The sequence below is a fragment of the Serratia oryzae genome (assembly GCF_001976145.1).
In the GTDB taxonomy this organism is placed as follows: domain Bacteria; phylum Pseudomonadota; class Gammaproteobacteria; order Enterobacterales; family Enterobacteriaceae; genus Chania; species Chania oryzae.
The window spans coordinates 230,685-288,355 of record NZ_MOXD01000007.1; the positions used below are offsets into that span (position 1 = coordinate 230,685).

51 protein-coding genes and 1 pseudogene are annotated in these 57,671 nt (G+C 53.2%); 29 read left to right on the forward strand and 23 right to left on the reverse strand.

All coding sequences use genetic code 11. The features are described 5' to 3' along the window. Positions 1-384: 384 nt before the first annotated feature. On the forward strand, positions 385-1,026 hold the full coding sequence (locus BMI79_RS24295; protein ID WP_076942869.1) for a hypothetical protein: 642 nt from the start codon (positions 385-387) through the stop codon (positions 1,024-1,026). Positions 1,027-1,213: 187 nt separating this feature from the next. Here the strand turns inward: BMI79_RS24295 and tal are convergent, their stop codons facing one another. Together tal and rpiB are read right to left on the reverse strand one after the other, a co-directional pair. Beyond that, positions 1,214-2,164: a transaldolase gene (tal, locus tag BMI79_RS14635; RefSeq protein ID WP_076942870.1), complete on the reverse strand. Its 951-nt coding sequence runs from the start codon at positions 2,162-2,164 to the stop codon at positions 1,214-1,216. Positions 2,165-2,419: 255 nt separating this feature from the next. Further along, positions 2,420-2,878: a ribose 5-phosphate isomerase B gene (rpiB, locus tag BMI79_RS14640; RefSeq protein WP_076942871.1), complete on the reverse strand. Its 459-nt coding sequence runs from the start codon at positions 2,876-2,878 to the stop codon at positions 2,420-2,422. 316 nt (positions 2,879-3,194) lie between these two features. Between rpiB and BMI79_RS14645 the strand changes: the two genes are divergently transcribed. The 11 genes from BMI79_RS14645 (at position 3,195) to maeB (ending at position 18,164) form a co-directional block, all read left to right on the forward strand. Then, positions 3,195-4,307, forward strand: a complete 1,113-nt coding sequence (locus BMI79_RS14645) for an MDR/zinc-dependent alcohol dehydrogenase-like family protein (protein WP_076942872.1) — start codon at positions 3,195-3,197, stop codon at positions 4,305-4,307. A 62-nt stretch (positions 4,308-4,369) separates the two neighbouring features. Then, entirely contained in the window at positions 4,370-5,638 is a 1,269-nt protein-coding gene (locus tag BMI79_RS14650; RefSeq protein ID WP_076942873.1) for an MFS transporter, read from the forward strand. 22 nt (positions 5,639-5,660) lie between these two features. Further along, positions 5,661-6,419 (forward strand): SDR family oxidoreductase, encoded by a 759-nt coding sequence (locus BMI79_RS14655; protein WP_076942874.1) that lies wholly within the window; start codon positions 5,661-5,663, stop codon positions 6,417-6,419. Between the two features lie 25 nt (positions 6,420-6,444). Then, positions 6,445-7,446, forward strand: coding sequence for a dihydroxyacetone kinase subunit DhaK (locus BMI79_RS14660; RefSeq protein ID WP_076942875.1), 1,002 nt, complete (start codon positions 6,445-6,447; stop codon positions 7,444-7,446). Between the two features lie 3 nt (positions 7,447-7,449). After that, complete coding sequence (gene dhaL / locus BMI79_RS14665; protein WP_076942876.1) at positions 7,450-8,106, forward strand: dihydroxyacetone kinase subunit DhaL; 657 nt, start codon at positions 7,450-7,452, stop codon at positions 8,104-8,106. A 104-nt stretch (positions 8,107-8,210) separates the two neighbouring features. Further along, positions 8,211-9,173, forward strand: coding sequence for a sugar-binding transcriptional regulator (locus tag BMI79_RS14670; protein WP_076942877.1), 963 nt, complete (start codon positions 8,211-8,213; stop codon positions 9,171-9,173). A 129-nt stretch (positions 9,174-9,302) separates the two neighbouring features. Then, positions 9,303-10,394 carry a LacI family DNA-binding transcriptional regulator gene (locus BMI79_RS14675; RefSeq protein WP_076942878.1) on the forward strand — a complete coding sequence of 364 codons (1,092 nt, stop codon included), beginning with the start codon at positions 9,303-9,305 and terminating at the stop codon, positions 10,392-10,394. Positions 10,395-10,535: 141 nt separating this feature from the next. Further along, entirely contained in the window at positions 10,536-13,628 is a 3,093-nt protein-coding gene (locus BMI79_RS14680; RefSeq protein ID WP_076942879.1) for a beta-galactosidase, read from the forward strand. A 166-nt stretch (positions 13,629-13,794) separates the two neighbouring features. After that, complete coding sequence (locus BMI79_RS14685) at positions 13,795-15,057, forward strand: MFS transporter (RefSeq protein WP_037395652.1); 1,263 nt, start codon at positions 13,795-13,797, stop codon at positions 15,055-15,057. Further along, positions 15,057-15,698: a maltose acetyltransferase domain-containing protein gene (locus BMI79_RS14690; protein WP_244157346.1), complete on the forward strand. Its 642-nt coding sequence runs from the start codon at positions 15,057-15,059 to the stop codon at positions 15,696-15,698. Before BMI79_RS14685 ends, BMI79_RS14690 begins: the two co-directional genes overlap by 1 nt. Before the next feature lie 186 nt (positions 15,699-15,884). Then, entirely contained in the window at positions 15,885-18,164 is a 2,280-nt protein-coding gene (maeB, locus tag BMI79_RS14695) for an NADP-dependent oxaloacetate-decarboxylating malate dehydrogenase (protein ID WP_076942880.1), read from the forward strand. Positions 18,165-18,208: 44 nt separating this feature from the next. On the opposite strand, the gene mmuM is transcribed toward maeB, so the two are convergent. The 5 genes and pseudogenes from mmuM to BMI79_RS23600 all read right to left on the reverse strand — a co-directional run. After that, a complete protein-coding gene (gene mmuM / locus BMI79_RS14700) occupies positions 18,209-19,147 on the reverse strand; it encodes a homocysteine S-methyltransferase (protein ID WP_076942881.1) in 939 nt (312 codons plus the stop codon). After that, positions 19,137-20,552: an S-methylmethionine permease gene (gene mmuP / locus BMI79_RS14705; protein ID WP_076942882.1), complete on the reverse strand. Its 1,416-nt coding sequence runs from the start codon at positions 20,550-20,552 to the stop codon at positions 19,137-19,139. Before mmuP ends, mmuM begins: the two co-directional genes overlap by 11 nt. Before the next feature lie 124 nt (positions 20,553-20,676). Beyond that, complete coding sequence (locus BMI79_RS14710) at positions 20,677-21,132, reverse strand: YaiI/YqxD family protein (RefSeq protein ID WP_076942883.1); 456 nt, start codon at positions 21,130-21,132, stop codon at positions 20,677-20,679. Beyond that, positions 21,132-22,052 (reverse strand): oxygen-dependent coproporphyrinogen oxidase, encoded by a 921-nt coding sequence (gene hemF / locus BMI79_RS14715; protein WP_076942884.1) that lies wholly within the window; start codon positions 22,050-22,052, stop codon positions 21,132-21,134. Before hemF ends, BMI79_RS14710 begins: the two co-directional genes overlap by 1 nt. 112 nt (positions 22,053-22,164) lie before the next feature. Beyond that, positions 22,165-22,257, reverse strand: a pseudogene (locus tag BMI79_RS23600) (N-acetylmuramoyl-L-alanine amidase AmiA); the annotation flags it as partial. Between the two features lie 289 nt (positions 22,258-22,546). On the opposite strand from BMI79_RS23600, the gene BMI79_RS14725 reads away from it, so the two are divergent. Beyond that, positions 22,547-22,972, forward strand: coding sequence for a GNAT family acetyltransferase (locus tag BMI79_RS14725; protein WP_076942885.1), 426 nt, complete (start codon positions 22,547-22,549; stop codon positions 22,970-22,972). A 38-nt stretch (positions 22,973-23,010) separates the two neighbouring features. Here BMI79_RS14725 and BMI79_RS14730 read toward each other — a convergent pair whose 3' ends face one another. Next, on the reverse strand, positions 23,011-23,409 hold the full coding sequence (locus BMI79_RS14730; protein ID WP_076942886.1) for a YgiW/YdeI family stress tolerance OB fold protein: 399 nt from the start codon (positions 23,407-23,409) through the stop codon (positions 23,011-23,013). Between the two features lie 170 nt (positions 23,410-23,579). Here BMI79_RS14730 and BMI79_RS14735 point away from each other — a divergent pair, with 170 nt between their 5' ends. The 10 genes from BMI79_RS14735 to BMI79_RS14780 all read left to right on the forward strand — a co-directional run bounded on the left by BMI79_RS14735 (position 23,580) and on the right by BMI79_RS14780 (position 32,915). Further along, positions 23,580-24,044, forward strand: a complete 465-nt coding sequence (locus BMI79_RS14735) for a DUF2919 domain-containing protein (protein ID WP_076942887.1) — start codon at positions 23,580-23,582, stop codon at positions 24,042-24,044. 119 nt (positions 24,045-24,163) lie between these two features. Then, positions 24,164-24,748, forward strand: coding sequence for an RpoE-regulated lipoprotein (locus tag BMI79_RS14740; protein ID WP_076942888.1), 585 nt, complete (start codon positions 24,164-24,166; stop codon positions 24,746-24,748). A 178-nt stretch (positions 24,749-24,926) separates the two neighbouring features. Next, complete coding sequence (locus tag BMI79_RS14745) at positions 24,927-25,826, forward strand: Dyp-type peroxidase (protein ID WP_076942923.1); 900 nt, start codon at positions 24,927-24,929, stop codon at positions 25,824-25,826. Positions 25,827-26,027: 201 nt separating this feature from the next. Next, entirely contained in the window at positions 26,028-27,041 is a 1,014-nt protein-coding gene (locus BMI79_RS14750) for a sulfate ABC transporter substrate-binding protein (RefSeq protein ID WP_076942889.1), read from the forward strand. After that, positions 27,041-27,874, forward strand: coding sequence for a sulfate/thiosulfate ABC transporter permease CysT (cysT, locus tag BMI79_RS14755; protein ID WP_076942890.1), 834 nt, complete (start codon positions 27,041-27,043; stop codon positions 27,872-27,874). Before BMI79_RS14750 ends, cysT begins: the two co-directional genes overlap by 1 nt. Next, a complete protein-coding gene (gene cysW / locus BMI79_RS14760) occupies positions 27,874-28,749 on the forward strand; it encodes a sulfate/thiosulfate ABC transporter permease CysW (RefSeq protein ID WP_076942891.1) in 876 nt (291 codons plus the stop codon). Before cysT ends, cysW begins: the two co-directional genes overlap by 1 nt. After that, entirely contained in the window at positions 28,739-29,827 is a 1,089-nt protein-coding gene (gene cysA, locus BMI79_RS14765; protein ID WP_076942892.1) for a sulfate/thiosulfate ABC transporter ATP-binding protein CysA, read from the forward strand. Before cysW ends, cysA begins: the two co-directional genes overlap by 11 nt. 77 nt (positions 29,828-29,904) lie before the next feature. After that, the gene (cysM, locus tag BMI79_RS14770; protein ID WP_076942893.1) at positions 29,905-30,786 is read left to right on the forward strand and encodes a cysteine synthase CysM; all 882 of its coding nucleotides are present in this window, start codon (positions 29,905-29,907) and stop codon (positions 30,784-30,786) included. A gap of 120 nt (positions 30,787-30,906) precedes the next feature. Continuing rightward, on the forward strand, positions 30,907-31,587 hold the full coding sequence (locus BMI79_RS14775; RefSeq protein WP_076942894.1) for a response regulator transcription factor: 681 nt from the start codon (positions 30,907-30,909) through the stop codon (positions 31,585-31,587). Positions 31,588-31,592: 5 nt separating this feature from the next. Next, positions 31,593-32,915, forward strand: coding sequence for an ATP-binding protein (locus BMI79_RS14780; RefSeq protein WP_076942895.1), 1,323 nt, complete (start codon positions 31,593-31,595; stop codon positions 32,913-32,915). Between the two features lie 37 nt (positions 32,916-32,952). Here the strand turns inward: BMI79_RS14780 and BMI79_RS14785 are convergent, their stop codons facing one another. From BMI79_RS14785 to cysZ, 12 genes are all read right to left on the reverse strand, one after another. Beyond that, on the reverse strand, positions 32,953-34,167 hold the full coding sequence (locus tag BMI79_RS14785) for a hypothetical protein (protein ID WP_241679996.1): 1,215 nt from the start codon (positions 34,165-34,167) through the stop codon (positions 32,953-32,955). A gap of 7 nt (positions 34,168-34,174) precedes the next feature. After that, positions 34,175-36,766, reverse strand: coding sequence for a fimbria/pilus outer membrane usher protein (locus BMI79_RS14790; RefSeq protein ID WP_076942896.1), 2,592 nt, complete (start codon positions 36,764-36,766; stop codon positions 34,175-34,177). A 62-nt stretch (positions 36,767-36,828) separates the two neighbouring features. Continuing rightward, positions 36,829-37,590, reverse strand: coding sequence for a fimbrial biogenesis chaperone (locus tag BMI79_RS14795; protein WP_076942897.1), 762 nt, complete (start codon positions 37,588-37,590; stop codon positions 36,829-36,831). Continuing rightward, positions 37,590-38,327 carry a fimbrial biogenesis chaperone gene (locus BMI79_RS14800; protein WP_076942898.1) on the reverse strand — a complete coding sequence of 246 codons (738 nt, stop codon included), beginning with the start codon at positions 38,325-38,327 and terminating at the stop codon, positions 37,590-37,592. Before BMI79_RS14800 ends, BMI79_RS14795 begins: the two co-directional genes overlap by 1 nt. 7 nt (positions 38,328-38,334) lie before the next feature. After that, positions 38,335-38,901 (reverse strand): fimbrial protein, encoded by a 567-nt coding sequence (locus tag BMI79_RS14805; RefSeq protein WP_076942899.1) that lies wholly within the window; start codon positions 38,899-38,901, stop codon positions 38,335-38,337. Further along, positions 38,876-39,595 carry a fimbrial biogenesis chaperone gene (locus BMI79_RS14810; protein WP_076942900.1) on the reverse strand — a complete coding sequence of 240 codons (720 nt, stop codon included), beginning with the start codon at positions 39,593-39,595 and terminating at the stop codon, positions 38,876-38,878. Before BMI79_RS14810 ends, BMI79_RS14805 begins: the two co-directional genes overlap by 26 nt. A 54-nt stretch (positions 39,596-39,649) precedes the next feature. Continuing rightward, positions 39,650-40,183 carry a fimbrial protein gene (locus tag BMI79_RS14815; protein ID WP_244157347.1) on the reverse strand — a complete coding sequence of 178 codons (534 nt, stop codon included), beginning with the start codon at positions 40,181-40,183 and terminating at the stop codon, positions 39,650-39,652. An 880-nt stretch (positions 40,184-41,063) separates the two neighbouring features. Further along, positions 41,064-41,573, reverse strand: a complete 510-nt coding sequence (crr, locus tag BMI79_RS14820; RefSeq protein WP_076942902.1) for a PTS glucose transporter subunit IIA — start codon at positions 41,571-41,573, stop codon at positions 41,064-41,066. Between the two features lie 49 nt (positions 41,574-41,622). After that, entirely contained in the window at positions 41,623-43,350 is a 1,728-nt protein-coding gene (ptsI, locus tag BMI79_RS14825; RefSeq protein WP_076942903.1) for a phosphoenolpyruvate-protein phosphotransferase PtsI, read from the reverse strand. Positions 43,351-43,396: 46 nt separating this feature from the next. Continuing rightward, positions 43,397-43,654 carry a phosphocarrier protein Hpr gene (gene ptsH, locus BMI79_RS14830; protein ID WP_024912576.1) on the reverse strand — a complete coding sequence of 86 codons (258 nt, stop codon included), beginning with the start codon at positions 43,652-43,654 and terminating at the stop codon, positions 43,397-43,399. A gap of 402 nt (positions 43,655-44,056) precedes the next feature. Beyond that, entirely contained in the window at positions 44,057-45,025 is a 969-nt protein-coding gene (cysK, locus tag BMI79_RS14835) for a cysteine synthase A (RefSeq protein WP_076942904.1), read from the reverse strand. A gap of 161 nt (positions 45,026-45,186) precedes the next feature. Further along, the gene (cysZ, locus tag BMI79_RS14840; protein ID WP_076942905.1) at positions 45,187-45,948 is read right to left on the reverse strand and encodes a sulfate transporter CysZ; all 762 of its coding nucleotides are present in this window, start codon (positions 45,946-45,948) and stop codon (positions 45,187-45,189) included. A 222-nt stretch (positions 45,949-46,170) separates the two neighbouring features. Here cysZ and zipA point away from each other — a divergent pair, with 222 nt between their 5' ends. The 3 genes from zipA (at position 46,171) to BMI79_RS14855 (ending at position 49,455) form a co-directional block, all read left to right on the forward strand. After that, positions 46,171-47,139 carry a cell division protein ZipA gene (zipA, locus tag BMI79_RS14845; RefSeq protein ID WP_076942906.1) on the forward strand — a complete coding sequence of 323 codons (969 nt, stop codon included), beginning with the start codon at positions 46,171-46,173 and terminating at the stop codon, positions 47,137-47,139. A 79-nt stretch (positions 47,140-47,218) separates the two neighbouring features. Next, entirely contained in the window at positions 47,219-49,240 is a 2,022-nt protein-coding gene (ligA, locus tag BMI79_RS14850) for an NAD-dependent DNA ligase LigA (protein WP_076942907.1), read from the forward strand. Continuing rightward, entirely contained in the window at positions 49,240-49,455 is a 216-nt protein-coding gene (locus tag BMI79_RS14855; RefSeq protein WP_020827985.1) for a DUF3820 family protein, read from the forward strand. The genes ligA and BMI79_RS14855 overlap by 1 nt, the downstream gene beginning before the upstream one ends. Before the next feature lie 176 nt (positions 49,456-49,631). Here BMI79_RS14855 and BMI79_RS14860 read toward each other — a convergent pair whose 3' ends face one another. Then, entirely contained in the window at positions 49,632-50,624 is a 993-nt protein-coding gene (locus BMI79_RS14860) for a bile acid:sodium symporter family protein (RefSeq protein ID WP_076942908.1), read from the reverse strand. Between the two features lie 96 nt (positions 50,625-50,720). Here BMI79_RS14860 and BMI79_RS14865 point away from each other — a divergent pair, with 96 nt between their 5' ends. After that, a complete protein-coding gene (locus tag BMI79_RS14865) occupies positions 50,721-51,641 on the forward strand; it encodes a LysR family transcriptional regulator (RefSeq protein ID WP_076942909.1) in 921 nt (306 codons plus the stop codon). A gap of 2 nt (positions 51,642-51,643) precedes the next feature. On the opposite strand, the gene BMI79_RS14870 is transcribed toward BMI79_RS14865, so the two are convergent. Continuing rightward, the gene (locus tag BMI79_RS14870) at positions 51,644-52,186 is read right to left on the reverse strand and encodes a nucleotidyltransferase family protein (protein ID WP_076942910.1); all 543 of its coding nucleotides are present in this window, start codon (positions 52,184-52,186) and stop codon (positions 51,644-51,646) included. A gap of 196 nt (positions 52,187-52,382) precedes the next feature. Between BMI79_RS14870 and BMI79_RS14875 the strand changes: the two genes are divergently transcribed. Further along, positions 52,383-53,978 carry an ABC transporter substrate-binding protein gene (locus tag BMI79_RS14875; protein WP_076942911.1) on the forward strand — a complete coding sequence of 532 codons (1,596 nt, stop codon included), beginning with the start codon at positions 52,383-52,385 and terminating at the stop codon, positions 53,976-53,978. 60 nt (positions 53,979-54,038) lie between these two features. On the opposite strand, the gene BMI79_RS14880 is transcribed toward BMI79_RS14875, so the two are convergent. Next, positions 54,039-55,313 carry a tetratricopeptide repeat protein gene (locus BMI79_RS14880; protein WP_076942912.1) on the reverse strand — a complete coding sequence of 425 codons (1,275 nt, stop codon included), beginning with the start codon at positions 55,311-55,313 and terminating at the stop codon, positions 54,039-54,041. Positions 55,314-56,369: 1,056 nt separating this feature from the next. On the opposite strand from BMI79_RS14880, the gene BMI79_RS14885 reads away from it, so the two are divergent. Further along, entirely contained in the window at positions 56,370-56,972 is a 603-nt protein-coding gene (locus BMI79_RS14885) for a helix-turn-helix transcriptional regulator (RefSeq protein WP_076942913.1), read from the forward strand. Positions 56,973-57,671: the final 699 nt, after the last annotated feature.

Here is a 57,671-nt window from a genome sequence, read left to right on the forward strand (position 1 = left end):
CCCAATTTTACGCTGAAACTTACGTAGCTAATCTAACCTGTTCCCAGTTGACGAATACACTTAGGTGTTAGTGAGCCCCTCAGTATGTTGAGACAAATGCGAGCGTCCGCTCCTCGCTCACAGCAGCCCTAAGTGCTTTCTACGGCAGCTATGAGCAAGGAGCGGAAGTTCGGGAACGGGATTACTCCATAGGTGACTCTAAGGTGCGTGTTAAACCCCAGGTAATGGAGTTGCTGCCGAAGATACAGGTATTCTTTAGGCCAAGATCTTTTGATAGGGGATGTAGTCGCTATAAATTTTACTTCTCTGAGGAACCAGATTTTTTTAGCTTTTAAAAAATGAGATAATATCTCTTTTAGAAAGTAAATAAGCAGGAGAAACGCTATGATAGCGGTAATAAAAGATCTATTCAGTATCCCGGTGGTTTCCGCAGTAGTTCTTACTATCATCGGAGCGATTACAAAAAAGTATATTCAGTTTCATCGCAGGGACTTTTTTTCACGCTCATCCTCCGAGCAGATAAAAGCAGTCGAATGGCTTAGAACCTCTTCTGCACCAACGTCCGATCCGTTAGCTAAGGCGGAACAGCAGTTTTGTCTACAGTCGTTCGGACTGCATAAGGATCGGGATTTATCTTATAAAATCATATGTTTCTACTCAGAGCATGCGCAGTCATTGATTCCGTCCTTGAAGGCAGTCTTGCGTTATCAGGGCATGTACACAATTGCTGATGGGAATATATACCCTCATAAATTCCATAAGTGGCTTATACCTTTTGTGTTAATATGCTTGCTATTATTTATCGGTTCTGAGATATACAGAGGTTCTTCACAGAGTGATGGCATAGAGATGTTAAAATCTCTATTCGTCTTTGTTGTGGCTTTTATAGTGTGGTGTTGGGTCGCTGTTTGTGCTCTGAAAGTATCAAGCATCAGTAAAAAGCTCAATTCCTATATCCCACCCGCAAGCGGTTTTAAATCCAGTACATACGATTTCAGTTCAATACTCAATAATAGATATCCGTAGCTTGGCTGATCTGCTTCCCATTAATACTTATATCTGCCAGTTAGCAACGCCTGCTCCTGGCACAGAGCTGCCTGCCAGATCAGCGTGGTAGACAAATCCACTCTGTGGCAGCACTGGCCACAGAGTGGATTTGCAAAAAATCACAGATAAACACCGGTTATCCGCTTAAGATCTGCGGTGCTGAGCACTACAGCTCAGCCGCCAGCATATCCTCCAGCTTTTGCTGGTCAACGGCGAACAGCCGGATGCCTTCGGCCAGTTTCTCAACCGCCATCGCATCCTGATTGTGCAGCCAGCGGAATTCGGCTTCGGCCAGCGGAGCCGGTGGGGTGAAAGCTTCGATCGATGGCGTTAGTTGGCGTTCAACGGGTTGATTGCTCTGCTTTAACTGTTCCAGCAGATTAGGAGCAATGGTTAAACGATCGCAGCCCGCCAGCGCCAGAACCTGCTCAACTTTACGGAAGCTGGCTCCCATAATCACGGTCTGATAGCGGTGCTGTTTATAGTAGGCATAAATCGCGCGAACCGATTTCACACCGGGATCCTGCTCGGCAACGTAATCAGCCGTCGGTTGTTTGGCCTGATACCAGTCGTAGATGCGGCCTACGAACGGCGAGATCAGGAATACGCCGGCCTCGGCGCAGGCGCGGGCCTGGGCAAAGGAGAACAGCAGCGTCAGGTTGGTATTGATCCCTTCTCTTTCCAGCTCTTCAGCCGCTTTGATGCCTTCCCAGGTGGCGGCCAGCTTGATCAGAATGCGTGATTTAGCGATCCCTTGCGCCTGATACAGCCCAATCAGTTTGCGCGCCTTGGCCACGCACATACCGCGATCGAACGACAGGCGGGCATCCACTTCGGTAGAGATCCGGCCTGGCACGCTTTTCAGGATTTCTACGCCGATATTAACCGCCAGTTTATCGCTGGCATTAATCAACTGTGTGGCTTTACTGCCCCCTTGCTGACGGGCGTAGTTCAGCGCTTCGGCGATCAGCGGCCGATATTGCGGCAACGCGGCGGCTTTTAGGATCAGCGAAGGGTTGGTGGTGGCATCCTGTGGTTCGAACTGGCGGATCGACTCGATATCGCCGCTGTCGGCAACCACAACGGTCAACTGCTTGAGTGCGTCTAACTGGTTCATCTATAAGCTCCTTGCTCAATGTGAGTATACTCTAAATAATTCGAGTTGCAGGAAGGTGGCAAGTGAGCGAATCCCCAGGAGCATAGACCACTATGTGACTGGGGTGAGCAAACGTAGCCAACGCACATGCAACTTGAAGTATGACGAGTATAAATGAGAATATTTTTCATATAGGCCAATACACTGCCTCATAAAGCCGATGATTCACATGCGCTTTTACTGATTGCTATGATGGGAAATAACAATCGGTAGGGGTTAGCGCTGGCCGATCACCTGTTCGTAATAACCAATTTTCGCCACTTTAGGGGCCGATCCTCCACCTTCAAACTCTGAGGCCAGCCAGGCTTCGACGATCGACTTCGCCAATTCCGGCCCGATCACGCGTGCGCCCAGAGTGATGATCTGTGCATCGTTGCTCTTACGGGCGCGTTGGGCGGAATAGGTGTCATGGCACTGCGCTGCGCGGATCCCCGGTACTTTGTTGGCCACAATGCTCATACCAATACCGGTTCCGCACAGCAGGATCCCGCGTTGATGTTTCCCTTCCTTGATCGCCTGCGCCACCGCAAAGGCAATGTCCGGGTAGCTTGCCGGTAACCCATTGTTTTCTGGCGCGTAATCAGTAACGGGGATGTCATGCTGCTGCAGGTAGGCAACAAGCACATTCTTCAGTTCAATGGCGGCATCATCGGCGCCGATAGCAATAGGCAACATAAAGGTCTCCAGGTTGATAACGAGAGGGGTGACGATCCCGGTGGCGCGTCATGGTGTTACCATAACCAGAGATTTTCAAATGTTCAACTATTGTTCTTTTGTTTTTATCTAAACCTTGTCTATAAGCACCGAATAGTGAATGAAATACTCATAAGTAGGTATGAATGTAGCTTTTTATAATTACATGGAGGCTTTTTGAGCGCTATCACAGTTTGAAAAGTTGGTGGTGGGCAAGTCTGTGCATAATGAGTAGTGTTCATATGTTCTTTATGTGTGTTAATGATCATTGTAGTGAACCCTACCCGAGGAGAGAACTATGTGTCAGAACTGCGTAACACCGGCAAAAATGGCCGAAGGAATTCCTGAAACCATGAAAGCGGTGGTGGCTTATGCCCCGCACGATTACCGCCTGGAGACAGTGGCAGTACCGAAAATTGGCCCGAAAGAGATCCTGGTGAAGGTAGAAGCCTGCGGGATCTGTGCCGGTGACGTTAAAGCCTTTGAAGGTGCCGCCAGCTTCTGGGGTGATGAAAAACAGCCGGCTTACATCAAAGCGCCGATGATCCCCGGGCACGAATTTATCGGCCACGTGGTGGGCTATGGCGAAGGGGTTGAAGGTTTTAACCTGGGCGACCGGGTGATCTCAGAGCAGATTGTGCCGTGCTGGGAATGCCGTTTCTGCAACCGTGGCCAGTATTGGATGTGTGAGAAGCACGATCTGTACGGTTTCCAGAAAAACGTCAACGGCGGCATGGCGGAATACATGAAGTTCACCAAAGAAGCCATCAACTATCACGTGCCTGCGGATATGCCGATCGAAGATGCCATCCTGATCGAACCTTATGCCTGCTCGTTCCACGCGGTGCAGCGCGCCAATATCAAACTGGGCGACGTGGTGGTGCTGGCCGGTGCGGGCACGCTCGGGCTGGGCATGATCGGGGCGATTAAAAAATCCGGCCCGGCCAAACTGGTGGTGCTCGATCTGTCGGACGAGCGCCTGGCGTTGGCGAAAAAGTTTGGTGCCGACCTGGTGCTGAACCCGCTGCGTGATGATGTGATGGCCATCGTCAAAGGCATGACCGAAGGCTACGGCTGCGATATCTACATTGAAGCCACCGGCGCGCAGAAGTCTGTGGAGCAAGGCTTGATGCTGATCCGCAAGCTGGGCACTTTTGTTGAGTTCTCGGTGTTCAAAGACCCGGTGACCGTCGACTGGAGCATTATCAGCGATCGCAAAGAGCTGGACGTGCTGGGTTCACACCTCGGGCCCTATTGTTACCCGCTGGTGATCGAAGGTATTCACAATGGCGATCTGCCTACCGAAGGCGTGGTCACGCAAACGCTGCCGCTTGAGCAGTTTGCCGAAGGTTTCGAGATGATGAAGCGCGGCGTCGGTTCCATCAAAGTGGTGCTCAACCCGAACCTGTAATGCCTGCGTCGTTCCGGTGCGGGGGAGCCTGCACCTCTCTATTAAATGTGCTGAGGTGTGCTATGTGGAATGGACTGATTCATCGCATTGGTCTTTCACCAAAATTACTGCTCGGTTATGCCGGCGTGCTGGTGTTTATGATGGGGGAAGGCCTGGAGCAAGGCTGGCTCTCGCCTTATCTGATCGGCAAAGGGTTAACCATTCAGGAATCGGCGCTGCTGTTCAGCGTCTACGGTTTTGCTGCGGCGATCGCCGCCTGGTTCTCTGGCGTGCTGGCGGAAATTTTCACCGCGCGCCGGGTGATGATGGCCGGGCTGCTGCTGTTCCTGCTCGGCTCGGTGTGCTTTTTGGTCTGGGGCTTACCGAGCAATAACCTGACGATCATGGTGCCGACCTATGCCCTGCGCGGGTTGGGTTACCCACTGTTTGCCTATGGTTTTCTGGTGTGGGTGGCTTATGAAGCACCGCCGGAAAGGCTGGGATCGGCGGTGGGGATCTTCTGGTTTGTCTACAGCGGTGGTTTGAGCGTGTTGGGCGTGCTCTATTCCAGCATCATGCTGCCGTATCTGGGGGAACTGCATACCCTGTGGAGCGCGTTAATCTTTGTGGTGCTGGGGGCGATGATCGCGTTGATGCTCAACCGCACGCCTGGCCATGCCGAAGTGGGCAACCGAGAAAAAGCCTCGCTGAGCTACGTGCTGAAAGGCATCACCATCGCTTTTGAGAACCCGAAAATCGGCTTGGGCGGCATTGTGCGCACCATCAACACCTCAGCCGCGTATGGCTTTGTGGTGTTTATGCCGATGTACATGATGGATATCGGCTTTAGCCGCACCGACTGGCTGCAGATGTACGCGGCGCTGTGGACGGTCAATATCATCTTCAACCTGATCTTTGGTGTGATCAGCGACGGCCTGGGCTGGCGCAACGTCGTCATGTGGTTTGGCTGCATCGGCTGTGCGCTCACTACGCTGATGTTCTACTACGTGCCCTATTTCCTGGGGGCGAATTATCTGCTGACCGTGATTGCTGCGGGCCTGTTCGGTGCCTGTTTGGCGGCGTTTGTTCCTCTTTCGGCGATTATGCCGTCACTGGCGCCAGAGAATAAAGGTGCTGCCATGTCGGTCCTCAATCTTGGTGCGGGGCTGAGCACCTTCGTTGGCCCGGCGGTGGTCGGTTTGTTTATCGGTAGCCTGGGCAGCGGCGGGGTAATCTGGATTTTCACCGGTCTGTATCTGTTCGCTGGCGCGCTGATGAAGTTTGTCACCTTACCGAAAGAAAGCGCGGCGGCGGCTGAAGAGGGAAACCCTCGCCTGGCAAACATATCCTGATCGCAGGAATAAGGAGCAATGGATGTCGACTGAAAAAAATGCATTTTCCCTGCAGGGTAAAGTGGCCTTAATTACCGGGGGTGCGGCCGGTATCGGCTTGGCCATCGCCGAACGTTATCTGCAAAACGGTGCGCAGGTGGTATTGCTGGATCGCACGCCACAGGTAGTGGAAATCGCCCAACAGTTGGATACCACATCGGCGTTGGGGATAGTGACAGACGTAACCGATAAAGCGGCGCTAACGCAGGCCGTTGCCCAGGCTAAGGCCCATTTTGGCCGCTTGGATGTGTTGGTCAACAGCGCCGGCATTGTGGCGCTGCATCCGGCAGAGGAACTGCCGGAAGAAGCCTGGGATCGCACCATGGCGGTCAATCTTAAAGGCGTGTTTCTCGCCAGCCAGGTGGTGGGGCACTATTTTCTCCGTCAGGGGGGCGGCAGCATTATCAATTTGGCTTCGCAAGCCGGCGTCGTGGCGCTGCCCAATCATCTGGCGTACTGCGCCAGCAAGGCCGGTGTGATCGGTTTAACTCAGGTATTGGCCCTGGAATGGGGGCCGCACAACGTGCGGGTCAACGCCATCTCCCCCACCGTGGTGTTAACCGAGCTGGGGCGCAAAGCCTGGTCGGGCGACGTGGCCGAACAGATGAAGCAGAAGATCCCACTACGGCGCTTTGCCGAACCGCAGGACATTGCCGCCAGCGCGCTGTTTTTGGCCAGCGACGCGGCCAACATGATCACCGGCGCCAACCTGGTGGTTGACGGCGGTTACACCATTCAATAATCCCTACAAAGATAAAGAGGCAACGATGAACAGAATCATTAACGATCCCGATCGCGTCGTGGAAGACGCCATTCAAGGCTACCTGCAAGCTCATGCGAACTATTTTTCCGCCACTGACAATGCGCGGGTGCTCAAATACCCGGCGGCACCGATTAAAGGCAAGGTAGGGATTGTCACCGGCGGTGGCTCAGGCCATGAACCGGCGTTTTTGGGGTACATCGGCAAAAACATGCTGGATGCGGTGGCGATCGGGGAGATTTTCTCCTCCCCAACCGCCGGGGCATTTCTCGACGCATTCAAGGCGGCCGACAGCGGCGCAGGCGTTGCCTGCCTGTATGGCAACTATGCTGGCGATAATATGAACGTCAAAATGGCGATCAAAAAGGCAACTGCGGCGGGGATGGCGGTGAAAACCGTGGTGGCGAACGACGATGTGGCGTCGGCACCCGCTAGCGAGATTGAAAAACGCCGTGGCGTGGCCGGTGAGATCCTGATGTGGAAGGTGGGCGCGGCGGCGGCGGCCCAAGGCTACGATCTGGACGGCGTGATCGGCGCAGCGCAAAAGGCCATTGATAATTGCCGCTCGATCGGTGTCGGCCTCAGCTCGTGCACCATTCCGGCGGTTGGCAAGCCGAATTTCCATATCGAAGACGGCAAGATGGAGATTGGCATAGGCCACCACGGCGAGCCGGGGATTGAAGTTTCGCCGATCCAGTCCGCCTCGGCGATGGCTGGCACGATGCTGGATTTTGTGCTTAACGATATGCCGCTCGCCAAGGGGCAGGAGGTGGTGGCGCTGGTCTCCGGGCTGGGGGCAACGCCGGTGATGGAGCTGTACATCTATTATGCCGAGATCGAAAAGCGCCTGGCTGCGCAGGGGGTGAAAGTGCACCGCTGCTATGTCGGCAACTATTTTACCTCGTTGGAAATGATGGGGGTGACGCTGACGCTGATGAAGCTCGACGATGAGCTGAAAACCTTAGTCGACATGCCCGCTCATTCATTAGGCTTAACCCAGGTGGAGTGAACCATGGAAGAACATATTTCAACACGGCACGGCAATGAGATTGTGGCCGCTTTGGTGCGGGTGATCGTCAGCAATCGCGAGTATCTCAGTGAGATCGACGGCGCAATTGGCGATGGCGATCACGGTATTAATATGGCGAAAGGCTTTGCCATGTGCGGCGAAGCCATCAAGGGCCAGCCACTGACGCTGGCGCAGGCGTTTGATGCGGTTTCAGACGCGCTGATGGAAGGCATTGGCGGCTCAATGGGGCCGCTGTATGGCAGCCTGTTTATGGGCATGGCCGACAGCGTGCGTGATAAAACAGTGCTGGATAAGTGGGCTTTCCTGGCGATGTTGCAGCACGGCCTGAGTGAGCTGCAGGACATCAGCAGCGCAGGCGTGGGCGACAAATGCCTGATGGATACGCTGATCCCGGCGATCGCGCGTTTTGAACAGGCGGTGCAGCAGGGTGAAAGCTTCAGCGCTGCCCTGGCACAGATGCAGCAGGCGGCTATCGCGGGGCGTGATTCCACGCGCGATCTGGTGGCGAAGATTGGCCGTGCCAGCCGGTTGGGCGAGCGTTCGCGCGGCGTGCTCGATGCCGGTGCGGTTTCCTGCTGCCTGCTGTTGTGCCAATTGGCCGATCGGGTGACACAAAGCTTAAATACCGTGAATGCGTGAAGGCTGTTCCCCTTGGCTGGCTGCACCTGGAAATCCATTGGGTATATACTGCTGTTTGACCAAGGGGATAACCGCTCATGCTACCGTGGGGAAACGTATAACGGATGGAAAAACACACAGTGACCCAGGATAACGAACTGCTGACTGAAATTGCCGTTGCCTATTATCAGGACGAAATCACTCAGGAAGAGATTGCCAAAAAATTCGGTATCTCACGTATTAAAGTTGGGCGCTTGCTCAAGCGGGCCAAAGAAGAAGGCATCGTTGAGATCACCGTGCGTTACCATCCGGTATTCAGCACCCGGCTGGAACAGCAGATGCTGGAACGTTTTCCCATCAGCCGCGCGCTGATCGCACTCGACTATCAGGACGAAGAAGAACAGCGGCGCCAGGTGGCCGCTTTGGTTTCTGGCTACCTGGCGATGTCTTTGAAAGATGATACGGTGTTGGCGGTTGGGCAAGGGCGCAACGTGGCGGCGATTGCCGATCATATTGGCAGCGTAGCGCAGAAAAACTGCAAGTTTATCTGTGGCATTGGCGGTACTCATCGCCCCGGCGATGCCATTAACGCCGATCATATCAGCCGCCGCCTGGCGAAGAAATTTGGCGGCAGCAGCGAAACGCTGTATGCCCCGGCTTATGTCGAAAATCGGGCGCTGAAAGACGCTTTTATGCAGAACGGCACCATCAAGGAAACCCTGGATCGGGCGCGTAAGGCCGACGTGGCGCTGGTGGGCATTGGCGATATGAACGAGAACAGCTACATGGTCAAGCTGGGCTGGTTCACCCCGCACGAGATTATTGACGCCAGCCTGAATCAAGGGGTGATCGGCGATATTGCCGGTTACGACTTTTTTAATGCGCAGGGGCAGCACGTGGACACGGTGATGAACGATCGCGTCATTGGTCTAAGCATTGATGAACTGCGGCGTATCCCTTGTGTGATCGCCATCGCTTCGGAAAATACCAAAGCCTTGGCGATATTAGGCGCATTGCGCACCGGGGCGATCGATATTATCGCCACCAGCGCCCTGAATATCCGCACTATTCTTAATATGTCGCAGTAAGCGCTGTTATTACAACTCCTCGGGCTAATTGTTCAGTGTCACATCAAGGCCTGATAAAAGGTATTAACCTGCTATGATTGGTAGCCACATTAGCTTGATTTCTTGGAATTAATCGACGCGAGAAACCGTATGAAGCCTAAATCTGTCACGCTAAATGACGTTGCCGACTATGCCGGGGTGTCGTATCAAACGGTGTCACGGGTCTTAAATCGTGCTGAGCACGTTTCGGGTAAAACCCGTGCCAAGGTCGAACAGGCAATGGCTGCGCTGAATTACGTGCCAAACCGCGTCGCACAACAACTGGCAGGTAAACAGAGTTTTACGCTGGGGCTGGCGACCACCGAACTGGCGCTGCATGCACCTTCGCAAATCGCTTCGGCAATTAAAACGCAGGCTAACCAGATGGGGTTTAACGTGGTGATCTCCATGGTGGAAGATCTTAGCGTTCAGGCCTGTCGCTCTGCGATAAATGAGCTGTTGGCTCAGCGGGTGGATGGTTTGCTGATTAATGTGTCCCTCAGTACTGAAGATTCTCATGCGATCGTACAAGCTTGTGGTGAGGTCCCTGCGCTGTTTTTGGACGTTGACCCCGCTTCTGAGGTATCCAGCATCCTGTTTGATCCCCATGAAGGGGCTCGTCAAGGGGTCGAACATGTGGTTGCGCTTGGACATCGTGAGATTGCACTGATTACCGGGCCGTTGGTCTCGATTTCGGCGCGTTTGCGCTATCAGGGATGGCTGGCTACGCTGGCTGAGCATCAGTTGGAACCTTGCTCTGTGCTCCATGGTGATTGGAGTGCGGTTTCCGGTTATCAGCTTACCGGGCAGATTTTAAACTTGCCAAAACACCCTACGGCGATATTGGTGGCAAACGATCAAATGGCGCTGGGCGTGCTGCGTGCGTTGCAGGAGTATGGGTTGCAGATTCCGGCACAGGTGTCGGTAGTGGGTTACGATGATACTGAAGACAGTGCTTGTTATTACCCGCCGTTGACCACCATTAAGCAGGATTTTCGCATGTTGGGGCAGGAGAGTGTTAAGCACCTGGTTCAATGTCTGGAAGGGCGGAATAGGCCTCAGGCGGGTTCTTTGCGTTTGGCTACCCGCCTGGTGCAACGGCATACCACAGCGGCAGTGTATCAAGAAAAGGTACAGCTGCAATGCTTATCCCAGGAATTATTGCGTATCGCCCGCCAACTCTCCGCACTCGAAGCGAAATAGCCACCAAAGTGAAGGATCGGTGCTGATCCCTTCGCTGAATTTGTGACTGACCTCGCTTTCTCAGGGATATTTGCTTTACACCTCTATGCGTGTTGTTCATGTTACCACTAATTGTGAGCGTATAACATTTTTGGGGGCAGTATGAATTCATCTCAACCAGGGCAGTCACTCAGCGCTGTTTTATCTCGTCGGGATTGGGAAAACATCGCCTGTACGCAATACCGTCGCCTGCCCGCGCATCCACCATTTCAAAGCTGGCGCAATGAGCAGGATGCACGAGAAGACAAGGCTTCAGCGCAATATAGGTCATTAAATGGCACCTGGAAGTTTAGCTATTTTAGTCAGCCAGAGCAGGTGCCGGAGGCATGGTTACAGCACGATCTGGACAGCGCTGATGAATTGCCGGTACCGTCAAACTGGCAACTAGCGGGCTACGATGCGCCGATTTATACCAACGTCACCTATCCGATCCCGGTTAATCCCCCGTTCGTTCCTGCAAAGAATCCCACAGGATGTTATTCGCTCACATTTAATGTTGATGATTCGTGGTTAGCTGAGGGGCAAACCCGGATTATTTTCGATGGCGTCAACTCTGCGTTTTATCTGTGGTGCAATGGCCACTGGGTTGGCTATTCACAAGACAGCCGTTTACCGGCCGAATTCGATCTCAGTGACGTATTGGTCGCAGGGGAAAACCGGCTGGCGGTGATGGTATTGCGCTGGTGCGACGGCAGTTATCTGGAAGATCAGGACATGTGGCGCATGAGCGGGATTTTCCGCGATGTCAGCCTGTTGCATAAACCCGCCACGCACCTGAGCGATATCCATATCACCACGCCATTAAGCGACAGTTTCCGCCGCGGGGAACTGGTGGTAGAAGTGCGGGCCCATCAGCCACAACAACACCGGGTGCAGGTGCAACTGTGGCATAAAGATACCCTGATCGCCGAGAAAACTCAGCCCTTCGGCAGCGAGATTATCGATGAGCGCGGCGCTTATGATGAGCGCACCACTTTGTGTCTGCCGGTAGAGCAACCGGCCTTGTGGAGTGCTGAGACGCCGGAACTGTATCGTGCGGTGGTGCTATTGCTCTCTTCAACGGGTCAACTGGTGGAGGCAGAAGCCTATGACGTAGGTTTCCGCCAGGTTGAAATCAGCAATGGTTTACTGAAGCTTAACGGCCAGCCTCTGTTGATCCGTGGAACCAACCGCCACGAGCACCATCCTGAACACGGCCAAGTGATGGATGAAGCCACCATGCGCCAGGATATCCTGCTGATGAAGCAGCATAATTTCAATGCGGTGCGCTGTTCCCATTATCCGAACCATCCACTGTGGTACAAGCTTTGCGATCGCTACGGCCTGTATGTGGTGGACGAAGCCAATATTGAAACCCACGGCATGCAGCCGATGAACCGGTTGGTCGATGATCCGGCTTGGTTGCCCGCTATGAGCGAGCGGGTTACACGCATGGTGCAGCGTGATCGCAACCACGCCTGTATTATCATCTGGTCGCTGGGCAATGAATCCGGTCATGGCTGCAACCATGATGCACTGTACCGCTGGGTGAAAAGCCAGGATCCTACCCGCCCGGTACAATATGAAGGCGGCGGTGCCAACACGGCAGCAACGGATATTATCTGCCCGATGTACGCACGGGTTGATCAGGATCAACCCTTCCCTGCGGTACCCAAATGGTCGATCAAGAAGTGGATCGGTTTACCGGATGAGCACCGCCCGCTGATCTTGTGCGAGTACGCCCATGCGATGGGCAACAGCTTTGGCGGTTTTGATCGTTATTGGCAGGCTTTCCGTAAACATCCGCGGTTACAGGGGGGCTTTGTCTGGGATTGGGTCGATCAGGGCTTGACGCGTCTTGGTGATGACGGCCAACGTTACTGGGCCTACGGCGGCGACTTCGGTGACACGCCTAACGATCGCCAATTCTGTCTGAACGGGCTGGTGTTCCCCGATCGCAGCCCGCATCCGGCACTGTTTGAAGCGCAGCGTGCCCAGCAATTTTTCCAGTTCCAACTGCTCGAACAGCAGCCGTTAACGGTTGAAGTGAGCAGTGAATATCTATTCCGTACCTGCGATAACGAGCGGCTTTACTGGAATGTCGCCTTAGATGGAAAAGTGATTGCGCAGGGCGAGGCTGAACTGTCATTAGCGGCGCAGGGTAGGCAGAGAATTGTACTGGGCGATCTTCCCCAACTGACGGGCAGCGGCGAACTGTGGCTGAACGTAGAGGTGCACCAAATAAAGGCAACGGCGTGGTCCGAAGCGCATCATCGCTGTGCCTGGGACCAGTGGCGTTTAGCACGTTCATTAACCTTACCCATTGATAACATTGACGTTCAGGCGCAGTCGCCTCGGTTGAGCGAGCGCAATGAGGTTTTCAGCATTGAGTGGGGCGCACAGCGCTGGCAGTTCAATCGGCAAACCGGTTTGCTTGAGCAGTGGTGGCAGGATGAAAAAGCCGCGTTGTTGGCACCGCTACGCGACAACTTTACCCGTGCGCCGTTGGATAATGACATTGGGGTGAGCGATGCCACCCGTATCGATCCTAATGCATGGGTAGAACGCTGGAAGAGCGCGGGGATGTATGCGTTAGAAACTCGCTTGCTGCAATGTGAAGCCGATTCGATCTCACAAGGCGTACAGATCTGCACAGCTCATGCTTATGCCTACCAAAACGACGTCCTGTTTATCAGCCGTAAGACCTATCTTATCGACCGCCAGGGTAAACTTCATATTGAGGTCAACGTTGACGTCGCCCACGGCATTCCGGCACCAGCGCGCATTGGGCTGAGCTGTCAGCTTGCGGATGTCGTTGAACACACAACCTGGTTAGGGTTGGGCCCACACGAAAACTATCCTGATCGCCAGCTTTCTGCTCAGTTTGGGCGCTGGACGTTACCGCTTTCTGCACTACATACACCATACATTTTCCCAACGGAGAATGGCTTACGCTGCAATACTCGCCAACTGAGTTTGGGTCGATGGCAGTGGCAGGGGAATTTCCACTTTGGCCTCAGCCGCTACAGCCAGCAGCAATTAGCCAAGACCTCGCATAATCATTTGCTGCAGGCGGAGCAGGGGGTTTGGGTCAATATCGACGGTTTCCATATGGGGGTTGGCGGTGATGACTCATGGAGCCCGAGTGTGAGCCCAGACTTTATCCTGGATGCCGAACACTATAGCTATAAGTTTGTTTGGCAATACGGCGCATAACATTAACTCGCCATACTTCAAGTTGCTTGGGTGTTGGCTGCCCTCACTCACCCCAGTCACTTACCTGAGTAAGCTCCTGGGGCTTCCTTCGGTTGCTGCCTACAAGCAACTCGAATTATTTTGGGAATAACTCAAAACGCGTCTGGGTTTTGCACAAGGAATTCGCATGTACTATTTAAAAAATACTAATTTTTGGATGTTTGGGCTGTTTTTCTTCTTCTACTTTTTTATCATGGGGGCCTATTTCCCGTTTTTCCCTATCTGGCTGCATAGCATTAATCAGATCAGCAAAAGTGATGCCGGGATTATCTTTGCCAGCATCTCCTTCTTCTCATTACTGTTTCAACCGATATTTGGTTTACTGTCAGATAAGCTGGGGCTGAGAAAACACTTATTGTGGATTATCACCGGGATGCTGGTGTTATTTGCACCGTTCTTTATCTATGTTTTTGGCCCTCTCTTACGCACTAATATTGTTTTAGGCTCTATTGTGGGTGGGATTTATCTTGGCTTTATTTATAACGGCGGCGCGCCAGCCATTGAGGCGTATATAGAGAAAGTGAGCCGTCGTAGTTCGTTTGAGTTTGGCCGTGCACGCTTATTTGGCTGCATCGGCTGGGCGTTGTGTGCTTCGGTGGCTGGCATTATGTTCACCATCAACAATGAATTTGTATTCTGGCTTGGCTCTGGCTGTGCCTTGGTACTGGCGCTCCTGCTACTGATTGCTAAACCTGAAGCGGGGAACTCTGCACAGATTGCAGATAAGTTGGGGGCTAACAGTAAACCGTTTAATTTACGCCTGGCGTTCGAATTACTCAAAGACGCTAAGCTGTGGTTTTTAGCCCTGTATGTGGTGGGTGTTTCCTGTACCTATGAAGTGTTTGATCAGCAGTTCGCCAACTTCTTTATTTCGTTCTTCTCTTCAGCCGATCAGGGCACGCGTGTTTTTGGCTATGTCACTACCATGGGTGAATTGCTGAATGCATTAATCATGTTTTTTGCTCCGCTGATTGTGAATCGTATCGGCGGCAAAAATGCGCTGCTGCTGGCAGGGTTAATCATGTCGATACGCATTATTGGTTCTTCATTTGCCTCTACGCCGTTAGAAGTGGTGGTTCTGAAAACCTTGCATATGTTTGAGGTTCCATTCCTGATCGTTGGCTGTTTTAAATATATTACCTCGGTATTTGAGGTGCGCTTCTCTGCCACGATTTATCTGGTTTGCTTCTGCTTCTTTAAACAATTAGCGATTATGTTTATGTCGGTCTTTGTCGGGAACCTGTATGAAAAAATTGGTTTCCACGGTGCCTACCTTATTCTGGGGCTTATTGCGCTGACGTTTACGCTGATATCACTTTTCACGCTGTCGGGGCGCGGGCCGCTGTCGGCTTTTAAACGTGAGCCTGATGCGGTAAGGAATATGGCGTAATGAACAGCAAGGAAAACGCGATGATGCAGCGGGAAAGATTAGCCAGTGGGTATTTATACACTGATATGGATGAAAGCATGGCGGAAGAGCGCCTGCGCGGAAAAGAATTAGTCTACGACTTTAATCATACGCGCCCTTCAGAGCAGGCAAAGCGTGAGGCGCTGATCCGTCGGCTGATGGGGAAAATCGGCAAAAACTTTTGGATTGAGCCGCCACTGCATGTTGCCTATGGCAGCCAGATCGCGATCGGGGATAACTTTTACGCCAACTTTAATCTGGTTGTGGTGGATGACGGTAAAGTGCTGATTGGCGACAATGTGATGATTGCGCCGAATGTCACAATCTCCACCACCGGGCACCCGGTGGATCCAACGGTGCGTATTACCGGGCAGCAGTTTTCTTTGGCCGTAACGATTGAGGATAACGTCTGGATTGGCAGCGGGGCGATCATTAATCCCGGCGTTACCATCGGCCGTAATAGCGTGATTGGTGCTGGCAGCGTGGTGACCAAGGATGTGCCCTGTGATGTGGTCGCTGCGGGCGTTCCCTGCCGCGTACTAAGATCCATCGGCGAGCGCGACCGGATTTTCTACCATAAAGGGCGGCGTTTCGCAGATATTCCAGTAGAAACAGCAAAATAGCTTTTTTTCGTGTATTGATGCGTTCACTTGTTGATTTTTCGTCCAATGAAATGCCTTTTTAACTTTTATTTGCGAGTTTCGATCAAGGTTATGGCACGGTTCAAAGTTTGTGACGATTCTCTCACTATACTGGTTCGGCATTAACGTCTTACCTCAACATAAAAGCAGCAAGTAAAGGAACCCACAATGGACGAACAGCTCAAACAGAGTGCTCTTGATTTCCATCAGTTTCCTGTCCCAGGGAAGATCCAGGTATCACCCACTAAACCGCTGGCAACGCAGCGCGATCTGGCCTTGGCTTATTCGCCGGGCGTCGCTGCGCCTTGTCTGGAAATTGCGGCCGATCCGCTCGCTGCCTACAAATATACCGCGCGTGGCAATTTGGTGGCGGTGATCTCCAACGGCACTGCGGTGCTGGGCTTGGGCAATATCGGGGCGCTGGCGGGTAAGCCGGTGATGGAAGGTAAAGGCGTTCTGTTTAAGAAGTTTTCCGGTATTGACGTGTTCGATATCGAAGTTGATGAGCATGACCCTGACAAACTGATCGACATCATTGCTGCGCTTGAGCCGACTTTCGGTGGGATTAATCTGGAAGATATTAAAGCGCCAGAATGTTTCTACATTGAGAAAAAACTGCGTGAACGCATGAAGATCCCAGTGTTCCACGACGATCAGCACGGCACCGCGATCATCACGACTGCCGCAGCGCTGAACGGCCTGCGGGTGGTGAAAAAGAATATTTCCGACGTGCGGCTGGTGGTTTCCGGCGCGGGGGCGGCGTCGATCGCCTGCCTGAACCTGCTGGTGGCGCTGGGGTTGCGCAAGCAGAACATTACCGTTTGTGATTCCAAAGGGGTGATCTACAAAGGTCGTGACGCCCATATGGAAGAAACCAAGGCGGCTTATGCGATCGAAGACAACGGCCAGCGCACGCTCGGGGACGCCATTCCGAATGCCGATATGTTCCTCGGCTGTTCCGGCCCTGGCGTGTTGACGCCAGAGATGGTGAAAACCATGGCCAGAGATCCGCTGATCATGGCGTTGGCTAATCCGGAACCGGAAATTCTGCCGCCGTTGGCCAAAGCGGTGCGCCCGGATGCGATTATCTGTACCGGCCGCTCTGACTACCCGAACCAGGTTAACAACGTGCTGTGTTTCCCGTTCATCTTCCGCGGTGCGCTGGACGTGGGCGCGACCACGATCAACGAAGAGATGAAGCTGGCCTGTGTGCACGCGATCGCCGATCTGGCACTGGCTGAACAGAGCGATGTGGTGGCTTCGGCCTATGGCGGCCAGGATCTCTCCTTCGGCCCGGAATACATCATTCCAAAACCTTTCGATCCGCGCCTGATTGTGAAAATCGCTCCGGCGGTGGCTAAGGCGGCGATGGACTCCGGCGTGGCGACGCGCCCGATCGAAGATTTTGATGCCTACGTCGAAAAACTGACCGAGTTTGTCTACAAAACCAACCTGTTTATGAAGCCGATCTTCTCTCAGGCGAAGAAAGAGGTGAAACGCGTCGTGCTGGCGGAAGGGGAAGAGGAGCGCGTGCTGCACGCCACACAGGAGTTGGTATCGCAGGGGCTGGCGTATCCGATCCTGGTTGGCCGCCCGAGCGTGATCGAAAAACGCCTGAAGCATCTGGGTTTGCAACTGACGCCGGGCAAGGATTTCGAAGTGGTGAACAACGAATCCGATCCGCGCTTTAAGGCATACTGGGGCGAGTATTACCAGATTATGAAGCGTCGTGGCGTTTCGCAGGAGCAGGCACGCCGTGCGGTGATCGGCAACCCGACGCTGATTGCTGCCATTATGCTGCATCGTGGTGAAGCCGATGCCATGATTTGTGGCACCATCGGCAGCTATCATGAGCATTATGAGGTGGTTGAGAAGGTGTTAGGCTTCCGCAAAGGAGCGCACGTCGCTGGGGCAATGAACGCATTGCTGTTGCCGAGCGGCAATACCTTTATCGCTGATACCTACGTCAACGATGATCCAACGCCGGAGCAACTGGCCGAAATCACGCTGATGGCCGCGCATACCGTGCGCCGTTTCGGCATCGAACCTAAGGTGGCGCTGCTGTCCCATTCCAGCTTTGGTTCTTCCGACAGCCCGGCGGCACGCAAGATGCGTAAAACGCTGGAATTGGTCAATCAGATGGCACCGGAACTGGAGATTGACGGTGAAATGCACGGAGATGCGGCGCTGGTGGAAAGCATTCGTCACGATCTGATGCCGGACAGCCCGCTGAAAGGCTCTGCCAACGTGCTGATTATGCCGAATATGGAAGCGGCGCGTATCAGCTACAACCTGCTGCGGGTGTCTTCTTCTGAAGGGGTGACCGTAGGGCCGGTGCTGATGGGCGTTGCCAAACCGGTTCACATTCTGACACCGATCGCATCCGTGCGCCGCATCGTCAACATGGTAGCGCTGGCGGTGGTGGAAGCGCAGACCGAGCCGTTATAACGTCTTGATAAACGCCCCCTGTTGCTGCAGCAGGGGGCGTTTTTTTACGCTTTGCAGCGCTCGGCAATCGCCTGAATATCCGCAGGCGTGGTCCGGCAGCAGCCGCCTATCAGGCGTGCACCGCTGCGCTGCCAGTCTGCGATCTGGTTGATCAGATGATGCGGATCGTTGCCGCAAGGGTGCCAGGTTTTGCTCACCGCATCGTAGTGTTCACCGGAATTAGGATAAACCAGCAGCGGTTTATCGCTCAGCGCGGCAAACTGCTGCAAAGCCGGAGTAACGTTTTCCAGCGCAATACAGTTGATCCCAATAGCCAGTACCTGTGGGTTACCCTGCAGCGCGGCGATCGCTTCAGCCAGCGGCGTACCGTCGCTCAGATGCTGGCTATCACGCAATGTGAACGAGAACCAGGCGCCTAAATGCGGGAACTGCTGCAACAGTGCCAACAACGCCTGCAACTCGGTGAAAGAGGGCAGGGTTTCACAGGCCAGCAGATCAACCCCGGCGGCCGCTAAGGCTGCAATACGCGGGCGATGAAATGCGATCATCTCTTCCTGCGGCAAACGGTAATCCCCACGATACTCAGAGCCATCGGCCAGATAGGCACCGTAAGGGCCGACGGAACCGGCGACCAGTAAGGGGGCAGCCTGCGGGTGCGTGGCCAGATAATCCGCACGCGCCTGCTGCGCCAACTGCACGCTTTTAGCGATCAGCGCGAGCGATTGCTGCTCATCAAGCCCGCGGCGCAGAAAACCCTGTGGCGTCGCCTGATAGCTGGCGGTGATGGCGCACTGTGCCCCGGCGTTAAAATAGTCCAGATGAACGTGATAAATCAGTTGCGGGTTTTCGATCAGCACCTTGGCTGACCACAGCGGATCGGTAAGATCGCAGCCACGCGCTTCTAGCTCGGTAGCCAAAGCACCGTCCAGAATCAAGGTGCGGTTATCTGCCAGCAGAGGGGCGATAGGGTTATTAACCGACATGGTCTTCTCCGATCTTGAGTAAGGTTTTCTGCCCGGCACGGCGGGTCAGGTAATAGAGCAGGTAACACAGCGCGACAAACGGCAGGCCACAGTACAGCGCAATGCGCTGCTCGGGATCAAACGCCAGACCGATGCAGGCCAGCAGGCACAGCGCGAAGCCAGCAATCGGCGTCAGCGGGTAACCGGGGGCGCGATACTTCAGCCCAGCCAGCGGCTGGCCGCTGCGCAGATAATCGCGGCGGAAAGCGAAGTGCGCGGCGCAAATACTTAACCAGACCGCCACCACCGCAAAGCCGGAAATGGCTGATAACGCGACAAATACCGTATCGGGGGCGATCACGCTGGTCAGCAGCGCCAATACACCGCCGAGCATACTGAAGGCCAGCGCGTTGATCGGGATGCCGCGCGCATTGACTCGTGCAAAATACGCTGGCAGCGTGCGCTGATGGACCAGCGACCACAGCATGCGGCCCGAAGCATACAGGCCGGAGTTAGCGGCGGAAAGAATGGCGGTCAGGATCACGAAGTTAAAAATGTCGGCGGCGTAAGGGACGCCAATCCGTTCGAATACCAGCACAAACGGGCTTTTGACAATGCCTGCCTGGTCCATCGGGAGCAGCGCGGCCAGCACAAATACCGTACCAATAAAGAACACCATCAGGCGGATCACCGTAGTGCGGATCGCCAAGGGAACGACTTTTTCCGGGGTTTCCGTTTCGCCGGCGGCGATGCCGATCAACTCCGTCCCCGAAAAGGCAAAGTTCACGGCCACCATGGTCATCAGGATCGGCAATGTGCCGTTAGGCAGCCAGCCGGATGAGGTCAGGTTATGCAAAAATGGTGCAGGCGTACCGTCTTTCATCGGTATCAGACCGAACATGGCTGCGCCGCCCAGCACGATAAACGCCAGAATGGTGACCACCTTAATCAGCGAGAACCAGAATTCACTTTCGGCAAAGAAACGGGTAGTGATGATGTTGAGCAGGAAGATCGCGGTGCAAAAAATCAGGCACCATAGCCAGACCGGCGACTGCGGGAACCAGTATTGCATACAGAATCCGGCGGCGGTCAGGCTGGAGCCAAGGGCGACGGTCCAGGTCAGCCAATACAGCCAGGCCACGGTATAACCGGTTGCCGGGCCCAGATAGCGTGAAGCATAAACATGGAATGCGCCGGTTTCTGGCATAGCAACCGCCAGTTCGCCTAGGCACAGCATCACCAGATACACCACTAGGGCACCGATCAGATAAGCCAGCAGCGTGCCGAGTGCCCCGGTAGTGGCAATGATGTAGCCAGTGTTGAAAAACAGCCCGGTGCCGATCACGCCGCCCAAGGAGAGCATCACCAGATGCCGGGCTTTCATGGTGCGCTTGAATTGCCCTGCAACGGGGGGCGTTGGTTGCATAATTTTTTATCCGTATAGACGGCTAAATAGCTAGATGGCTAATGGTTATACCCCCAATACCGGATGAAATCAACGTCATGCCAGGATGAATAAGCCAAAAAACGGCTGAGCCGTTCACTGAAAGTTACTGCGCCCGCTTTGCCTGCTGCAACCATTTATCCAGTTCGTTGGCGAACTGTTGGCGATCGCGCTGGTTCAGGGTGTTTGGCCCGCCGGTCTGGATGCCGCTGGAGCGCAGGGTATCCATAAAATCGCGCATATTCAGGCGTTCGCGAATGGTATCTGGCGTGTAGCGCTCGCCGCGCGGGTTGAGGGCGATAGCCCCTTTTTCTATCACCTCGGCGGCCAGTGGGATATCGGCAGTGATCACCAGATCGTTCGGCGCGCAGCGGCGCACGATTTCGTTATCCGCCACGTCAAAACCCGCCGCAACCTGCAAGGTACGGATGAATTTAGACGGCGGTGTGCGCAGAGGCTGGTTGGCCACCAGCGTAACCGGCATGGCGGTGCGTTCTGCAGCGCGGAACAGCACCTCTTTGATCACGTTCGGACAGGCGTCCGCATCGACCCAAATCTGCATTATTTCTGCTCCTGCAACCAGTCGCGTACCGGCAGAAAATCGCGATATAGCGCGGCTTCCGGGCTGCCTGCTTCCGGCTGATAGTTATATTCCCAACGCACCAGCGGCGGCATCGACATCAAAATCGATTCGGTGCGGCCACCGGTTTGCAGGCCGAACAGCGTACCGCGATCCCACACCAGATTGAATTCCACATAGCGACCACGGCGATAAAGCTGGAATTGGCGCTGGCTTTCCCCCCATGGCAGTGTTTTACGCCTTGCCACAATCGGCAGATAGGCGTCGAGGAAGCCTTCACCCACCGCGCGGGTAAAGGCGAAACAGCGATCAAAGTCTGGGGTGTTCAGATCGTCAAAGAACAGGCCGCCAATGCCGCGTGCTTCGTTGCGGTGTTTGATAAAGAAATAGTCGTCGCACCACTTTTTGTATTTTGGGTAAACATCGTCACCGAATGGCGCACAAAGCTGCTGCGCCGTGCGGTGCCAGTGGATGGCGTCTTCTTCAAACCCGTAGAACGGGGTCAGATCGAAACCCCCGCCGAACCACCACACCGGCTCTTCACCCGGTTTTTCGGCAATGAAAAAACGCACGTTGGCGTGGCTGGTCGGGATGTAAGGGCTGAGCGGGTGGATCACCAGCGAAACCCCCATGGCCTGGAAGCTGCGCCCGGCCAGTTCGGGGCGATGAGCGGTGGCAGAGGCGGGCAGCGTGGCACCGGAAACGTGGGAGAAATTTACCCCGGCCTGTTCAAATACCGCACCGTTGGTCAACACCCGGCTGCGGCCACCGCCGCCCTCCGCACGCTCCCAGCGATCTTCATGAAAGCCTGCACTGCCGTCGGCCTGTGCCAATTGTTCGCAAAGGCGATCTTGCAGCGCCAGCAGAAAGGATTTTACGGCGCTAATGGTGGGTAAACTCATACGGGTTATTCGCAACGGGTGGCTGAACAGGGCGCTAAGTATATACGCAAAGTGATTAGGGTTGCAGCAAGGGAACAACCCCGCCAATCAGTGGGAGGAGCTGTGGGCGCTACTAATAACGGAAGATGCCGATTATCCCATCGGCGAGTGCGCGGGCAATTTTTTCGCGGAACGCGGTGGTGCCCAGCAGGCGCTCTTCCGCCGGAGTCGCTGGCCTTAGCCTGTTGCGCTACCCCACCTAATAGGTCGGAGAGCAACAGTTGGCGGCGCATTGGTGAAGCCACGAGGGGGTTAAAACGGTGATAGCGTTCAATCGGTTTTTTAATCACACTCAGTTCTGACAGAAAGGACTGTTTCGCGACGTTATGGCCTATTGATCTTGATTAATCGACTTGACAACTATTGCTATTTATTACGCTAAGGTAGCGCGTGGCTGCAATGCTAACGGCTTTGAGTATAATCAGAGTAACCCTTTTTATAATGGCGCATATCTGATGGAAATTCGCGTATTTCGGCAAGACGACTTTGAAGAGGTCATCACTCTGTGGGAGCGTTGTGATTTACTGCGGCCATGGAACGATCCTGAAATGGATATCGAACGTAAACTGAATCACGATCCAGACCTGTTTCTGGTGGCTGAAGTGGGTGGCGAAGTGGTGGGCTCAGTGATGGGGGGTTACGATGGCCACCGGGGTTCGGCCTATTATCTGGGGGTTCACCCTGATTATCGTGGCCGTGGCATTGCCAATGCGCTGATTAACCGGCTGGAAAAAAAGCTGATTGCGCGCGGTTGCCCGAAGATTCAACTGATGGTGCGTGAAGACAACGATACCGTGATCGAGATGTACGAAAAGCTCGGTTATGAGATCCAGGGGATTACCAGCCTAGGCAAGCGGCTGATTGAAGATCAGGAATATTAGCCTTCAGGGCGGTAAATTTTTACCGCCCTGATTAGCGGTTATGGCAGCTTTTTGATATTTTTGACGTCGACTTCCACGTTGCTCCACTCTTTATCTACTTTCCCTTCCAACTGTACTTTGTCTTTTGGGGTGATGGTCTGGCCGTTCCAGCGTTTTTTATCGATCTCGACCGTCAGGGTGCCGGTGGCATCGCGGAAGGTATAGGTATCCTCACCAACGCGCTGTTCAATGTTGCCCTGCAACATCACCCAGGTATTGTCGTTCAGCGATTTGACCTTATCCGCGGTGGTCAGCGTTGCGCTTGGGCCGGCAAAACCGCCTTGCTGGCCGTTATGCGTCTGGGCCTGCGGGGCGTTGGGATCGAGGAACCCACCCTGTTGTGCCAAAACCGGTGCGCTGCACAGCGCGATTAAGACTGCCAAAGTGATTTTTTTCATCGGTGCTTTCCTTATCTTGTATGAGAATCAATAGCCTTATTCATCAGGCTGCTGTTTGATGGTAAGGATTAAACCATAAGGATCTTAAGAGCTTCTTAAGCCGGAGATTGAAAATGGCCCACGCTGCCGCCATTTGTATGAATCATTATGGCATCAGCAAGGAATAGCGTTTGAAGGATTCAGCACACCGGTTCTCGCCGGACGACTACGATCAGCACGGCTTATTACGCTTGCCCCTATGGTTCTGGAGCGTGCTGATACTGCAGGCCCGTACCTGGATATTGTTCGTGATGGCGGGAGCCTCGCGCGATCAGGGAACCGGGCTGCTGCAACTGTTCTACCCCGATACCCAGCGCTTTTGGTACGGCATGTTGCTGGGCCTGCCAGCGGCTTTGGCTTTCTTGATCTGTGGCCGCCGCCAGCACTGGCCGCGTTTGTGGCGCTGCTGGCGTTGGGTGCTGGCACTCTCTTTAGTGGCGGCCTTGCTGGGAGCGCTTCATAGCCTATGGCAGCAGGGCGCTAATGAGCCACTGTTGGATAGTATTCTGGCGCTGTCAGATGCGTTGGCATTGGGCTATCTGCTGCTTAATCAACGCCTGAAGGCCTGTTTTATACCGCCGGAAGAGCTGGACTAATTGCTGTTTTTGCGGCACTTTTCGCAATTTGCGCACTCCAAGCTCGCAACCGATGGTGCCGCCAGGGCTGTTATGAGAGGCTGAGACAGCCAATGTGTTTGATGTTAAGGAGCTATAAGATGAATATTCGCCCACTGCTGTTAGGGCTACCGCTGCTACTGACCGGCTGTTCGACCTTGAGTAACTTCTCCTGGTCCAGCCTGTCACCGTTCAACTGGTTCGGCGGCAGCGTGGAAGTCAGCGGCAAAGGCGTCGGCGGTATCAATGCCGGAACCTCAATGACAGAAAGCGCGCTTGGCGAAGGCTTGAACAATAACTACCGCATGCGCGGGGGCATGGCGACCAGCAACGGCCAGATCGTTGCCTATTATCAGGCATTGGATGGCGACAACGTGAAACTGGTGATCACCGGCGAGCCAAAAGGCTATGCGCAGCGCGTCGATGTTATGGATCCCAAGATCGCCACCGAATGGGGCAGCAAGCTGGGCACACCGTTCAGCGATCTGTTCAGCAAAGCCTATGGTGCCTGTAAACCGGGTGAAGGTGATGAGGCGGGTAATGTCGAGTGTGTGGCTGAACAGAGCCGGTACGTGACCTATATCTTCAGTGGCAAGTGGGCCGGCCCCCAGGACATAATTCCACCGGATGACACCCTGCGGAATTGGACGGTCAGTAAAATCATCTGGCACGCCAAAGCACAGTGAGCCTCCTGCGGGGGCCCTTAGGCAGCGCCTACGTTTTTTCGTGCTAAACCCGGTTTTATTCTTTGCGCTCAGCCAAGGTAATTTTATTCGCAGGGGCTAAGATAATGCGCGTTTGTAACAGGGAACCTATGCGTTGAACGCTAACCTGTTACCCGATTCAGGTATTGAGGATAACTACATGACACAGGTTCAGAGCGGGATCCTGCTGGAACATTGCCGTTTTGGCATCTTTATTGAAGCCATGGTTCAGGGCGAATTCGCCGATTTGCGTCAGGGGTGCAAGCAATTCTGTCAGGCGCTTAGCGAACTGCAGCAGCAGTTCCCTGATGCCCATTTGGGCGCAGTGCTGGCTTTTGGCGCGGACGTTTGGCACGATCTTTCCAACGGCCAGGGTGCCAAAGAGCTGAAGCCTTTCACGCCGCTGGGCAAAGGTCTGGCACCGGCGACCCAGCGTGATTTACTGGTCCATATTCAGTCGCTGCGCCATGATGTCAACTTCTCTTTGGCACAGGCGGCGCTGGCAGCCTTTGGCAATACCATTCGGGTTGAAGAAGAAACGCACGGCTTCCGTTGGGTAGAAGAGCGCGATCTGAGCGGCTTTATCGACGGCACCGAAAACCCGCAGGGTGAACAGCGCCCTGTGGTGGCGGTGATTGGTGAAGGCGAAGAGGACGCAGGCGGCAGCTATGTGCTGGTGCAGCGTTACGAGCATAATCTGCGTCAGTGGCAGCGTTTCACCACTGAACAGCAGGAACAGATAATTGGGCGTACCAAGCTGAGCAGCGAAGAGCTGCCGCCGGAGCAAAGGCCTGAGACGTCGCACGTCAGCCGCGTTGACCTGAAAGAAGACGGGAAAGGGCTGAAAATCCTGCGCCAGAGCCTGCCTTACGGTACCGCCAGCGGCAAGCATGGCCTGTACTTTATTGCCTACTGCGCGCGCCTGCACAATATTGAACAGCAATTGCTGAGCATGTTCGGCGAACGGGATGGCAAACACGATGCTTTGCTGCGCTTCAGCCGGGCGGTGACCGGCAGCTACTACTTTGCCCCGTCGTTGACGCGCCTGCTGGCGCTTTGATGCTTTACCCGGAGCCAGCCATGCGTTGGCCCCGGTTGCCTTTTCCCACGGCGAAACCGCTCCCTTCCTGCCTTATAGCGTTTGATGCTTGAAAATCACTAAACGGTATATAAAAGCGTTACAGCTCTGCATCGAGTTATAAATACACTGGTCTGCATCAGGGCAAAAGCCCGGCGGTTTGACTGAGTGATAAGGTACAGAATGAAAGATAAAAAGAGTGTGCTGAAAGGAGGGCTGGCGGCGCTGTTACTGGCCAGCGGTAGCCTTTCTGCTGCTGAATTGCTCAATAGCTCTTACGACGTTTCCCGTGAATTGTTTGCCGCGCTGAATCCTGGCTTTGAACAGCAGTGGAATCAACAACATCCAAACGACAAACTGACGATCAAACAGTCTCATGCCGGTTCTTCTAAGCAAGCATTGGCGATCCTCCAGGGGCTTAAGGCCGATGTGGTGACCTATAACCAGGTTACCGATGTGCAGATCCTGCACGATCGCGGCAAGCTGATCCCTGCCGACTGGCAACAGCGTCTGCCAAATAACAGCTCCCCCTTCTATTCCACCATGGCGTTCTTGGTGCGCAAAGGTAACCCGAAAGGTATCCATACCTGGAGCGATTTGGTACGCGATGACGTGCAACTGGTCTTCCCTAATCCGAAAACCTCCGGCAATGGCCGCTATACCTATCTGGCCGCCTGGGGCGCAGCCAGCCAGGCCGAAGGTAACGATCAGGCCAAAACCCGTGCGTTTATGACCCGTTTGCTGAAAAACGTGGTGGTGTTTGATACCGGCGGCCGTGGTGCAACCACCACCTTTGTTGAGCGCGGTTTGGGCGATGTGCTGATCAGCTTTGAGTCGGAAGTGAACAATATCCGCAAGCAGTACGGCGAAGACAAATATGAGGTGATCGTCCCGCCGGTGGATATTCTGGCGGAATTCCCGGTGGCTTGGGTGGATAAAAACGTTGAGAAAAACGGCACCGTACAGGCAGCGAAAGATTATCTGAATTACCTGTATAGCCCGGCGGCTCAGCAGGTGATTACCAGCTTCTATTACCGCGTCTATGACCAGAAAGCGATGGATGCGGCAAAAGGCCAGTTCCCGCCAACCAAACTGTTCCGCGTGGAAGATCAGTTTGGCAGTTGGCCGCAGGTGATGAGCACGCACTTCGCGACCGGCGGCGAGCTGGATCAACTGTTAGCGGCAGGGCGTAAGTAATGTTGGCGTTGTCCAGCAAGCGGGTTCTGCCCGGCTTCACCCTCAGCTTGGGCAGCAGCCTGCTGTATACCTGCCTGATTTTGCTGTTGCCGCTCAGTGCGCTGGTGATGCAACTGGCGCAGATGAGCCTGGCGCAATACTGGGAAGTGATCAGCAATCCGCAGGTGGTGGCTGCCTATAAAGTGACGCTGCTGGCGGCGGGCGTAGCCAGTATCTTCAACGCGGTGTTTGGCATGCTGATGGCATGGATCCTCACGCGTTATCAGTTTCCTGGCCGGTCTTTGCTGGATGGCCTGATGGATTTGCCTTTTGCGTTGCCTACCGCGGTGGCGGGCCTGACGCTGGCCGGGCTGTTTTCTACCACCGGCTGGTACGGGCAGTGGCTGGCGCAGTTTGATATCAAGGTATCGTTTACCTGGCTGGGGATTGCGGTGGCAATGGCGTTCACCAGCATTCCGTTTGTGGTGCGCACCGTGCAGCCCGTGCTGGAAGAGTTGGGGCCGGAATACGAAGAAGCAGCCGAAACGCTGGGTGCCGGGCGCTGGCAGAGTTTCCGCCGCGTGGTGCTGCCAGAAGTGGCACCGGCGCTGCTGGCCGGCACGGCGCTGTCGTTTACCCGCAGCCTGGGGGAGTTTGGTGCGGTGATCTTTATCGCCGGTAACATCGCCTGGAAGACCGAAGTGACCTCACTGATGATTTTTGTCCGCTTGCAGGAGTTCGATTATCCGGCGGCCAGCGCTATCGCCTCGGTGATCCTGGCGGCCTCTTTACTGTTGCTGTTTGCCATTAACACCTTGCAGAGCCGCTTTGGCCGCCGCATTGGGGGGCACTGATGGCTGATATTACCGCTTTCCGTGGCGTCGAGCGCCCGCGAGTGAACTGGGGGAAATGGGCGCTGATCGCAATCGGCGTGCTGTTCTCCATTCTGCTGCTGGTAGTGCCGATGGTGATGATTTTCATCGAGGCCTTTTCCTCCGGCGCAGGTGCGGTGTGGCAAAACCTGTCTAACCCGGACATGTTGCACGCCATCTGGCTGACGGTGCTGGTGGCGCTGATTACCGTGCCGGTTAACCTGGTGTTTGGCACGTTGCTGGCTTGGCTGGTGACGCGTTTTACCTTCCCAGGCCGCCAATTGCTGCTGACGCTGTTCGATATGCCGTTTGCTGTGTCGCCGGTGGTGGCAGGGCTTCTGTATCTGCTGTTTTACGGCACCAATGGGCCGCTCGGCGGCTGGCTGGATGCGCATAACATCCAACTGATGTTCGCCTGGCCGGGCATGGTGCTGGTCACGGTGTTTGTGACTTGCCCGTTTGTGGTACGTGAACTGGTGCCGCTGATGCTGAGCCAGGGTAGCCAGGAAGATGAAGCCGCCGTGCTGCTAGGGGCTTCTGGCTGGCAGATGTTCCGCCGCGTCACGCTGCCGAATATCCGCTGGGCGCTGCTGTACGGCGTGGTGCTGACCAACGCGCGCGCCATTGGCGAGTTTGGCGCGGTGTCGGTGGTTTCCGGTTCGATTCGCGGTGAAACCTACACCTTGCCGCTGCAAGTTGAATTACTGCATCAGGATTACAACACCGCCGGGGCCTTTACCGCCGCCGCGCTGCTGACCCTGATGGCCATAGTGACCTTATTTCTGAAAAGCGGTTTGCAATGGCGTTTAGCGCGCCAGAACGCACGTCTTGAGCGGGAGGAAAATCATGAGCATTGAGATCAGCGGTATCAACAAATTTTTCGGTCGTACCAAGGTATTGAACGACATCTCGCTCGATATTCCTTCTGGTGAAATGGTGGCCCTGTTGGGGCCGTCGGGCTCCGGTAAAACCACCTTGCTGCGGATTATCGCCGGGCTGGAAAGCCAGAGCGGTGGCAAGCTGGGCTTCCACGGCACTGATGTCAGCCGTGTGCATGCGCGCGATCGCCGCGTTGGCTTCGTGTTCCAGCATTACGCGCTGTTCCGTCATATGACGGTTTTCGACAATATCGCATTCGGCCTGAGCGTGTTGCCACGCCGTGAACGCCCGAATGCGGCCGCGATCAAACAGAAAGTGGAACAACTGCTGGAGATGGTGCAGTTGGGCCATTTGGCTAACCGCTATCCTTCCCAGCTTTCCGGCGGGCAGAAACAGCGCGTAGCTCTGGCGCGGGCGCTGGCGGTGGAGCCGCAAATTCTGCTGCTGGATGAACCTTTTGGCGCGCTGGATGCCCAGGTGCGTAAAGAACTGCGCCGCTGGCTGCGCCAACTGCACGAAGAGCTGAAATTCACCAGCGTATTCGTTACTCACGATCAGGAAGAAGCGATGGAAGTGGCCGATCGTATCGTGGTGATGAGCCAGGGCAACATCGAGCAGGTGGGTTCGCCGATTGAGATCATGCGTGAGCCGGCTACCCGTTTCGTCCTGGAGTTTATGGGCGAAGTGAATCGCCTGAACGGCGAGATCCGCGGTTCGCAACTGTTTGTTGGGGCGCACCAGTGGCCGCTGTCGTTCCAGCCGATGCATCAGGGCCGTGTCGATCTGTTCCTGCGCCCGTGGGAAATGGAGATCAGCACTGAGAGCAGCGCCCGTTGCCCGTTACCGGTACAGGTGTTGGAAATCAGCCCGCGTGGTCACTTCTGGCAACTGACCGTGCAGCCGATTGGTTGGCACCAGGAGCCGATCAGCGTGGTGCTGTCGGAAGACAATACGGCACCTACGCGCGGCGGGCGTTACTACGTCGGCAGCCTGAATGCGCGCCTGTATGCCGGTGAACAATTGTTACAACCGGTTGCGTTGGCGAAAAGCGCCTGATAGTTTTTAACTCTTCTATTATTTGCATCTAAGGCAACCCTGGGGTTGCCTTTTGACATGACACACAGGCAACGATTGTGACCACCCTGGAACAATGCATCGGGAATACACCGTTAGTAAAACTGCAACGATTGGCTGAAGGGCTGGACAGTGAGGTCTGGGTCAAGCTGGAAGGTAATAATCCGGCAGGCTCGGTTAAAGATCGCGCGGCGCTGGCGATGATCCAACAGTCCGAGCTACGTGGTGAGATCAAACCGGGTGATACGCTGATTGAGGCAACCAGCGGCAATACCGGTATCGCGCTGGCGATGATTGCCGCAGTGAAAGGTTATCCGCTGAAGCTGCTGATGCCGGAAAACATGAGCATGGAGCGCCAGGCGGCGATGCGGGCTTATGGTGCTGAGCTGATCCTGGTCAGCCGTGAACAGGGCATGGAAGGAGCTCGCGATCTGGCGCTGGAGATGCAGCAGCAGGGGCAGGGCAAAGTGTTGGATCAGTTCAATAATCTGGACAACCCTTATGCCCATTTCACCACTACCGGCCCGGAAATCTGGCAGCAAACGGCAGGCCGCATTACTCACTTTGTTTCCAGCATGGGCACCACCGGCACCATTACCGGCGTTGGTGGCTACCTGAAAAGCCAGAATCCGCAGGTCAACGTCATCGGCCTGCAACCGGATGAAGGCAGCAGCATTCCGGGGATCCGCCGTTGGCCAGCAGCCTATCTGCCAGGCATTTTCCGCCCTGAGCTGGTTGATCAGGTGCTGGATATGAGCCAAAGCCTGGCCGAGCAGACCATGCGCCAACTGGCGCAGCGCGAGGGGATCTTCTGCGGCGTCAGCTCTGGCGGTGCCGTGGCTGGTGCCCTGCGTGTCGCCGCGGCCAACCCCGGCAGCGTGATTGTGGCGATTATCTGCGATCGCGGCGATCGTTACCTTTCCACGGGTGTGTTTGATTAATGCCTCTGCCCTGCTGCCGATATATTTACATCGCTGTGTGATATGTAAGGATTAAGTAAAACCGGCTGCGCAATGAAGCAATCAGCAGGAGAATGGCTTAAATCAGCGGGGGAGTTAGGCATGAAAATTTTGTTGGTCGACGACGATCTTGAACTGGGCACCATGCTGAGCGAATACCTGACTGCGGAAGGATTCGACGCGAGCCTGGTGCTGACCGGCAAAGATGGAGTGGTAGGGGCGCTTTCCGGTAACTACACCGCGATGATCCTCGATATTATGCTGCCGGATATGAGCGGCATTGAAGTGTTGCGTGAGGTGCGTAGAAAAAGCCGCCTGCCGATCATCATGTTGACCGCCAAAGGCGACAATATCGATCGGGTGATCGGCCTGGAGATGGGGGCTGATGATTATGTACCCAAGCCGTGCTACCCGCGTGAACTGGTGGCACGCCTGCGTGCGGTGCTGCGCCGTTTTGAAGAACAACCGGAAGCGGTGGATAAAGATTCTGCCCTGGTGTTTGGCGAACTGATCCTCAACCCATCGACCCGCATCACGCAATGGCAAGGGCAGGCGTTTGACCTGACGGCCTCGGAATTCAATCTGCTGGAGCTGCTGTTGCGCTCGCCGGAGCGGGTGGTTTCCAAAGACGAGCTTTCGGAGAAAGGGCTGGGGCGCCCGCGTGAAGCCTACGATCGCAGCGTTGACGTTCATATCAGTAACATCCGCCAAAAGTTGGGTGCACTGACGGGTAACCAGCTGAGCATCGAAACGGTGCGCAGTATCGGTTACCGCATCAGGTGACACCTATGCGTGGAAGACTGTTCTGGAAAATCCTGCTCGGCTTTTGGTTGACGTTCATCATCATGACCCAGGCGCTGTGGGTTACCTTCACTTTTTATGGCAATCGCCATCAATCACCGGAAACCAGCATTGCCCGGCGTATGGTCAACCTGCAAATGACCTCTGCAGCCAGCGTGCTGCAAAGCGGCGGTATGCCTGCGCTGAATGCCATGGTGGCTGATTGGTCACCTGACGAGCGCCGTTTCTTCACCGTGACTCCGGTAGCGCAGCCACCTACAGAGGAACCCGTGGAAAATGCTGAGGCGGGGCGGCTGCCGCCAAAGGTGGTTAAATGGGTGATGGGGGCCGATAACCAGGGCTATGTACTGAGTTATGATCTTGAAGGGCTTCGGCAGGAGCATCGTCCTGCCAAACGTTGGCGCTTTCTCAATATCCCCGATCCATTTCTGTGGGTGGGTGCTTTGGGCGGGTTGCTGTTTAGCGCCGTATTGGCCTGGAACCTGACGCGCCCGATGCGCCAACTGCGTGCCGGTTTTGAGCGGGTGGCACTGGGGGATTTGGCCGTGCGATTGTTCCCGGCAATGCGGCGACGGCATGATGAGCTTTCCGAAGTGGCGCGCGATTTCGATACCATGGTGGAACGGCTGGAACTGCTGGTCAGTGCCCGCGAGCAACTGCTGCACGACGTTTCCCATGAGCTACGCTCGCCATTGGCACGTTTACAGTTAGCGATTGGTCTGGGGCGGCAAAATCCTGATAACGTGGAAAACTCACTGCAGCGCATTGAGCATGAGGCAGGGCGCCTGGACAAAATGATTGGTGAACTGCTGACCCTGTCGCGTGCTGAAAGTAATTGTCTACCAGATGAAGAGTATTTTGATCTCTACGGATTGGTCGATGCGGTAGTGAACGACGCGCGCTACGAGGCGCAAATCCCCGGCGTGGAGATTGTGCTGCAGGCCAGTTCGGGCGTGGAGTATACGGTGAAAGGCAATGCGGAACTGATGCGCCGCGCGGTGGAAAATATCATTCGCAATGCGCTGCGTTTCTCTGGCCACGGGCAGCGGGTTATGGTGGAACTGACCTGTGTTGATCAACGGTTGCAGATTGAGGTCCGCGATCAGGGGCCTGGGGTAGAAGAGTCGAAGCTTTCCAGCATTTTTGATCCGTTCGTGCGGGTGAAGTCGGCACTGTCGGGTAAGGGATATGGGCTGGGGCTGGCGATTGCCCGCAAAGTGGTGTTGGCGCACGGTGGGCAGGTAGAGGCGCATAATGGTGAACAGGGCGGGTTGGTGATTAGGCTGCGGGTGCCGCGCTGGGTTGCATAGGATCGGGCGCTACATGCCTGCGCCCGATCGTTGACGGTTAGTTAAAGGTGACCAACATGTCGGTTGAGGCATCAACAGGGCCTAGAGGTAAAGTTGCTCCACCAGAGCACAAGCGCCAGGTGATTTGGTTATTGGTGACTTTGGTGGCCTCGACGCTGCTGATACTCCCCACTTTGAGCTGGGTATTATCAAATGGAATACCGGTAGTTAAGTTACAAGCACCGCTGCCCGTTACGCCGTTATCAATTTCGCCCGTGATATAGCCACCGCCTTGAGTCAGTGCCAGCCGTGTCGGAGTTCCTTCATACTGACCGCTGGCAGCACGGAACTGAACGTTGATATTGGCGTTAATCTTGTCGGTATCTTGTGAACAGGCAACGGTGAGCGGATAGGATAAACGTGCCAGCTCGCTCCCAACTTGGGTATTACGTTGCACTCCGCCAAAGTTGATATTGGTGGTGGTGGCTATGGTGCACTCCAAGGTAGAGATACGCAGGGTGATAGCACTGGGTAAAATCTGTTGAGAACGATCTGCGCCAGCATGAGCTGCCTGAAAACTTGCGGCGTACATGGCTGGAATGATGATTTGCTGGCTGCTTTGTCTGCCATTAGCCACCATTACCCAAGTACCTGAGAGTTGAGCAGTTCGTAGGAAACCATTCCGATAAAAATAAGCTACGTCGTTCTGACGTGGAGGTAAACACCACTGTCTGGAGGTAAAGAGAGTACTCGTCGTTGGATTCGTGATGACAAACCCTGAACTGGTTCTCCCTTCCGTGCGGGGTAATCCTATCGTACCGGTTAGCGTTTCCTGTGTGTTGGAAGGGGTAAGAGGATAGGTCGCGCTTATGGTCGCCCTAGGGATCAGCCCAACCCCTATAGCGATCGGTAATGCCATATAACCCCCAATTTCTTCAAGTTTAGAAGTATCCATGCAGACGTTTGGGCTATCGGATATCGCGGCTATCCCATAAATATTGAACAACCTAGTATCAGCGATACTTCCTGACAAATTTGCACTAAAGGGGTATCCCTCCCAAACAATACCGCTTCCTTTGCCGATAGTGATGATATCGACCGCTTTGGACGAAGGGACGGACACCAGCAATAAAGTGAATATGGTCAGTAGACGCGCAATACCACTGTTTGGCCGGTTTTGATGAGTCGATGAGGGTATATGCATGCTTTTCATTGTCTCTCTCTTTCTGTTTTCACGCTCTGTGGCGATGCTCACTGCTTTTGAGATTGTCATGATGTGTTTATTTCCCCTGACAGACGATGGTCAACACGCGTACCGGGTTGTTGACGGAAGGGGCGGCGACTTTTGCCAGGTTAAAAGCGGCAAGGCATTGCTGGTCTGTCTCTTTGCCCCAGGTCACCTTCAGCTTCCCTTGTTCCGATAATCCGCTCAGGTATACCTGGCCTGCTTCACCGACAATCCCGGTATTCGGCTCCTGTGCGGTCTTGTTCTCTATGGTGACCAGTGCTCCAAACGGTACCGGAGTGTTGTTCGCCTGCAGCAGGGTCATCAACACCTGATAGCCTACGTGTGTGGCAAAGTTGACCATCACCACAGCCCCTTTGGTCGGGTACACATTCAGGCTTGACTGGTTAACATCCACATTGTCCGGCAAAGTGGCCGGGTTTAAGCTGACGTTGTTAAGCTGATAGTTCGACAGGTAAGGCACTACTGCATAGCCACGGTTGTCTGTCTGAATGTTGCCGTTCATCACGCTGGTCCCCTTGGCCCCTGGTGCACTGACAATCGCTAGCGAATTGCCCAGCATCTGGCTCAGGGTTACTCCTTGCGGATGAACTACGATCCCGCCGTTACCGCTCATGTTCAACGAGCGGTTCTGCCGGCTGTAGCTATAGCCCATGCTGGCTGAGCCTTTGCTGCCTTGATAACCGGCGTTCAGCGTGCTGTTGTTACTGTTTTGCCCATTTGACCAGCCCTGCATTGCGCTATAGGAGATACGGCTATCGAGCGCGCTGCCATTAATCCCGGTCTGCTGCTGGACCTGCCCATGATTGTCGTGTGTCATCTGGTAACTGGCATAGGCGTTACGCGCGGCAGGTGATGCGGTGAACATATTCAATGGCACCTGCATGTTCAGTGATAGCTGCCGGTTCTCTGGCCAACTGCCATCCCCCTTCAGTCGGTCAATGCTGTAGGCCAGGCCGTAACTCACACCGCGGTAGCTGCCGTTGTAACCCGCCGATACCGTGTTCATCACCTTGTTGTTGCCCCAGAAATCGTTGCGAGAAGCGGACAGATACAGTGAGCCCCATGAATCCAGTTGCTGGCTGAGTCGCACCTGGAAATTGGAACGCTGACGCTCCAGAGCCCACGGCACTTGCCCATCACTAAGTTGGAAGCCCAGGTTGTTGAAGTCAGAGAAGCTGTAATAGTTGCGCGTTGAATAGCGATAGGCGGTCAGGTCCACCGCTGTACCGGTGCTCAGCATGCTTTTGGAATAACGCAGGCGGTAAGAATACCCTTGCTGATGAGCGTCTTGCCCAGGCAATTTGGTGCTGGAGGCCGTGATGTCTGCCGACAATGCGCCAAAGTTGCCCAGGGAGAAGCCGCTACCCGCTACTGCAGAGACATAGTCTTTGGCTAAGAGGGTACCGCCATACAGGGTGATATCATGGGGCAGGCCGTAAATGGCGGTGGCCAGCACAAAGTTCGCCTGCTGCGAATCGACGGTAATACCCCCGTTGTAGCGGCCTGCCGTCACTTCATACTTCAGGCTGCCTTGTCGCCGCATCACCGGGAGCGATGAGAAGGCCAGCGTCTGGGTGCGGACGGTGCCATCGGATTCGTTAATGGTGAGGAGCAAGTCACCCGCTTGGCCGGTCTGGAACAGGTCATTGATACGGAATGGCCCTGGAGCCACATAGGTTTGATAGACGACGTTACCGTTCTGGCTCACCGTGACGCGTGCGTTGGTTTGGGCAATGCCGCTGATGATCGGCGCAAAGCCACGCAGGCTAGTGGGCAGCATGTCGTCACTGGAATTAAGCTTGACCCCACGAAACGGGATGCTGTCAAACACGTCGCTTTCGGTGCTGTTTTCCCCTAACAGAATCTCTGACCGCCAGGGTTGGATATCGCGTTGCAGGTAAGTGTTGCTAAACTGCGTGCTCTGGGTGGTCAGAGCAGCCATATCGTTCGAATTATTGGTGTTGCGTGAATAGGTCATGTTGCTGCGCAGGCGCCAGGCTTGCCAGTTAGCGCCACCTTGCACGTTGGCAAACAGGTTGGTTTGGGTGTTACTGCCCATACCAGGTTGTTCCCCCTGCCAGTTGCGCCCGCCATTCAGGTTATAGTTGAACAGCAATGCGGGTACGCCGTGATCCCATAAGGCGGGATCGACAGCCCCTTGTGCATTGGGCTGCATTGCCACCTGCGGGATGCTGATATCCAGACGAAGCTGGGCAAAATCGAACTGGATTTTTGATTCTGGAATAAGGGTGGCAAGATTCTTGACCGGCGCTTCTGGTGCTAGCCCAGCAAAGGTGGGTAAAACCTTTGTATTCACGCCAAGCTTGTTAAGGAAAGCGGGTGTGAGTTCCGGCTGAATATCGCCATTGGCATCGGCCTTGAATATCAAGGTGTGCTGCCCTTGGTCTATCTGGTTCATAAACAGGGAGACGGTGTAGGTACCTGGCGGTGTTTTTCCTGAGGTCTCAAAGGTGCTCAGATCCACCGTGGCGGCGTCTGTTCCACTGAGAGAAAGCAGCCCTGGATCAAAATAGTCTCGAGCTACAGCAGGCGTACCGCTTACCAGTAAGGTAGCTCCTGCCAGCACAGGCAATAGCGTGAAATCAGTATGTCGTGTTGTCATTATTATCGCGTCCATAACGAAAGCTAAAGTGTCACTTTTCCATGCATTACTTCAGAAAAGGCCTACAGGGGGCGCAGCTCAATGGGAGTATCCCAGCCGTCTTCATCAATCAGTTGCCATGTCACGTTGCCAGAGGCATCGTTTGGCAAGGGGTAGCGCTGTTGGCCTTTGGGGGGAACCATCAGGCGCAACTGTGCTTTGTCCAGTGCAGTTTTTCCCACCGCTAAGCGTGAAAAGGTCAGCCAATAGGGTGTCGGGTTTTCTGCAATCAACTGGTTGCCGTCACGGCGGAACTTCAGCTTGGGGGCCATGTCGGCAACGGCGCGCTTAACCAGCCCTTCCGGGCGGTAAAACACCTTCATATTGCTGGTGACTGTCAATACCATCTGTTTCTCTTCCGTACGCTGTTCCGGCGCCACCTGAGCGGGGATTGCCTTCATCGAGATAAAAAAGACCGACTCACGATCGGCCGGTAACGGTTCGCCGTTACGCCGAATACGCAGTGTCAATTCGCTGTTGGCTTCTAAGCGGGAAAGCGGTGGGGTGACAATAAATGGCATGGCCGGATGTTTTCCCTCGGCCACATTGCCGGTTACGGGGTCAACAGGTTGTATCCGGGATTGCATCAAATAGGGACTTGAGGCTGTATTGTTGGCCGTCAGGGTGATCCCCCGCTTATCGCTCTCAAGGTAAATGACGCGCAACACCTGAAAGGAAATACCTTTTGGGGCAGCAGAGTTTGTCTGTGCATGAACTGTGCTGGCATAAGCCGTTAGCAGGCAAAGGATCCAGCCGACAGAACGCCAGCGAAATAAAGAGTTCATTACGGTGTTCCCTGTGTAGATACGACTGTTTCTTGGCATAGGGGGGATAACCCGCCGTAGTCAGTGACAGTCTGCCATTCGGCCTTGGTGATGCGTTGTTGCGCTGGATAGTTCTGCCCACTCATAGGCACCAGTATGGATGACTGAGCATCCAGATTGACCGGGGCCATGTTGAGCTTTAGATTCCCCAACGTCTGAAAATAAGGGGTCGGATTATCGACGCGTACCCCGTTAGCTGTGTGGCTAAAACGCAGATTGCAGTGAGCTTTGCCTGGCGGCATTTTCAGGCCCGCCGGGCGATAGAACAGCTTGATAATAAAACGCACCCCCATTGATAGCTGAGTCTGAGGGATGCTGTTATCGGTCTGAGCGGGTATTGCTAATATCGCAAGATAAAAGAGTGACTCTCGATCAGTTGGCAGAGCAGTGCCCTGCGGGATAATACGCAGCAACTGACGGCTATCAGGTTTGAGCGTGAAAAGCGGCGGTGTCACCACAAAAGGTGCAGGGGTAACATCGTCAGGCGCTTGCTGTACCCGGCTTTGGATCAGGTAGCTCAGATTACCGGTATTTTTCACCGCTAGAGTCTGCGCTTTATCTGAGGACAAAAAGATCACCCGCGTTTGGCTCAGGCTGACCCCACCGCCAGCAGCAGCCTGGGCTGCCAGAGCCTGCTCTGATATCAGCAGGCCAAGACTGGCAGCCGCTATTGCGCGATAGGTCGGTATCAACAACATATCAACCTCAGCGATAGGCCAGGTTAAACAGAATGCGGGCTGTCAATGTCCCAGCGCTTAATGAGCCACTGGTGCATGCCAGGCTGCCGCAGGTGAGCCCGGCGTAAAACCTGATACTCTGATCGGATGGGTTAGCCCCCATTGCAGCCAATGGAATGTTATCGCCATCTTTGATTTCAGTGTCACTGTAGCTGGGCGAAACGTCCGTTTTTACCAACATGACGCCTACACCAGAAGCTATGGAGTCACTGCTGCGGAACAGCCAGCGACTGTCGCGAGTGATGCCGTCACCGCTGACGTTAACAACCGGAGTGAGGCTGGCGTCGGTCCCGCTGCAATCCTGAACGATGAGCGTAAAGGGCTGTGCTGCCTGCAGGGTTGAAGGAGTTAACTGCGACAGGTGAACCGAATCGAGTACCAGCGTGCTTTTATCCAGGCTGAAGGTGCATGTTCCTGGGTTGAGCATGGCAGAGAAATTGAGCGTCACCGCTTGAGTAGGCACACTTACCAGGCCCGTTAATGCCAACAGCATCAACAAAAAAGATTTTTTACGGTAGGTTATAGCTGAACGCATTGATTCCCCCTTCGTCGTTAATAGTTTCCCAATGAATGACTGAACCCTGCGCGATTGTTGTTGGATAGATATGGCTGCTGAATGGCGCAATCATTAACGCTGCTGGTGTATCGAGTTTGATTGCTTGTTTTCCTACGCGCAGGCTGGCAAAGCTGACAAAATAGGGAGAATTGTTTTTAAGCTGGAGCCCTTCTTTAACCTTTGAAAATTGCAGGCTTTGTTGTGCAGCCATGGATGATGAAGGCAGATTGGCTGGGCGATAGAACATTTTTATGATATTACCGACCCCAAATTGGGCATTGCCATGCACCCCAGACTGCTGGTTAGGGGATAGGGGCGCGCTACTGGCTGGAATAGCACTGGCATGAAAATAAAATACCGATTCACGATCTCGCGGTAATATCGATTTTTGCTCCAAAATACGTATTTGGTTGACGCTGTTGGGTTCCAGCCTAAATAGCGGTGGTCTTGTCAGAAAAGGGGCGGGTTGGCTTCCGTCTTGGGAACCGCTTATTTTAGCCTGCACCAGATACGGTTGTGCTGTCATGGTATTGCGCACTGTCACGCTGATACTCTCAGCCCCCTGAGGATAAATCAGACGGGTGGCATTGATACCAAAACCACCTGTTTGAGCTATAGCAAGCAGGGGAAGCCAAGCAAGCAATAATGAGAGCAATGAGAAAATACGGGACATATAACAGTTCCTGAGCGCTAAAAAAGGGGGCAAATAATGCCCCCGGGATATAAATCAGTTGTAGGCAAAGCTGAACAGAACTGGTGCGTTGACAGCACCGATGTTTACACCAGTGGTTGTCGTTGCTGCTAAACCAGCCTGCAGGCTCAGAGTCTTACCGTTGAAGTCAGTTTGTGCTGGAGTTGCGCCAGCAGTAGCAACTAACAGTTTGTCTCCGCTCTTGATATAAGTTCCTGCTGGAGCAGAGGCCAGGCGCAGCATTACACCGGTATTGGTGCCAGTGCTGTTAAAGATATTCGGGTTACCACCCAGAGTTTGACCACTCACTACCAGGTTAGCGGTGTCGCCACCCAGCAATGGAGTCTGGCAGTTGTTGACACCTACGGTGAATGATTTCTGGCTTGCTACAACCGGAGTTGCCACAGCAGTAAAGTCGGCTGGCGTATGGTTACCCAAGTCCAGGTTGTTGGTGGACAGGCTAACGTCACAGGTGGCTGCTACTACAGTACCAGTAACAGTGAGCTGGGCGTTGGAAGCAGCCTGAGCATTACCAGCGGCAGCCAACAGCAACAGAGCAACTGGGGTCATAGTTGATAGGATCTTGCGCATCATATTTCCTTATATATAGAGATAATAATATTCCGGATACCCGGAGAGGTTACGTGACATATATACGCCACAGACAGCATGAAAAACCTATTACACGAACTAATAAAGCAAATGAATAATATTGTACTCTGGCCGCGCGGAGTTAATGCGCTACATATATTAAATGTGCCTTTAATTACTCATCTTAATTAATGTGAGGGCCGTTGTATTTATAGGCGCTCTTTTTAGATGGTAAGTATACGAATGTTCATTACGCTATCTAAGTGATAACGTTTAGAAATAATGTAGCTGCTTGAATAACAGATCAGGAACTGCTATTCCAATTAGCGGGGGAGTGAAGTGGGTGTCTTTTTCCTTGTTATTGATGCTCATTATTTCCTCCTGAAATAAATAAGTTTTTTATTCTCAACGGCTACGATTCTGATATGTCGAAAATATCACTTAAAAACATCTAACCAACAGGTTATTTGATGTCGAGCACTATAGGACATGCCTTGATATATTGGAAGATGATATTTTGTTTCATGCTATGCATAAATATCATTTCCTCTGGAATGGTTAAAAATTCAGAATGATTTTATTGAGTTAAATTATATAAAAACATTATTTCAGTACAAATATCAACCAGCGAAGAGGTTATTGATTAATACTTGTACTGTATAAGACTTGAGGAAATCTGAACTTTCAGCGCTTTAAGGCATGAAATCAGGCAGAGTTGCGAGCGTTTTCTCGGTGAGTCTGGAGCATAACAGGAATTTGGGCTTCGGCAGTGGCATCGCCACGAGTGAGCAGAACTGAAAGAAAAATGCCAGTCAGGGTTAACCGACTGGCATTAGCTGGCTGATATCACCAACGGTAATTATTTCTTGATGCGGATGATCGGGGTTTCACCCACGATAACGCTGCCGGACAGTTTGATCAGCTCTTTGATCTCGTCCATGTTGGAGATCACAACCGGAGTCAGGGTCGACTTGGCTTTCTCTTCCAGCAGTGGCAGGTTGAACTCGATGATGACATCGCCTTTCTTAACGCGCTGGCCTTCTTCAGCGATGCGCTTGAAGCCTTCACCTTTCAGCTCAACGGTATCGATACCGAAGTGTACAAACAGCTCAATACCGCTGTCAGATTCGATAGAGAACGCATGGTTGGTTTCGAAAATCTTGCCGATAGTGCCGTCAACCGGTGCAACCATCTTGTTGCCTGCAGGTTTGATAGCAATACCGTCACCAACGATCTTCTCGGCGAAAACTACGTCAGGTACATCTTCGATGTTGACGATTTCGCCAGAAAGTGGAGCGACAATCTCGATAGTGCCCGTGTCTTTCTTGTCATCAGAAACCAGAGATTTCAGTTTATCGAACAAACCCATGATCTTCTCCTAAGCATTAAATTGGGCGGCGTTCCAGTGTCGTGGAAGTTTAGCAGAGCGTCTTTTCTTCGATGAATTTATTCACACAATTCATTAAATCTTGCGCCGTTGGCTGAGCCAAGGCTTGCGCTGCCAACGCCTTCACATCTTCGAAGTTCGTATTACGAATAATTTTCTTGATGCGCGGGATTGAAATCGCACTCATGCTGAACTCATCCAGCCCCATGCCCAATAGCAACAGTGTAGCACGTTCATCGCCAGCCAGTTCACCGCACATACCGGTCCACTTGCCTTCCGCATGAGATGCATCAATAACCTGTTTGATCAGGCCAAGCACTGATGGGGACATCGGGTTATAGAGATGAGAAATCAGCTCATTACCGCGATCTACAGCCAGAGTATACTGGGTAAGATCGTTTGTCCCAATACTAAAGAAGTCGACTTCTTTCGCCAGATGGTGAGCGATCACTGCCGCAGCCGGTGTTTCCACCATCACGCCCACTTCGATCGCTTCATCAAACGCTTTGTTTTCTTCACGTAGCTGGGCTTTCAGCGTTTCCAGTTCACCTTTCAGATCGCGGACTTCTTCCACTGAAATAATCATCGGGAACATGATACGCAGTTTGCCGAAAGCGGAAGCACGTAGAATGGCGCGCAGCTGCGCGTGCAGGATTTCCCGGCGGTCCATCGCGATACGGATCGCGCGCCAACCAAGGAACGGGTTTTCTTCTTTCGGCAGGTTCATATACGGCAGGTCTTTATCGCCGCCGATGTCCATGGTACGGACGATCACTGCCTGTGAGCCCATGGCTTCCGCTACGGCTTTATAAGCCTGGAACTGCTCATCTTCAGTCGGCAGCGAGTCGCGGTCCATGAACAGGAATTCGGTACGGTACAGGCCGACACCTTCAGCGCCATTGCGCTCTGCACCGGCGACGTCGCGCACGGTACCGATATTGGCACAAACTTCAACCTGGTGTCCGTCCAGCGTTATGGCTGGCAGATCTTTCAGTTTGACCAGTTCGTTTTTCTCGCTGATATACTGATTTTGTACGGCTTTCAACTGCTCGATAATGTCGGCCGTCGGGTTAACGTAAATATGGTTGTTAACGGCGTCCAGAATCAGATAATCGTCGTTTTTCACCTGCTTGGTCACGTCGCTGGTGCCTACGATAGCGGGCAATTCCAGTGAACGGGCCATGATGGAGGTGTGGGAAGTGCGGCCACCCAGATCGGTGATGAAGCCCAGCACTTTGTCCAGATTCAGCTGTGCAGTTTCTGACGGGGTCAGATCGGCCGCAACCAGGATCACTTCATCCTGGATCGAGCTCAGGTCGACAATCGCCATGCCCAGAATATTGCGCAGCAGACGTTTACCGATGTCACGCACGTCAGCCGCACGTTCTTTCAGGTATTCATCATCCAGCTCTTCCAGCGCTTTCGCCTGGCCTTCAATCACGGTATAAGCGGCTGCATCAGCGGACGCCAGATCGTCTTTGATGAGGGCTATGATTTCCTGCTCAAGCTCTTCGTCTTCCAGCAGCATGATGTGGCCTTCGAAGATAGCTTCCTTTTCTTCGCCGAAGGTTTCGCCAGCTTTGGTCTTGATCGCTTCTAACTGCTCGGATGCCTTAGCTCGGCCTGCCAGAAAACGCGAGACTTCTTGCTCTACGAGGTCTGCAGAGATTTTCTTCCGGTTGATGACAATCTCATCTTCTTTCAGTAGGAGAGCCTTACCAAAAGCGATACCCGGTGATACTAAAATGCCTGAAATCATAACCCTACCTTACTCTTGACTGGTGTTAACTAAAAAGACGGGCCGATTACTCAAGCTCTGCCATCAGTTTAACCAAGTGCTCAACGGCTTTCTGCTCGTCTTCACCAACAGCTTCAATGGTTACTACAGTCCCTTGGGTCAGGCCCAGAGTTTGCAGTTTAAACAGGCTCTTGGCACTTGCGCTTTTGCCGTTAGAGGTGACGGTGATGTCAGAAACGAAGCCTTTGGCTTCTTTAACGAATTGAGCGGCAGGGCGAGTATGCAGACCATTCGGAGCGGTAATAGTAACTTCTTGCTGGAACATTGATGTTTCCCCAACTTATTTAGATTAGTGTTGTGGAGCTAAAGTTTAGCCTAACGGCGCGACTTTAGCCTGTCTGGTTAGTGCCTGACTATGGTACAGGGGCGAGCGTTGATGCAACACAAAACGACGCTTTAGTCATGCCAGATCAAAAAAAGACTGGCTTTTGATGCCATTTCAATCAACTCCCCATTATGCCGTGTTTTGCGCCTTGGCGACAAACAAGTAAATCGATTCAGCTCAAACAATAGGCGGAAGGTGATTAATTTCGCGTACCGAAATAATTGTCCGGTTAAATACTAAAGCCAGAGGCTAAAATCAATCTTTGATGGGTGTAAACTTTGATCCAGTCCACAAAAAAGCACCTCGTAAGGTGCTTTTTTAGCTTTTTGTGCACAGTTCGCGTTATTGCTGCAGTTCTTGTTCTGTGAACAAATCTGCAAACAATGCGGTGCTCAAATAGCGTTCACCTGAGGAAGGCAGAATAACCACAATTGTTTTATCGGTAAAGGCTGGATTTTGCGAAAGTTTGATCGCGGCAGCAACTGCTGCACCAGAAGAGATTCCTGCCAGAATGCCTTCTTCCTCCATCAGGCGGCGCGCCATGCTGATGGCTTCATCGTTGGTGATCTGCTCAACGCGATCGACCAGGCTAAGATCCAGGTTGCCAGGGATAAAACCGGCACCGATACCCTGAATTTTGTGCGGGCCTGGCTTGATCTCAAGGCCTGCCAGTGCCTGGCTGATGACCGGTGAGTCAGTGGGTTCAACCGCTACGGTAGTAATGGCTTTGCCTTTGGTATTTTTGATGAAACGGCTAACGCCGGTCAGTGTCCCACCGGTACCCACACCCGCGATGAACACATCCACTTCGCCTTCGGTATCTGCCCAAATCTCAGGGCCGGTGGTTTTTTCATGAATTTCCGGGTTGGCAGGGTTGCTGAATTGCTGCAGCAGGACATAGCGATCGGGATCGGTCGCTACAATCTCTTCGGCTTTGGCAATCGCGCCTTTCATGCCTTTTGCACCTTCAGTCAGCACCAGGTTGGCCCCCAGCGCTTTCAGCAATTTGCGGCGTTCAATGCTCATGGTTTCCGGCATGGTCAGCGTCAGTTTATAGCCACGTGCTGCCGCCACAAAGGCTAAAGCAATACCAGTGTTACCGCTGGTGGGTTCTACCAGTTCTTTACCGGCGCGGAGAATGCCGCGTTTTTCGGCGTCCCAAATCATATTGGCACCGATGCGGCATTTGACGCTGAAGCTTGGGTTGCGAGATTCAACCTTGGCGAGAATGCGTCCATTACCGATACGGTTCAGACGAACCAGCGGCGTATGGCCGATTGTTAATGAGTTGTCTTCATATATCTTGCTCATAGCCCGTCCTTTAACTCTATGAAAATGTAGGGAACATAAAAAGCATACGCTAACGGCCCCGGCAGGGAAGTAAAGAATTGGTATATCTATATGTTATTAGAGAATAAGTTTTATGCCCAATTACTAGGGCGCTAAAGGCGCCCTGGGTTTAAGTGCGATCATCAATGACGAGCAAACTGTGAGCGATAACGGTCCACCCACATCGCGGTGGCACCGCACACGGCAACCGGCAAGATCACCAGATTCAGAATTGGGATCATGGTGAACAGGCTGATCAGCGCTCCGAACTGCAGATTGTCGGTTTTATGCTGGCGCAGCGCACGGCGCATGTCGGCAAAGCTGACTTTATGGTTATCAAACGGATAATCGCAGTATTGAACCGCCAGCATCCAGGCGCTGAACAGGAACCACAGTACCGGTGCCAGCGTCTGGCCGATACCGGGCACGAAATAAAGCACCAATAGCAGCAGCGCGCGCGGCAGGTAATACATCAGTTTGCGCCATTCGCGCGCCATGATGCGGGGAAGGTCTTTCACGATCCCGAAGATGCCGGTATCCGGCAGCGGTTTTCCGGTGAGGCTGTTCTCAAGCTGCTCGGCCAGCAATCCGCAAAACGGGGCGGCGATCAGGTTGGTGAGAGTGCTGAACAGGTAGCTGAATACCAATAAAACGGAAATAACCGCTAACGGCCAGAGCAGATAGCTTAACCATTGCAGCCAATCAGGCACATGGCTCATCATGCTGGGGATCCAAACGCCCAGTTGGCTGAACAGCCACCAGAAGGCGGATCCCATCAGCAGTACGTTAACCAGCAACGGTAAGACCACATAGCGTTTAATCCCTGGTCGCGAAATCAGGCGCCACCCTTCGGCAAAATAATGCATGCCGCTGGTGGGTTTTGAAGCAGGTTGCGTATAGGACATATCTTAAGTTTATCTCTTTGTCAGAACAGGCATCTCTATCATATCGGTATGGTTTTCTACTGGCTAGGGTGCTGCTGGCTGAAAAAACAGCAAAAAAGTGCAGTATAATCATCTTTATTGGCATAAAGTTCAGCACGCACTTGCACTTGTGCGTGCAGGCAAATAGAGTTAAAGAGTGAATGTTTGCCGTGGTGGCAATGTATTGGAACAACAGAGATAGCAATGATGCAGGATTTGCGTCTGATATTAATCGTTGTTGGCGCGATCGCCATAATAGCGTTGTTATTGCATGGTCTTTGGACCAGCCGTAAAGAACGCTCGTCGATTTTTCGCGATCGCCCAGCCAAACGTTCGAAGAAAGAACGTGAACCCACTCCATTTGACGAACCTGCTGAAGGTGTCGGAGAGGTGCGTATTCGTGCCGCTCATCCTCAGGATGAACCGTCATTGGGTCATTTCGACGCTGCACGCGAAGAGCCAGCGGTTGCGCCGAAGCCTGCTCCAACGGCCCAGCCCGCTCCGCCGGTTGCTCATCAGCCTGCACCGCTTTCACAGCGGCCGGACTATGATGACATCCTGCTGGATAACTACGCGCAGGATGACGAAGACGACGAACCGCAGCAACCCGCGCCGCGCCGTGAGCCGCGTGTTGACGATTTGCCACCAACGCCTGCGCCGCAACTTGAATTCCGTCATGCTGAACCCGCGCAGCAGCCACAGCAGGAAGTGAAACCGGCACCGGCAGAACCGCTCGAACCAGCAAAACTGAAAGAAACCGTTCTGGTGCTGCACGTTGCGGCGCATCAAAGTGGCGTGATTGGCGGCGAAGTTTTGCTGCAGAGCGTGCTGCAGGCGGGCTTTCAATTTGGTGAAATGGGGATCTTCCATCGCCATATCAGCCCGGCAGGCAGCGGCCCGGTGCTGTTCAGCTTGGCCAACATGGTCAAGCCGGGATCGTTTGATCCCGAGATGATGTCCGAGTTTTCTACGCCGGGTGTATCCATGTTTATGATGGTGCCGTCTTATGGCGACGCTAATCAGAACTTCAAGCTGATGTTGCAATCGGCCCAGCGCATTGCCGACGATGTAGGCGGAGTGGTGCTGGATGACGAGCGCCGTATGATGACGCCGCAGAAGCTGGAAACCTACAAAGCGCGCATCCGCGAAGTGTTAGACAACAAGCACGCTTGACCGGAAAGCAACCGCACTGAACAGTCTGTCATTTCTAGCCCCCGCCAGCCGGGGGCTTTTCATCTTTTGATGGTGAGCCATGGAATCGATCAACCAAAAAATCAATCAACTGCGAGCCTCACTGCGCCATCACGAATATCAGTATCACGTGCTTGATGCGCCGGAGATCCCGGATGCGGAATACGATCGTCTGATGCAGGAATTGCGCGCTTTGGAACAGGCGCATCCAGAGCTGATTACCACAGATTCACCGACCCAGCGCGTCGGCGCTGCGCCTTTGGCGGCGTTTGAGCAGGTGCATCATGAAGTGCCGATGCTCTCGTTGGACAACGTCTTTGATGAAGAGGGCTACCTGGCGTTTTACAAGCGCGTACAGGATCGCCTGAAAAGCAGCGAGCCGCTGACGTTCTGCTGTGAACTCAAGCTGGATGGTCTGGCGGTCAGCCTGTTGTACGAAAACGGTGAACTGGTGCGCGCAGCCACCCGTGGCGACGGTACCACCGGGGAGAATATCACTTCCAATGTGCGCACGATTCGCGCCATTCCGCTGCGCCTGACTGGGGATAACATTCCTTCCCGGCTGGAGGTGCGTGGTGAAGTCTTTATGCCGCAGGCCGGTTTTGAGCAGATGAACGAAGAAGCCCGGCGTAAAGACGGCAAAATATTTGCCAACCCGCGCAATGCGGCGGCGGGTTCCATCCGCCAGCTTGATCCGCGCATCACGGCTAAACGTCCGCTGACCTTCTTTTGCTACGGCGTCGGTCTGCTGGAAGGGGGCGAACTGCCGCGCAGCCATTGGCAACGCCTGATGCAGTTTAAAGCCTGGGGCCTGCCGGTGAGCGATCGTGTCAGATGCTGCACCGGCAGCGACGAAGTGCTGGCATTTTATCGTCAGGTTGAACAAGACCGCACCCAACTCGGTTTCGATATCGACGGCGTAGTGGTGAAGATTGACGATATCGATCTGCAGGAAACCCTGGGTTTTGTGGCGCGTGCGCCGCGCTGGGCAACTGCGTTCAAGTTCCCGGCGCAGGAGCAGATCACCCTCGTACGTGAAGTCGAGTTCCAGGTGGGGCGTACCGGTGCGATCACCCCGGTTGCCCGCTTGGAGCCGGTGCAGGTTGCCGGGGTGATTGTCAGCAACGCGACGTTGCATAATGCCGATGAGATCGACCGCCTCGGCCTGCGCATTGGTGACACGGTCATTGTGCGCCGGGCCGGGGATGTTATCCCGCAGGTGGTGGGGGTGATGGAAGAGCGCCGCCCGCAGGATGCGCGCGAGGTGGTGTTCCCGCAGCACTGCCCGGTTTGTGGCTCTGACGTCGAGCGGGTGGAAGGCGAAGCGGTGGCACGTTGCACCGGTGGCCTGATCTGCGGTGCTCAGCGCAAAGAGGCGTTGAAGCACTTTGTCTCGCGCCGCGCGCTGGACGTCGACGGCATGGGGGAAAAAATCATCGAGCAACTGGTGGACAAAGAGTATGTCCATAACCCTGCGGATCTGTTCCGCCTTTCCGCCGGCATTCTGACCGGGCTGGATCGCATGGGGCCGAAGTCGGCGCAGAATCTGGTTAACGCGCTGGAAACCGCCAAACAAACCACGTTTGCCCGTTTCTTGTATGCGCTGGGTATCCGTGAAGTCGGTGAAGCGACGGCGGCGAATCTGGCGGCCCATTTTGGTTCGCTGGAGAAACTGCGAGCGGCCGATCTGGACGCGCTGAAAGAAGTGCAAGATGTTGGGGAAGTGGTTGCCAAGCACCTGGTGAATTTCTTTGCTGAAGCCCATAACCAACAGGTGATCGAAGAGTTGGTCAGCCCGGAAGTCGGCATCAACTGGCCAGCACCGATCGTGGTGGTGGCAGAAGAGATCGACAGCCCGTTTGCGGGCAAAACCGTGGTCCTGACCGGTTCACTCAGCCAGCTTTCTCGTGATGAAGCTAAAGATCGCCTGACTGCATTAGGAGCCAAGGTGAGTGGCAGCGTTTCCAAGAAGACCGATCTGGTGATTGCCGGTGAAGCAGCAGGTTCCAAGCTGGTCAAGGCGCAGGAACTGGGGATTACGGTGATCGACGAAGCGGAAATGATCCGCCTGTTAGGTGCCTGATGGAAAAAGAGAACCTGCTTGAGATCGCCAACACGGTGATGCCTTTTGGTAAATATCAGGGCCGAGTGCTGATCGACTTACCGGAAGAGTACCTGCTGTGGTTTGCCCGCAAAGGCGAATTCCCTAACGGCAAGCTGGGTATGCTGATGGAAATGACGTTGGCGATTAAAATTGAAGGGCTTGACCACCTGGTCAAGCCGCTCAAGAAAAGCTGAATCGGTGGGCGTTAGCCCACCTCAGACTGCTGACAAAGCCCGTTATTAGGGAGAGCGTGCCGAAGGGGTCGTAGCGGCGTAAGCCGCCGGAGCGCCTCTCGGTGCGCTAGGCCCGAGTATCTCGGGTTCAAAAGCGACTTTGTCATCAACCTCCGGTGGGCGTTAGCCCACCTGATTTATCCCTGCGAAGTTTCAGTGCTCAACATCGTCTGCTTTTCCTGCTGTTTTTGCTGATAACGCTTTGCCAGCACCGCGCAGGCCATCAGCTGAATCTGGTGGAAGATCATCAGTGGCAACACCATGATCCCCACGGTGGCCGCCGGGAACAGGATGTTGGCCATCGGGATACCGTTGGCCAGGCTTTTCTTTGAACCACAAAATACGATGGTGATTTCATCGGGTTTGCTAAAGCCCAGCCAGCGCGCCATATAGGTATTCATGACCAGCACCAACGTCAGCAATACCAGGCTGACCACCACGATAAACACCAGTGATCCCACACCCACCTGATGCCAGATACCGTGCGTCACGGCTTCACCGAAGGCGGTATAAACCACCAGCAGAATCGAGGTCTGATCGGTTTTGCCAATCAGCTTGCGATGGCGTTCGACCCATTTACCGATCAGCGGGCGGGAAAGATGCCCGGCAATAAATGGCACCAGCAGTTGCAGCACAATGGTGCCGACCTGCTGTAACCCACCGGTATCGCCATGCACGTTCATCAACAGCCCCACCAGCAGCGGCGAAACAAAAATCCCTAGCAAGCTGGAGGCTGAAGCGCTGCATACTGCCGCCGCCACGTTTCCCCCGGCCAGCGAGGTAAAGGCAATTGCTGACTGCACCGTGGCGGGCAGAATGCACAGATAAATAAAGCCAGTATACAGCTCGGGGCTGACGTTAACAGGCGCCCACCATTTAAACAGCACCCCCAGCACCGGGAAGATGATGAACGTGCTGCACATCACCCACAGATGCAAACGCCAGTTATTGCTGCCCGCCAGGATGGCTTCGCGGGAAAGCTTGGCACCGTGCATAAAGAACAGCAGGGCGATGGCGGCCACGGTGAGCCCATGGAGCCAACCGACGAACTCGCCGCGTGCAGGCAAAAATGAGGCCAGCAGCACGGTAGCAACCAGCGTCAGGGTAAAACGATCGGGGAGAAACTTCATGGTGACTGACTCACAAGAGAAATCGATGCGGCTATTTTTACGCGGCACGATATAATAATAAAATTGATTTATTTAATTCATATATGAATAAAAAACATGAATTACTCTCTCAAGCAGCTCCGCGTCTTTGTCACCATCGCGCGTCATGGCAGCTTCAGCCGTGCGGGGGAGGTATTGGGCCTGACGCAGTCGGCCGTCAGCCACAGTGTCAAAGAGCTGGAGGCCGAAGTGGGCGTGCGCCTGCTGGATCGCACGACTCGTGAAGTGGTGCTGACCGATGCCGGTTTGCGCTTGGCCAATCGCGTCGAACGCCTGCTGGACGAATTACAGACTGCGTTGCTGGATGCGCGCAGCTTTGGCGTGCAACGCAGCGGCACGGTGCGCGTGGCGTCCAGTCAGACCATTTCAGCTCATCTGATGCCGCAGTGTATCGCGGCGGGTGAACAGCAGTATCCCGATATCCGCATTGTGCTGCGCGATCAGTCGCAGCAGCAGGTGTTGAAAAGCATCCGTAACGCCGAAGTGGATTTCGGCATTGTGGTCGATCCAATCCAGGCGCTGGATCTGGACTGCGAAGCGATCCTGTACGAGCCTTTTTTGCTGCTGTGCCGCAACGATCATCCGTTTGCCAGCCAACCTGAAGTGCCGTGGGCGGCGCTTAACGGTTGCCGGCTGGTGCTGCAGGATTATGCTTCCGGTAGCCGGCCCTTGATCGACGGCGCTTTACGCCAGCAGGGGGTAAAGGCGCAGGTAGTGCAGGAAATCGGCCACCCGGCCACGCTGTTCCCGATGGTAACGGCGGGCATTGGTATCAGCATTTTTCCGGCACTGGCGCTACCGCTGCCGGAAGGGGGGCAACTGAAGGTGCGGCGGTTGATGCCGGAGATTAACCGGGCGCTGATGCTGGTAAGGCGCAAAAACCGCTCGCTGACGCCAGCGGCAGAGGTGATATGGCAGGTCGTGCGCCAACAGGCGGAGCGGTTACAGCAGCAGCGCCAGCAACATGCCGAATATTGACGTCAGGCTAATTTTAACCGTGGCCAGCGTTGCAGCCACTGCTTTTGTACCACGCGCTGTTCAAAAGCCGCGAGGTTGTTACTTTTGGCATTGAAAGTGAGGGTATCGCTGAATAGGGCTTGCAGGCCAAAGGGGGCGATCAGGGTGATACTGTCATCCGCGTTTAGCCGGGCACCGACGGCGGTTTCGATCTCTGGCCAAAAACTGATCGCATCTTCGCTGTTCAGGTAAGGCGCACGGTTATTGCGTAAGTGCATACGTGCCTGATTTTTTACCGACCACGGCTGCACCAGCCACTCCTGTAACCGCAATTTCAGCATACCGTCGCGCTGTGCATCATGATGGCGTGGATCAAAATGGATCACGTCGATATCGTTCAACGGGGTGGCCACTTGGTATCCATGTCGTTTATCCCATACCAGATTGCGTACAAAACCTGCTGCCAGGCACCAATCATGCAGGCCGAGCCGCCGCGCGGTGCGCAATGCCTGCATACGTTGCATATCCTGTTGTAGCCAATCAGTAATCTGTTGTTGTGGCTCCATTATTTCTCCTTTGCTGCTACTGTAACCTTAAGCGGACACCAGCAGAATGCACAGCATGATTCTGACGTTTGTTGGTTTATTTTCTCGCCTTGCCCTTGAGTGGAGGTAAGCGGTCGTAACTTATGCTTTACATCCCTAACTGTTTGATTTATTGGTATCAGTGCAGCTAATTTTTAATACCTCATGGGATGGGACAATGCAGAAAAAGATCGTGAAAATGACGCTGGGCCTGTTGGCCCTGGCGGTAATGAGCAGCACACAGGCCAACACGCTGGTTTTCTGTTCAGAGAGTTCGCCAGAAGGCTTCAACCCACAACTGTTTACCTCTGGCCCCACAGTGGATGCCAGTTCTGCCGCCATTTACAACCGGCTAGTGGATTTTAAGGTAGGGACTGTCGATCTACAGCCGAGCCTGGCGGAACGTTGGGAAGTGAGCGAAGACGGCAAAAATTATACCTTCTATCTGCGCAAAGGGGTGAAATTCCAGAGCAATAAGTTCTTCACGCCGACCCGTGATTTTAACGCTGACGACGTGATCTTCTCCTTCATGCGCCAGAAGGACGCGAATAACCCCTATCACAAGGTGTCCAACGGTGCATATACCAACTTTGAGTCGATGGAGTTCGGTTCACTGATCAATAACATCGTCAAGGTGGACGATCATACCGTGCGTTTTGAGCTTTCGCGTGCGGAAGCACCGTTTGTGGCCGATCTGGGGATGTATTTTGCCACCATTCTGTCGGCGGAATACGCCGATGCGATGCTGAAGGCTGGCACGCCGCAGCGGGTGGATAACGATCCGATTGGTACTGGGCCGTTCCAGCTTTTGCAGTATCAAAAAGACGCCAAGATCCTCTATAAGGCGTTTGACCACTATTGGGAAGGCAAGCCGAAGATCGATCGGTTGGTGTACTCCATCACGCCAGATGCGGCGGTGCGTTACGCTAAATTGCAAAAGAACGAGTGCCAGGTGATGCCGTTCCCGAATCCCGCTGACTTAGTGCGCATGCGCGAAGATAAAAATATTCAGGTGATGGAGAAATCGGGTCTGAATATCGGTTTTCTGGCGTTTAACACCGAGAAAAAACCGCTTGATAACGTGAAAGTGCGTCAGGCATTGGCGATGGCGGTGAATCGACCGGCGATCATCGAGGCGGTGTTCCACGGCGCGGGCCAGCAGGCGAAAAATTTGTTACCACCTACCCAATGGGGCAACAATGCCAGCATTGAAGATTATGCCTATGCGCCAGAAAAGGCGAAGCAACTGCTGCAAGAGGCAGGCCTGGGAGAGGGGTTTGCCATCGATTTATGGGCGATGCCAGTGCAGCGCCCTTATAACCCGAACGCCAAACGGATGGCTGAGATGATCCAGGCGGATTGGGCCAAGATCGGCGTGCAGGCCAAAATTGTCACTTTTGAATGGGGTGAGTATCTGCAACGTGTGAAAAGCGGCGAGCACCAGACGGCGTTGATGGGTTGGACGACCGCCAATGGCGATCCGGATAATTTTTTCGGCCCGCTGTTTACCTGTACCTCAGCCAACGGGGGATCGAACTCCGCCAAGTGGTGCTACAAACCCTTTGACGAATTGATCGCTAAAGCGCGTGAAGAAAACGATCATCAGAAACGTGTGGCAATGTATGAGCAGGCGCAGGTGATGATGCACGAGCAAATGCCCGCGTTGATGATCGCCCATTCCACCATCTTTGAGCCAGTGCGCAAAGAAGTGAAAGGCTACGAGATCGATCCGTTCGGTAAGCACATCTTCAAACAGGTTACGCTGGAGGAGTAATGATCCTAGATCACAGCGCCTAAGCATAAGGGGGCCCATTTAGGGCCCCTTAAAAGGCTATCAAGCGATATTTCGCAGTTGCCATCTTCCGGCAAGGATAGGATCAAGCAAAAAGAAAGGCATTAGTTCGCGCCACTCGTGGTTTTTCACTACGGTTGCATACTGGCATAAGCGGTTACCCTGTTCATCCAGCACTTCCCATGACTGCAATTCACCTTCTTCCTTTTGGCTGGCTACGCCCGCTAACTGATAGCTGGCGTTACTGCCAACGTGAAACTTGTCCGTCTGCCAGCGGATTGGAGCATGTGCAGGAAAGGGCTGTGCCTGATAGAAACCAAAGAGATCGTCATGGCTGAGCAGGCTCTGCCTGACGGTGGGCCACAGATGTTGGCGCAGGAAGTATTGATCGACAAAGCGGCGATGATTCTCCTGCTGGCTCAGGTATTCGCGGGTCTGGTTGATGATCGAAGGCAGGTTGGGGTTGTGGCAGCCTCCCCACATCCCTGCCAGCAACAGTTCCGTATGAGTAAAGTAATCTCTCATATGGTGATACCAGCAATCGCTTTGTATCCAGGCTTCCACAGCGGCTTGCTCTCGCTCGGAGAGCAGTGAATCCGCGTCGCGGATGAGATAGCGCTTGACGTCAGGATCGTCCAGCACTAGAAAACGCCACATCAACGCAGGGATAGTCTGATGTAGCTCTCCTTCCACCTTGATCACCTTGGCTCCTTCTTCGCGCAGACGCCGCTGTACGTCCTGCGGCACGCTATCGTCCAGATAGAAACGGCAATGCCAGTGAGGGAACAATGCTTTGCTCACTTTGGCGTTCATGATGGCACTTTCGCAGTAACGAACCAATGAGCCAAACAGGGTGAACGCGATGGCGTTTTCTTCCGGGTTATGCGGATTAAATGCTGGGGGATGCGTTGCTGGCAATGGGTAAGCTGGGTAAGCACCGAATTTCTGATCGCCTTGTTCCAGTGACATCAAACCAAAGCGCCGAACCTCATCCGGGCGATTTAACCAGCCGCAGACTTCCGTCAAGCCATCGATCATTGTGGCGGGAAGTTGTTCGAGTGGCTGGCGCTGTAACAGTTTTTTATAGGTCTTGTAGGCCTTTTCATATTCTCCGGTGCGCATCAAGCACAGAGCATAGCTGGAAAGCACATCGGCATTATGTGGCACTAAGCGTAGCGTAGCTTCTGCGAGTGCTTTGCCTGCGGCATAGTCATTGAGGGCGATAGCCTCGCGATACTGTTGTGCAAGGGCGTTAAGACGTTGTTCTTGCACAACATAAGATGAAGAAGTGGGGCGGCTTTTCTGGAAAGGGCGCATAAATAAGCTTGCCTCAAACTGATACGTGATCTGAATGTGGGGGCAAGCGCTGTGTTATCTCTGCCCCCATTGCACCCTTGGTGAAAAAGCCAAAGGCACTATTTCCATCCTGTTGAAAAAACGCGAATTAAAGCAGAATAGCCCGACTGGGAAAGCCAACAGGATTTTATCTATTATCCACGTGGTAATCATAACGCTGAAATCCGTGCGTGATAATAACGATATCATGAGTGGGGGGGGGACTGCCATATTCTGAGTCATTCCGGACAGCCCTGTGCGGATATGCTCTGTATCAATGCCAGTCTGCCTCGGTCTGTCGTGTGTAATATCCTATTACTGCTCTATACGGATATTTATACTTGTTTGCTTTTCGTTTACCAAACTCGGTGTATGGTTTACAGAGTAAGTAGTATTGGTGATTTGTTAAATAACGAGACTATCCTGTTTAACGATCGCTTTACTTATGCCTTGTAGGAATATTCCTGCAAATATATCTATCATCTTATTATTCCTGCCTATGTTAGGTCTATTTCTGGCTTTTTGTTAAGATTTTTCTTATATAAAAACCAATGACTTACGTCAATTTAAACGAATAATCAATAGAATCTATTTTTTTTTCATTATTGTTCATGTATTATCCTTATAAGAAAATGCTTAGTGATTTGTTTTTAGGAATTATCTTACGACGTGGGTTCGTGAAGTCTTATTTCTATTTTATTGGGGAAAAGTAGAATCCTCCCTGATATGGATAATAATAATTAGCGATAGCTCAGATCTAAATTTTTTAAATGCAAACTCTACTCATTTCGCATTAATGAAAAGAAGACGATAAATGGAATTTTAGTCACTGCTTACCACACTTCTTTACGCGGTTTTATATGCTATCACACTGTGTTGCATTAGGTTTGGCTCCCTGGAGTTTATTGACCAGGAGGCGTACGCATGGATGTCGATGGGCTGGCTATGGCCAGTAACCCGAGTGAGAGGCGGTTGCTGATTCCCCTATAGTTTCAAGTATAAAGGGGATATGGACGGCAGTATTAACAGGATTTTAAGATGAAAGTTTTATACTTGGGTGAAAAAAACATTGGAAGTTTAGGGATTATCCGCATCATTGAGACTAGCTACCCAGAGTCATCAATTATTCTAAAAGGTGTGGAAGAGTGCAGTAATAAGGCATTATCAGAGCCTTATGATATCTGTATTATTGATGGCAAGAAACTTGATGCTCAACCGGTTGAAAATTTAAAAAAACTGACGTTGTTGTCTAGCGTCCCCGTTCTTGTTTTGGCTAAAAAAGAGCAATCATTGCATAAGTTCTTCAATCACTTGAGCAATGTACGTGGAATTATTGAGTACGAAAGTGGTGTTGAGTTTTTCCTTAATGCGATAAATATGGTTCTAGCCGGTGGATATTGTTATTCATGGGATGTCTATAGTTTGAAGAATGACAGTTCAGAACTCTTCAATGAGGAGTATTTTGAGTCTGTTGGTCTAACGCGGAGGGAGATGGAGATCCTGAAGATGTACCTTGATGGTGCAACGAATAAGGAAATTTCAATTAAACTGTCAAGAAGTCAAAAAACGATTAGTGCCCATAAGTCTAATATACTGCGCAAAATTGGTACTAAGCGGTTACCCATTAGTTCAGCACATTAAGTCACTTTTTTGGCCGGTTCCAATACCTTCTTCTTCTTGTATTGGAACATCCAAAGCTTATAGAACAAAAAACTATCTTGGCACGTCGCCGTTCTGTCATATCGGATGTGAGAGAGGAAGACGAGGGTTTTGTACTATCTTACTATATCTATTGTACTTTCTTCTATTAAAAAAAATAGACCATTGGTGGCTTCCCCCCGTGTTCTGCTATCTGCAGTGTTTGCGTTTTAGGCCACATCTAGCTGAATTTTTCAGCTGTCAAACTTAACTTTCCGTACTATCGGGTTCTTTCATCTTGAGTGGGTTATTAGTAACCAAACTTTCTCTTTTTTATTAATTTTAATTATCATTCATGGCGAGTTTTTGTACTTATCTTCACTCGGGATTTTCTCTTTTTAAAACTATTTGTTGATGATTTTTTGCACTTTTATCAACATTTATTGAATTAGATTAATCCTAAAAATAGTGATTTAATCTTAATTATAGGAATGGATTATTTGTTTAATCTTAGGATTATTTTTTCTTACTTTATTGTATTTAATTGTGATTGGTTATGGGTTTTTATATTAAAAATCCAATAAAAACATGTTGTTATGTTTTTTTGTTGGTTTGGTTTTCTTATTTTTACTTAGCGTATTGTTTTTGTGTGGTTATAGCCTTGTGAGGAGGCCTAATTTGACGGGTAATTGGTGATAAGAT

Bases quoted from the DNA above. Each gene is read 5' to 3' on its own strand.
- BMI79_RS24295 (WP_076942869.1), top strand. From the start codon at position 385: ATGATAGCGGTAATAAAAGATCTATTCAGTATCCCGGTGGTTTCCGCA.
- tal (WP_076942870.1), bottom strand. From the start codon at position 2,164: ATGAACCAGTTAGACGCACTCAAGCAGTTGACCGTTGTGGTTGCCGAC.
- rpiB (WP_076942871.1), bottom strand. From the start codon at position 2,878: ATGTTGCCTATTGCTATCGGCGCCGATGATGCCGCCATTGAACTGAAG.
- BMI79_RS14645 (WP_076942872.1), top strand. From the start codon at position 3,195: ATGTGTCAGAACTGCGTAACACCGGCAAAAATGGCCGAAGGAATTCCT.
- BMI79_RS14650 (WP_076942873.1), top strand. From the start codon at position 4,370: ATGTGGAATGGACTGATTCATCGCATTGGTCTTTCACCAAAATTACTG.
- BMI79_RS14655 (WP_076942874.1), top strand. From the start codon at position 5,661: ATGTCGACTGAAAAAAATGCATTTTCCCTGCAGGGTAAAGTGGCCTTA.
- BMI79_RS14660 (WP_076942875.1), top strand. From the start codon at position 6,445: ATGAACAGAATCATTAACGATCCCGATCGCGTCGTGGAAGACGCCATT.
- dhaL (WP_076942876.1), top strand. From the start codon at position 7,450: ATGGAAGAACATATTTCAACACGGCACGGCAATGAGATTGTGGCCGCT.
- BMI79_RS14670 (WP_076942877.1), top strand. From the start codon at position 8,211: ATGGAAAAACACACAGTGACCCAGGATAACGAACTGCTGACTGAAATT.
- BMI79_RS14675 (WP_076942878.1), top strand. From the start codon at position 9,303: ATGAAGCCTAAATCTGTCACGCTAAATGACGTTGCCGACTATGCCGGG.
- BMI79_RS14680 (WP_076942879.1), top strand. From the start codon at position 10,536: ATGAATTCATCTCAACCAGGGCAGTCACTCAGCGCTGTTTTATCTCGT.
- BMI79_RS14685 (WP_037395652.1), top strand. From the start codon at position 13,795: ATGTACTATTTAAAAAATACTAATTTTTGGATGTTTGGGCTGTTTTTC.
- BMI79_RS14690 (WP_244157346.1), top strand. From the start codon at position 15,057: ATGAACAGCAAGGAAAACGCGATGATGCAGCGGGAAAGATTAGCCAGT.
- maeB (WP_076942880.1), top strand. From the start codon at position 15,885: ATGGACGAACAGCTCAAACAGAGTGCTCTTGATTTCCATCAGTTTCCT.
- mmuM (WP_076942881.1), bottom strand. From the start codon at position 19,147: ATGTCGGTTAATAACCCTATCGCCCCTCTGCTGGCAGATAACCGCACC.
- mmuP (WP_076942882.1), bottom strand. From the start codon at position 20,552: ATGCAACCAACGCCCCCCGTTGCAGGGCAATTCAAGCGCACCATGAAA.
- BMI79_RS14710 (WP_076942883.1), bottom strand. From the start codon at position 21,132: ATGCAGATTTGGGTCGATGCGGACGCCTGTCCGAACGTGATCAAAGAG.
- hemF (WP_076942884.1), bottom strand. From the start codon at position 22,052: ATGAGTTTACCCACCATTAGCGCCGTAAAATCCTTTCTGCTGGCGCTG.
- BMI79_RS14725 (WP_076942885.1), top strand. From the start codon at position 22,547: ATGGAAATTCGCGTATTTCGGCAAGACGACTTTGAAGAGGTCATCACT.
- BMI79_RS14730 (WP_076942886.1), bottom strand. From the start codon at position 23,409: ATGAAAAAAATCACTTTGGCAGTCTTAATCGCGCTGTGCAGCGCACCG.
- BMI79_RS14740 (WP_076942888.1), top strand. From the start codon at position 24,164: ATGAATATTCGCCCACTGCTGTTAGGGCTACCGCTGCTACTGACCGGC.
- BMI79_RS14745 (WP_076942923.1), top strand. From the start codon at position 24,927: ATGACACAGGTTCAGAGCGGGATCCTGCTGGAACATTGCCGTTTTGGC.
- BMI79_RS14750 (WP_076942889.1), top strand. From the start codon at position 26,028: ATGAAAGATAAAAAGAGTGTGCTGAAAGGAGGGCTGGCGGCGCTGTTA.
- cysT (WP_076942890.1), top strand. From the start codon at position 27,041: ATGTTGGCGTTGTCCAGCAAGCGGGTTCTGCCCGGCTTCACCCTCAGC.
- cysW (WP_076942891.1), top strand. From the start codon at position 27,874: ATGGCTGATATTACCGCTTTCCGTGGCGTCGAGCGCCCGCGAGTGAAC.
- cysA (WP_076942892.1), top strand. From the start codon at position 28,739: ATGAGCATTGAGATCAGCGGTATCAACAAATTTTTCGGTCGTACCAAG.
- BMI79_RS14775 (WP_076942894.1), top strand. From the start codon at position 30,907: ATGAAAATTTTGTTGGTCGACGACGATCTTGAACTGGGCACCATGCTG.
- BMI79_RS14780 (WP_076942895.1), top strand. From the start codon at position 31,593: ATGCGTGGAAGACTGTTCTGGAAAATCCTGCTCGGCTTTTGGTTGACG.
- BMI79_RS14785 (WP_241679996.1), bottom strand. From the start codon at position 34,167: ATGACAATCTCAAAAGCAGTGAGCATCGCCACAGAGCGTGAAAACAGA.
- BMI79_RS14790 (WP_076942896.1), bottom strand. From the start codon at position 36,766: ATGACAACACGACATACTGATTTCACGCTATTGCCTGTGCTGGCAGGA.
- BMI79_RS14795 (WP_076942897.1), bottom strand. From the start codon at position 37,590: ATGAACTCTTTATTTCGCTGGCGTTCTGTCGGCTGGATCCTTTGCCTG.
- BMI79_RS14800 (WP_076942898.1), bottom strand. From the start codon at position 38,327: ATGTTGTTGATACCGACCTATCGCGCAATAGCGGCTGCCAGTCTTGGC.
- BMI79_RS14805 (WP_076942899.1), bottom strand. From the start codon at position 38,901: ATGCGTTCAGCTATAACCTACCGTAAAAAATCTTTTTTGTTGATGCTG.
- BMI79_RS14810 (WP_076942900.1), bottom strand. From the start codon at position 39,595: ATGTCCCGTATTTTCTCATTGCTCTCATTATTGCTTGCTTGGCTTCCC.
- BMI79_RS14815 (WP_244157347.1), bottom strand. From the start codon at position 40,183: ATGACCCCAGTTGCTCTGTTGCTGTTGGCTGCCGCTGGTAATGCTCAG.
- crr (WP_076942902.1), bottom strand. From the start codon at position 41,573: ATGGGTTTGTTCGATAAACTGAAATCTCTGGTTTCTGATGACAAGAAA.
- ptsI (WP_076942903.1), bottom strand. From the start codon at position 43,350: ATGATTTCAGGCATTTTAGTATCACCGGGTATCGCTTTTGGTAAGGCT.
- ptsH (WP_024912576.1), bottom strand. From the start codon at position 43,654: ATGTTCCAGCAAGAAGTTACTATTACCGCTCCGAATGGTCTGCATACT.
- cysK (WP_076942904.1), bottom strand. From the start codon at position 45,025: ATGAGCAAGATATATGAAGACAACTCATTAACAATCGGCCATACGCCG.
- cysZ (WP_076942905.1), bottom strand. From the start codon at position 45,948: ATGTCCTATACGCAACCTGCTTCAAAACCCACCAGCGGCATGCATTAT.
- zipA (WP_076942906.1), top strand. From the start codon at position 46,171: ATGATGCAGGATTTGCGTCTGATATTAATCGTTGTTGGCGCGATCGCC.
- ligA (WP_076942907.1), top strand. From the start codon at position 47,219: ATGGAATCGATCAACCAAAAAATCAATCAACTGCGAGCCTCACTGCGC.
- BMI79_RS14855 (WP_020827985.1), top strand. From the start codon at position 49,240: ATGGAAAAAGAGAACCTGCTTGAGATCGCCAACACGGTGATGCCTTTT.
- BMI79_RS14860 (WP_076942908.1), bottom strand. From the start codon at position 50,624: ATGAAGTTTCTCCCCGATCGTTTTACCCTGACGCTGGTTGCTACCGTG.
- BMI79_RS14865 (WP_076942909.1), top strand. From the start codon at position 50,721: ATGAATTACTCTCTCAAGCAGCTCCGCGTCTTTGTCACCATCGCGCGT.
- BMI79_RS14870 (WP_076942910.1), bottom strand. From the start codon at position 52,186: ATGGAGCCACAACAACAGATTACTGATTGGCTACAACAGGATATGCAA.
- BMI79_RS14875 (WP_076942911.1), top strand. From the start codon at position 52,383: ATGCAGAAAAAGATCGTGAAAATGACGCTGGGCCTGTTGGCCCTGGCG.
- BMI79_RS14880 (WP_076942912.1), bottom strand. From the start codon at position 55,313: ATGCGCCCTTTCCAGAAAAGCCGCCCCACTTCTTCATCTTATGTTGTG.
- BMI79_RS14885 (WP_076942913.1), top strand. From the start codon at position 56,370: ATGAAAGTTTTATACTTGGGTGAAAAAAACATTGGAAGTTTAGGGATT.